Source organism: Mariniflexile sp., assembly GCF_041583155.1.
Classification (GTDB): Bacteria; Bacteroidota; Bacteroidia; order Flavobacteriales; family Flavobacteriaceae; genus Mariniflexile.
This window is the reverse complement of sequence record NZ_JBFHGK010000030.1, coordinates 1-52,113: the sequence shown is the minus strand read 5'-3', so window position 1 is coordinate 52,113 and position 52,113 is coordinate 1. Positions and strand designations below refer to the sequence as shown.

Genomic DNA, 52,113 nt, shown 5'->3' with positions numbered 1-52,113 from the left:
GAACCTGGTAAGAATGCTTCGATACCGAATACATCTACAATCATACCACCTTTAGTTCTACATTTAACAAAACCATTAACGATTTCACCAGTTTCGTTAGCTTTAATAACACGATCCCATGCTTTGATTACACGAGCTTTTCTGTGAGATAATACTAATTGTCCTGTTGCATCTTCACGAACATCAATTAATACTTCTACTTTGTCACCAACTGCTAAGTTTGGATTGTAACGGAATTCGTTTAAAGAAATAACACCTTCAGATTTTGCGTTGATATCAATAATAGCATCTCTATCAGAAATGTGTACTACGGTACCTTCAACAACTTCATCATTTAAAGTGTCTACGAAATTCTCAGCTACTAATTTTTCAAATTCTTGTAATTGCTTTTCATCAACTTCATCAATACCTTCTTGGTAATTGTGCCAGTTAAAGTCTTTTAAGAATTTTTCAGGGTTTGCTTTAGCTTCAGATACTACTGGAGCTTCTACAGCTGGAGCATTAGTTGCTTCAACTTCAGCTTGATTTGCTTTTTCAGCCATTTAAGTGATTATTAAGTAATTATTGCTTTCTTTTAAGCATAATTACATTTTTGTATTCTGTATGTCTCGGAAGATTTAAGCAATTAACACACAGAAGTGTTATTGTTTTTTGTTTCTCGTTCCTTCTATCATTCCGATGATTTGCTAAAAGGAGTGCAAAAATACATATTATTGAGTTAATTACCTAAAAATGAGCAAATAATTAATGGGTTATTATCTAATTTTTTGAAAAAACAACAAAATACACAAAAGTTAACCTTAAATTAATGATTCTTAGATAGATAATTCGTATCTTAAGTGGTAGAATAAACTATTAAAATATTTATAATTATGGCTGTAAAAGCAAAATACCAACAAGTTTTAGATTTAGGTGAAAAATTAAACATTAAAAACGGTGATGTTTCTGAAGAAAACGGCGTTTTAAAGGTTAAAGGAACTGCCAACACACCTTATGAAAAGAACCTGATTTGGGATAAGATAAAGGAAATTGGTGGCGAAAAACCTACTGATATTCAAGCAAACATTAGTGTAGCTGATGATAGTATTTACCATAAACACACTGTAAAAAGTGGTGAAACTTTAGGTAAAATCGCAAAACAGTATTATGATAATGCATCAAAATACAATACTATTTTTCAAGCAAATACCAATATATTGAAGAATCCAGATGTTATTCATCCTGGTCAAGAATTGATTATTCCGAATTTGTAATTTCGTGTTTGTTCAATTGAAAACGAATCTTTAATACATTTAAAGGTTCGTTTTTTTTGTGATTTGACATTACTGAATTAAAAAATAAACCTATTTTGATTTGTAAAATCTACTTTAATAAATGCTAGAATAAGTTAAAAATTACCCTTACTTATTTAAAGTATCATTTACTAATTTTAAAATTTTATCAAATTGTTCTTGTAAACTCATATCCGAATTATCTATTTGAATTGCATCTTTCGCTTTCACTAATGGAGAATCCTCTCTATTTGTGTCTATATGATCGCGTTCCTGCACGTTCTGTAAAACAGCTTCATAAGTAACCTGCTGGCCTCTTTCAATTAATTCGGAAAATCGTCTTTTAGCTCTAGTTTCGGCTGAAGCATTCATAAATAATTTAAGTTCGGCATCAGGAAACACTACAGTTCCTATATCGCGTCCATCCATAACCACACCTCCATCTTTTCCCATCTGCTGCTGTTGTTCAACTAGTTTTTGACGTACTTCCGATATTTCAGCCACTTTACTTACAAAACCTGATACTTCTAGGGTTCGAATTTCGTTTTCAATATTAACGTTGTTTAAATACACTTCTGCAAAGCCTAATGTGGAATTAAACTTAAAACTTATATTGATACTATTTAATTGGGCTATTAAACCTTCAGCATTAAAATGATTTGCATCTATAAAATTATGCTTCATTGCATAATAAGTAACGGCACGATACATTGCTCCAGAATCTACATACACATACCCAAAATGTTTGGCAATTTGTTTGGCTACTGTACTTTTTCCTGTTGAAGAAAATCCGTCTATAGCTATTGTAATGTTTTTCATTTTTGAAATTTTGAAATGTTTAAAGTATTTAAAAAGCCCTAACTGAAAACCAAGAATTTAGTTTAAATTAGAAACCAAAACGTTAATTACTTTTAACTTTAATTTAAATCTATCTGCAACCCAAAAAAGTTTGAATTGGCAGCACTTGTATATTTAGCATGCGTATAACTAAACCGCATTTTATTCATTTTTATTGAAAATCCAGCTGATAATCCTGAAAAATTACGCTCATCTACAATTCGTAATTCTTCACCTCTTCTAAAATTATATCCTAAGCGTATATTGAACCCACCATCAGGAAAAAGTTCAGCTCCGAAAATACTATGACGCATCACCTGACCTAAAAAACCTATTTTTTCATCGGTTTGATTACCATTTAAATCGCTCGTCGTTCGTGCCGGGTTGGGTTGCGCTATTGGCCATTCTTGTAAATTCTCTAAAGTTATATGCCATTTTAGAGGCACGTTTTCTAAACTTTGCGACATACCAAAATCGACTTCAAAAGGCAATTTTTCACGTAAGCCAGCATACGTAGTAATTTGGGTTCCGAAATTCCTAACTACTAAGGCTGCATGAAAATCTAAATCTTCGTCGATATACAATAATCCAACATCCATCGCTGCACCAAGGGAATTGTATTGTTCCAATTTAGAGGTTATAAGTTTTACATTCGCTCCAATATAAAAATCAGAATACCCTATTTGTGAAGAGTATCCAAATGATAAGGCAGATTCATTCCCTGTGAAAGTCCCAGTTGCATTTCCATCTTCATCGTAGCCATCAAAAGAGCCATAATTAATATAAGTAATACCTGCGTGAAAAGTTTGCGTGCGTCTATCAACCGTATAAGCATAGGCCATGGTTCCATAGCTAATACCTCCTAAATAACTAGTATAATTCAGGGCCAATTGCTTATCCATTGCCACATTTATTGTTGCGGGATTAAAAAGTCCTTGTGTTACATCATAATCTACATTTGTTAATACTTTACCTCCTAAAGCAGCTTGACGCGGCGACGATACTAAATTCAAAAATTGATAAGTAGATTCACCTCCAACCTGGGCATAGGTTAAGACACTAAAAAGCAGACAAAATGTAGCAATAATTTTCCTTGACATATTTAGAGCGCAAAATAAACAAATCTATCTTAAAACGGTAGCAAGTATCTTTTATTTTAAATCATAAAAAAACCTCGAAACTATTCGAGGTTTTATACTTTATTCTTTATAATTTCTTAGCATTTTCAACCTTTTGATTTGTGAGTGCCAATTTAATAACCTCACTCATATCAGTTACGTAATGAAAGGTTAAACCTTTAAGATAATCTTGTTTTATTTCTTCAATATCGCGCCTGTTATCTTCACAAAGCAGTATTTCTTTAATTCTAGCTCGTTTCGCTGCAAGAATTTTTTCTTTGATACCTCCTACAGGAAGCACTTTACCTCGAAGCGTAATTTCACCTGTCATAGCCAAACTTTTCTTAACCTTTTTCTGAGTGAATAAAGAAACTAACGAGGTTAACATAGTAACACCTGCACTTGGCCCGTCTTTAGGCGTTGCTCCTTCAGGTACATGAATGTGTACATTGTATTTTTCGAAAACATCTGAATTTATTCCAAATTCATCTGCATTCGATTTAATATATTCCATAGCTATGGTAGCCGACTCCTTCATAACAGTACCTAAGTTACCTGTAATTGTCATATTACCTTTTCCTTTGGAAAGAATAGATTCAATAAACAAAATATCGCCACCAACACTTGTCCATGCCAAACCAGTTACAACACCAGCAACATTATTATTTTCGTATTTATCACGCTCCATTTTTGGACCGCCTAAAACTTCAATAATATCTTCGTTTGTTACCTTAATATTATAGGTTTCTTCCATTGCAATGTTTTTAGCAGCATGCCTCACCATTTTTGCAATTTGCTTTTCCAAACCACGAACGCCAGACTCACGCGTATAACCTTCTACAATTTTTTCTAATTGTGCTTTTGGTATTTTTAAATGCTGGTCGGTTAAACCATGTTCTTTAAGCTGTTTTGGTAATAAATGACGTTTTGCTATTTCAACTTTCTCTTCAATAGTATATCCCGTAACATTAATAATTTCCATTCGATCCCGTAAGGCTGGCTGAATGGTAGATAAACTATTAGACGTTGCAATGAACATCACTTTAGAAAGATCGTAGCCCATTTCTAAAAAATTGTCATAAAACTCCGAGTTTTGTTCCGGATCTAAAACCTCTAACATCGCAGAAGATGGATCACCTTGGTGCGAATTAGATAATTTATCAATTTCATCTAAAACAAATACAGGGTTTGATGTTCCTGCTTTTTTTAGACTTTGAATGATACGACCTGGCATGGCTCCAATGTATGTTTTTCTATGTCCGCGAATTTCAGCTTCATCACGCAAACCTCCCAAAGAAATACGCACATATTCTCTACCTAAGGCTTCCGCTATCGATTTTCCTAACGATGTTTTTCCAACACCTGGAGGCCCATATAAACATAAAATTGGAGATTTCATATCGTTACGAAGCTTTAAAACTGCCAGATATTCAATAATTCGACGCTTAACATCTTCTAAACCAAAATGGTCGCGATCTAAAATTTTCATGGCACGTTTTAAATCGAATTTATCTTTACTAAACTCGTTCCATGGTAAATCTAAGAACAACTCTAGGTAATTTCGCTGAATAGAATACTCCGCCACCTGAGGATTCATTCGTTGCATTTTGGCAAGTTCCTTTTCGAAATGTTTTGCAACTTTTTCATCCCATAACTTTTCTTCAGCACGCAAACGCATCTCTTCCACTTCCTCGTCATGACTTACCCCTCCCAATTCCTCTTGAATGGTTTTGATTTGTTGATGCAGGAAATATTCGCGTTGTTGCTGACTCATATCCATCTGCACTTTCGACTGAATATCGTTTTTAAGTTCCAATTTTTGATACTCCACATTCATAAACTTAAGTGTGGAAAGCGCACGTGCTTTAAGGTCGTCAATTTCTAATAGCGTTTGTTTTTCCTCAACAGACAAATTCATGTTTGATGACACGAAATTGATTAAAAACGAATCGCTTTCTATATTTTTTATAGCAAAAGATGCCTCACTAGGGATGTTCGGACTTTCTTTAATAATACTAAGAGCCAAATCTTTAATAGACTCAATAATAGCCAAAAATTCTTTATTTTTATCGGCAGGTCTAGCTTCGGGAATGTCGCGAATTGTGGCATTCATATAAGGTTCTTCGGTAAGAACTTCAGCAACTTTAAATCGTTTTTTACCCTGAATAATAACCGTTACATTACCATCTGGCATTTTTAAAACACGTAAAATTTTGGCAACTGTACCAATTTCATGAATTTCTTTAGCCGTAGGATTTTCAACAGATTCATCTTTTTGAGCCACAACACCAATAACTTTATTGCCTTTATTGGCATCATTTATTAGGCGAATGGATTTATCGCGACCAGCGGTAATTGGAATAACCACACCTGGGAACAATACTGTATTTCTTAAAGATAAAATAGGTAGCGTTTCGGGCAATTCCTCCTTATTTATTTCTTCTTCATCTTCAGGCGTCATTAAAGGAATTAATTCTGAATTCTCATCAAAATCCTGTAATGACAAACTGTCTAGCGTTATAAAATTAGATTTTTTCATATATGTATTTAAGTCAATTTGTCATTAAAAACAAATCAATTTATTATGTTTAATAATTGGAATTAAAATATAAAACACTAAATATCAATAATTTAGCTTTATAAAGGTTAATTCTTTCAAATTAGTATTTCAATAGCTATGCCAATTTTGAAATTGTAAATTTTAAACCTAGTAAGGTAACAAGTTAGCAGGATTAAATTCTAAAACAATAATTTAAATCTTCCCAGCCTTTTTAAGTATAAACAATAGAACAATAGGAATTAACAACAAACCAATCATTAATAAATTTGTCTGGAATAATGTTGGATATAAAATTAGAGTAGCAACAAAACCGCCAATAGCACCACCAAAATGTGCATCATGACCTATGTTACCCACTTGATTTTTCATTCCATAAATTGAATATAATAAATATCCAATACCAAATAAATAAGCTGGAATGGGAATGGGAACAAAAATGAACATAAGTTTCATACCTGGCTGTAACAATATTGCTGCATATAAAATACCAGTTACAGCACCACTAGCACCAACAGCACTATAATGATACTCGTTTTTATGAAAGTATAACGATAATAAGCTTCCTGCTGCTAAACTTACAAGATAGATTATAATAAACCCTAAAGGTGCTACATAATTAATAACGGTACCAGCAAAAAAATACAGTGTAAGCATGTTAAATATTAAATGCTGGGTGTCTACATGCAAAAAACCACTGCTGAACATGCGTATCTTTTCCCCCCTTTGAATAGCACCAATATTGAACTTATATTTTTCAAAAAAAGCATATTCGCCAAAACCTTTATATGATATTATAACGTTAGCTGCGATTATGATGATGGTTATTAAATCTAAATTGCCCATGAAGTATAAAGGTTTAAGTTCAAAATTAGCATATATTTGCTTCTGCAAATCTAAAATTAATTCATGCAATTTTTAGCATATATTCTTATTTATCCTATTCTTTGGTTAGTATCTATACTTCCTTTTAGATTATTATATATAGTATCTGACGGCGTTTACTTATTATTGTATTATGTAGTTGGTTATCGTAAAAAAGTGGTTTACAATAATTTGAAGCTAGTTTTCCCCGATAAAAGTAGAAAGGAATTAATTAACATTCAAAAAAAATTCTACAAACATTTATGTGATATGTTTTTGGAAATGGCAAAAACAATGACGATTTCTGGTACTGAATTAAAAAAGCGTTTTGTATTGCTTAATCCTGAAGAATTTAAACGATTAGAATCGCTAAACAAAAGTGTTATATTGATGTATGGCCATTATGCAAGTTGGGAATGGTCCGTTGAACTTCAGAACCATATTAGTTTTATGGGCTTAGGTGTTTACAAAAAATTAGCTAACACTTATTTTGATACTTTAGTAAGAAATATTCGCTCTAAATTCAATACACAACTAATTAGTACTAAAGAAACCATTAGCGTTATTAACCATTATGAAGCTGAAGGAAAAAAAAGCATCACAGCATTTTTAAGTGATCAATCTCCTAGACTTACTAAAGAAGTGTATTGGGGTGAATTTATGGGCATAAAAACGCCATGTTTTACAGGCGCTGAACGTTTGGCAAAAAAATTAGATCTTACTATTGCTTATTTAAAAGTTAACAAGGTAAAACGTGGTTTTTATGAAGCTGAAATAATTACCCTTTCTGAACAGCCAAAGAAATATAAAGATTACGAATTAACCGATATGTTTTTACGCGAAGTTGAAAAACAAATTCATGAAGCTCCAGAATATTATTTCTGGACTCATAAGCGCTGGAAACATAAAAAATAAACTACTTATACTTAACTTTTATCTTAAAACTACAAAGAAATCTCTTAAACCACTTAAAATACTTTGTACCGCATAAGAGGCTAAAATAAGTCCCATGATTTTACTAATTACGGTAATTCCATATTCACCTATTCGTTTTTGAACACCATTTGCTACCAATAATAAAAACATAGTTAGTACTACAACAAATAACACTAAAAGTATCGTTACAAATTGCTCCTCAATGGAATACAAATGATTATCGGTCATTAACACTATTGCCATTATCGCACCAGGAGATGCAATAGAAGGTATAGCCACAGGGAAAATCGTAACATGTTTATAATCCTTTATAGAATGTTTTTCATTTTCTGGCTTTCCTTCACCAAAAATCATAGTTAAAGCAAACAAAAACAAAATAACACCACCCGATATTTGAAAAGCATCTAAAGATACTTTCATGCCTTCCAAAATTAACTGACCAACTAAAGCAAAAAACAAAAGTATAGCAAATGCTACAATTGATGCTCTAACGGCTACCTTTCGCTTGTATTTTAAATCAAAATGTTTGGTTGCCTCTAAATAAACGGGAACCGAACCTAAGGGGTCTATAACCGCAATCATGAATAATATTTTTGTAATAATTTCTGTAACCATACTAGTTTATTGTTTTTCCTTGAGTAGTGAATGAAATACCTTGTTGGCCAGATGTGGAAATCATGACACTTTCGAAAAAAGGCTCGTTTGAATTTGATTTAATCGTCCAATCAAACAAAAAATTGGCGCCTGTACCCCCTTCTTTATCCGATTCATCGATAATAATTTCAACGGTTTCCATGGGTGCAATAAAAATAGGCTTACTAAAATAGGTTCTAATAGCCTCACCATGTGTATTGTAATACGTTGCTTTATCAATAAAAACAGTATCGTTAACATTAATATTTCTTAGGCTAACGGTTGCTGTTAAGCTATGAATTCGGTGCTCTGTCTCACTATATATTTGAGAATAGACTGATAGATATGTTTTACCATGCACTAAAGTATCCTCTAAAGGGTGTGAAACAGTTCGCTTATTCCAATTGTTTGGGTGCACGGAACTTATCTCTTTTTCTTTTTCGCATGAACAAACAACAAGTGAAATGGCTATTAATGCTATGAGCTTATATATAATTTTCTTGTTTTTCATGTTTCAATATAGCTATTAGTTTTTAAATTTGCAGGCTCCCTCTAAGAACTTTTCAGAATCCTTTTATTTTCCAAAACAATCTTAATTTCATTTACACAAGGAAATTAAATTGAGACCAAACTTTTCATAAAATTTCTCCTTTAAAATATTCTTGACGATTGCTATCTATTTAACTAACATCAAAATTTTATTGAAGTTAACTTTTTGCTATAGTTCCAATCTCTTCAATAAATTGATCTGCCAAAGCATCAGCTTCATTCTGAGACTTTGCCTCGGTATAAATTCTAATAATTGGCTCCGTATTACTTTTACGTAAATGTACCCAACTTTCAGAAAAATCTATTTTCACGCCATCAATAGTTGTAATTTGCTCATTTTGGTAACGGTTTTCCATGGCTTTTAAAATACCATCAACATCTAAACCAGGTGTTAGTTCAATCTTCTTTTTACTCATAAAGTAACTCGGATAGGTCTTTCTAAGTTCACTCACTTTTATCTTTTTTTCAGCTAATAAACTTAAAAACAAAGCAACACCAACAAGAGCATCCCGACCATAGTGTGCATCTGGGTAAATAATACCGCCATTACCTTCTCCACCAATTACAACTTTATTTTTCTTCATTAATTTAACCACATTCACCTCACCTACAGCACTTGCTTCGTACATACCTCCATGTTTTTCGGTAATATCGCGTAAAGCTCTTGTAGAACTCATATTGCTTACTGTATTTCCTGGTGTTTTGCTAAGAACATAGTCGGCACAGGCTACCAAAGTGTATTCTTCTCCAAACATCTCACCATTTTCATCCATAAACGCTAAGCGATCTACATCAGGATCAACTACAATTCCAAAATCGGCATTATGTTTTTTAACAGCCTCCGATAAATCGGTTAAATGCTCCTTTAAAGGCTCGGGATTGTGTGGAAAATGTCCGTTTGGCTCACAATATAGTTTTACAACTTCAACACCCAAACGTTCTAAAAGTAAGGGAATAGCAATACCCCCGGTTGAGTTTACACCATCAACTACTACTTTAAATCTTGCATCTTCAATGGCTGGAACGGTTACCAAAGGCAAATCGAGTACTTCTATAATATGTAAATCTATGTAAGCTTTGTTCTTAGTAATTTTGCCCAAACTATCAACATCAGAAAATATTAACGAATCACTTTCAGCAATTTCTAAAATTTTAGCACCTTCATCACCATCTAAAAATTCGCCTTTAGAATTCAACAATTTTAAAGCGTTCCATTGTTTTGGGTTATGACTGGCAGTTAAAATTATACCACCATCGGCATGTTCCATTGGTACTGCTACTTCTACTGTTGGCGTTGTTGAAAGCCCAATATCAACCACATTAATACCTAAACCAACCAAAGTGTTCATAACTAGATTTTGAATCATAGCACCTGAAATGCGCGCATCCCTGCCAACTACCACTTTATAGCTTTCCTTTTCGCGTTGTTGTTTTAACCATACGCCATAAGCCGCTGCAAATTTTACTGCATCAATAGGAGTTAAATTGTCACCAACATTTCCTCCAATAGTTCCTCTAATTCCTGAAATGGATTTAATTAATGTCATATTTACTTTTCATTTTATAAAAAACAAATATAGCATTTCATATGTATATATTATTGTTTTAATTAGCCATATGGTATATACATATATTGATTAAATAAGTATCAATTTTACATTTATAGATGTTTGATGTGAATATTCTATGGTTTTCTGAAAGGAATAGGTTACCCTTTATCTTTTTAGTTGTTAATTTAACAAACTTACTATAATTGGGTTTTTAAAATTGGAATTCTTAAAAGGGAATTCGTAAATTTCAGCAATGAATTATTTAGCACACATTTACCTTTCGGGAGGAAACGACTTAATTACCATCGGAAATTTTATGGCTGATGGTATAAAAGGTAAATCTTACAAAAATTACCAAAAAGAGATTCAAATTGGAATTTTACTTCATAGAAATATAGACACCTTTACGGATGCACATCATGTTGTTAGGCAAAGTACACGCCGATTACACCAAAAATACGGTCACTATTCTGGTATTATTGTAGATATTCTGTACGACCATTTCCTTGCTAAAAATTGGAGTAAGTATTGTGAAATTGAACTAAAAGATTATGTTGAAAATTTTTATACCGTTTTAGAAGCTAATTACGATTTACTTCCTTTACGTGTACAAAAAATGATGCCTTATATGATGACGGACAATTGGCTGGTTAGTTACGCTTCTATTGAAGGTATTTCAAAAGTTTTAGATGGCATGAACAGACGAACCAAAAACCGTTCGGCTATGAATGAGGCTGTAGTTGAATTAGAAACTTTTTATTCTGAATTTGAAAGTGAATTTTCTGATTTTTTTGAAGAACTTATAAAATTTTCAAAAATTAAATTAGAAGAACATACACTTAATTTGAAGTAGTAACACATTCTAATTACATATTTAACATATTGTTTATTAGAAACTTAAAACAAAATGAATTTTAATGAAATTAAAAAAAATATTTAAAATATCTGCTGGAGTACTTATATTCATATCACTCCCTAGCTTGTTACTTTTTTGTTTTTTATATTTAAAATATAATGAGCCGTTACCCACAGGCATTCAAGGAAAAGAAGCAGATGCCTTAGCTTATAAAATGCTGGAAGCTTTAGACTACAAGGCTTTTGAAAGTACCAATTATATAGAATGGACCTTTAAAGGCCGACACCATTACAAATGGGAAAAGGATAAAAATATTTGCGAAGTTTTCTGGAAAGACTACAAGGTACGTTTAAACTTAGCAGATGTTTCAAAAAGTCAAGCCTTTATTCATAGTTTTAAAACACCTGATGATAAATTATCAAAGAAGCTTATATCCAAAGCTGTTAAATATTTCAATAACGACTCATTTTGGCTTGTAGCACCTTATAAATTATTTGATAATGGCACCGAACGCCGATTAGTAAATTTAGAAAATAACAAAAAAGCACTTTTAATTACTTACACATCCGGTGGCTCTACACCAGGAGATTCGTATTTGTGGCATTTAGATGACAATGCAAAACCCACAAGTTTTCAAATGTGGGTTGATATTTTACCTATAGATGGATTAGAAGCTACGTGGGAGGCTTGGGTTACTACCGAAAGTGGTGCACAACTTCCAAGTTTTCATAAATTTGGTGTATTTGGTTTAGAAAACACACATATTAAAGGAACACTATAAGTATTTGGTCTATAGTGCTCCTTTTTACATGGTGAGATAATATTTAACTCTTTTGCCCTACAAAACGATGAGTTTCCGATTTAAAAAGAATATTAAAACTTGTTAAACTACCATAAATTCTAGTAATGTATTGTTGCAAATCAATTTTACCTTGCTCATCTAAACCACTGGCATTAATTCGTTGTTCCATTACGCGCAGACGATCTCGCACCATTGTTATTTTATGAAAAAAGGTATCAATTGGTAATTCGTATGCTTTTAAATTAGCATCAGCTGGTTCCAAAATAAGTTTTCCTCCTTTGTACTTATCAGCAATTGGTACAATTTCACTAGCATCACTCCATTTTTTTAAAATATTAACCAAACTACTTTCAACATCAAAGAAACTAACAGTATCTACATCCCCGTCTGCTGCCTCAATAACCTCAAAATCACTATCTAAATCAATAGTTTCTAATCCATTTTCAATGAATGTTACCCAATAATGCTGAGATGTAACGTTTGTAACTACCCCTTTGCCAAATTCGGCATGATTTATTCTAGAGCCTATTCCTAATAATTTCATATATCTTTTTAATTAATTTCTGTTTTACAATTATAATAAAACTTAAGAAATTGATACTATTATTTGTCCGGATTATCACAAATAAATCTTAACAAATTGTTAAATACAGTGTTTTGGAAACTTATTAACATCCCTTGAAAAAAAGGGACATCCTTTATAAATGTTGTAGATTTTTCACCCCCGATACCACAAAAAGACACACCTAAAAACCTAAGGTTTTATTTTTTAAAAACCGACCCCTATAATTTGTAGGGATATTTATTTATTATACGAAATTTCATAAAAGTTAAATATTTCTAAAGCACTTTTAAATAAATTTTCTCCGTATTATTTTCGTTTTCGAACATTAATAATCTTTTAATCTTTTAAAAATTTAAGTTATGAAAAAAATGTATTTCTTATTGTTATTGGCTTCTAGTTTTGCATTTGCAAACAACGGACAACCTTTTGAATTCAATCAAAATGAACCGAAAATTGGAGATGTTTTAGTTATTAATGCCACCTCAAACGTTAAATACAATCACATCAATTTTCCTCAATTAAACATTGTTGCTAAACGTGGCAATCTTGCTAATTATAAAAGTGTCCATGGAAACCGTGTTGTAATTAAAGAAGTTATGAATAACAACAACGGAAACACCACCGTTTTAATTGAAAATGAAGATGAATCAAAATTTTTTGGAATTGTAAAACAAGTCAAAGCTAATTATACAAAATCTATAGCTTCGGGTGAAATGTCTGTTGCAAACCCGTAATTTTCTGTTATGATTATTTGGAAGAGCTACATTGTAATGATGTAGCTTTTTTTTTAGAAAACAAAAATCCAAAAACTTAAACTGCTCGTATAATTAAAAGTACAATTTTTCGTTATTACATGAATTAAACTATAAAAGCAAATGAAGTTAACTACACAAATTACAGGTTTTATTGGTTTGCTTATTATTTTTAGTAGTTTTAAATCTTCTAATATAAGAACAGAAAAAAAACACATTTCAAATGTTGTACAAAAAGATTCTATTTTAAAAGATAGTGTTTCAATCGATTCATCTTCAATTATTTATACGACTTATAAAGATAGTGTTCATGCCTCTTATTATCACGACCGATTTAATGGAAAAAAAACAGCAAGCGGTGAAAAGTTTGATAATGATTTATATACAGCTGCTCATAAAACATTTAAGTTCGGCACAAAACTAAGAATTACAAATACAGTGAACAATGAATCCGTGATTGTTACTGTAAATGATAGAGGCCCCTTTGTAAAAGAGAGAGAAATCGACTTATCAAAAAAAGCATTCATGGAAATTGCAAAATATAAACTTCGGGGCTATTTAATTGTAAATATTGAAGTTTTGGAATAGCGCTTAGTTTTTCTAATTCGTATTAAATCTTCACACGAATTTAACAACTAAAATTGTAACTTTGCGCTTTTGCCTATTTATGAGCCAATTCGACGATTTTATTGAAGTTAAAGGAGCACGAGTTCACAACCTAAAAAATATAGATGTATCCATTCCTAGAGAAAAACTAGTAGTTATTACAGGTTTATCTGGTAGTGGTAAATCGTCATTGGCTTTTGATACCATTTATGCTGAAGGACAACGTAGATACATTGAAACCTTTTCGGCATATGCTCGTCAGTTTTTAGGCGGATTAGAACGTCCGGATGTAGATAAAATTGATGGATTAAGCCCTGTAATTGCCATAGAGCAGAAAACTACCAGTAAATCACCCCGATCTACGGTTGGTACCATTACCGAAATTTACGATTTTCTTCGATTGCTTTTTGCCCGTGCGAGTGATGCTTATAGCTATAATACAGGTGAAAAAATGATAAGCTATAGCGATGAACAAATAAAAGAACTTATTATCAGTGATTTTAAAGGTAAACGTATAAACATATTGGCACCCGTTATCCGTTCACGTAAAGGACATTACCGCGAATTATTTGAACAAATTGCAAAACAAGGTTTCGTAAAAGTGCGTACCGACGGTGAAATTAAAGACCTCACTAAAGGCATGATATTAGATAGGTATAAACCCCACGACATTGAAATAGTTATTGATAGATTGGTTGTTGATGATTCTGTAGAAAACGATAAGCGACTTACAGAAACTATAAATACGGCCATGTATCACGGCGAAGATGTGCTAATGGTTTTGGACCAGGACACAAATGAAACACGGTATTTTAGTAGAAGTTTAATGTGTGCATCATCAGGTATATCATACCCAAATCCTGAGCCCAATAACTTTTCATTTAACTCTCCAAAAGGTGCTTGCGATACTTGTAATGGTATAGGAACGCTTTATAAAGTGAATGAAAGTAAGATTATTCCAGATGATAGTATTTCTATTAAAGCTGGTGCTTTAGCTCCACATGGACCTGAAAAAAACAGTTGGATTTTTAAACAATTAGATACAATTGCCCAGCGTTTCAACTTTAAATTAACAGATGCATTTAAAAACATTCCTGAAGAAGCTAAACAGATGATTTTATATGGTGGCAACGAAAAATTTTCTGTTGAAAGTAAAACTTTAGGGGTTACCCGCGATTATAAAATAGATTTTGAGGGTGTTGCTAATTTTATTGAAAACCAGTATAAAACCGCAGAATCTACATCCTTGAAACGATGGGCAAAAGATTATATGGACAAAGTGAAATGTCCAGACTGTAAAGGCTCTCGTTTAAAAAAGGAATCGCTTTACTTTAAAATAAATAACAAAAATATAGCTGAACTAGCTAACGCTGATATTATTGAGCTATCAACTTGGTTTAATGATTTGCACAACCATTTATCAGATAAACAATTTAAGATTGCCGAAGAAGTTTTAAAAGAAATTAAAGCCCGATTACAATTTTTATTAGATGTAGGCTTAAATTACTTATCGTTAAACAGAAGTTCAAAATCCTTATCAGGTGGTGAAGCTCAACGTATTAGATTGGCAACCCAAATTGGTTCACAATTAGTTGGGGTATTATATATTTTAGATGAACCAAGTATTGGTTTGCACCAACGAGATAATGAAAAATTAATAAATTCTTTAATTTCGCTTCGTGATATTGGAAATTCTGTTATCGTTGTTGAACACGATAAAGACATGATTGAGCGTGCAGATTATGTGATTGATATTGGCCCAAGAGCAGGTAAACATGGTGGTGAAATCATAAGCATCGGTTCCCCTGAAGAACTTCTAACCCACCATACCTTAACTGCCGATTATCTAAGTGGTGCTAAACAAATAGAAATCCCCAAAAAACGACGTGAAGGGAATGGTAAGTTTATAGAGCTTAAAGGCTGTACTGGCAATAACCTTAAAAACGTTTCGGTTAAATTTCCTTTAGGAAAAATGATTGGTGTAACTGGTGTTTCAGGAAGTGGAAAATCTACCCTTATTAATGAAACCCTATACCCTATTTTAAACGCTCATTATTTTAATGGTGTTAAAAAACCAATGCCTTACAAGAGTATTTCGGGCTTAGAACATATTGATAAAGTAATTGATATTAATCAGTCTCCTATTGGTAGAACCCCCAGAAGTAACCCCGTTACTTACACCAAAACTTTTGATGAAATCCGTAGCTTGTTTGCTAAAATTCCAGAAGCCATGATTCGTGGTTACAAGGCTGGTCGTTTTAGTTTTAATGTTACCGGTGGTCGTTGTGAAACTTGTCAAGGTGGTGGTTTAAGGGTTATTGAAATGAATTTCTTACCCGATGTTTATGTGGAATGCGAAACTTGCCAAGGAAAGCGTTTTAACCGCGAGACCCTAGAAATTCGTTACAAAGGAAAAAGCATCAGCGATGTATTAGATATGACAATTGAGGAAGCAGTAGCTTTTTTCGAGCATATTCCAAAAATTCACAACAAGCTTAAAACAATAAAAGATGTTGGTTTAGGTTATATAACATTGGGGCAACAGAGTACTACCCTTTCTGGAGGAGAAGCACAACGAATAAAACTTGCTACCGAATTAAGTAAACGCGATACAGGAAATACTTTTTATATTTTAGACGAACCAACAACCGGTTTACATTTTGAAGATATTAGAGTGTTAATGATTGTATTAAACAAACTTGCTAACAAGGGAAATACCGTTTTAATTATTGAACATAATTTAGATGTTATAAAAACTGTAGACCATATTATTGATGTAGGTTATGAAGGCGGAAAAGGTGGCGGACAAATTATTGTTGAAGGCACCCCCGAGGAAGTTGCGGCTCATAAAAAAAGCTACACCGCCAAATTTTTAAAAAAGGAATTAAATAATAGTTAAATCGTTTATCATGGCGTTGTTAAGTTGCAAACGGCTTAACAACTACCTAATAAACAACTTAGCAACAAACAACGAAACAATATGCGATTAGAAAAACATAGTAAAGCTTGGAATGAGATAAAAACAAACGATTCTTGGGCTATTTTTAAGATTATGGGTGAATTTGTAAGTGGTTATGAAAAACTCAGTAAAATTGGTCCCTGTGTCTCTATTTTTGGTTCCGCAAGGACTAAACCAGATCATCCCTATTACATTCTTGCGGAAAAAATTGCAAAGCGTATAGTAGAGGCTGGTTATGGTGTAATAACTGGTGGCGGACCAGGTATTATGGAAGCTGGTAATAAAGGAGCCCATTTAGGTGGAGGTACTTCTGTTGGTTTAAACATAGAATTACCTTTTGAACAGCATGACAATCCGTATATTGATTCTGATAAGAGTTTAGATTTCGATTACTTTTTTGTTCGTAAAGTCATGTTTGTAAAATATTCACAAGGCTTTATTGTTATGCCAGGAGGTTTTGGAACTTTAGATGAATTATTTGAAGCTATCACTTTGATTCAAACGCATAAAATTGAAAAATTCCCTATTATTCTAGTAGGTTCATCCTTTTGGTCTGGACTTATAGACTGGATTAAGGCTACGCTTTTAGATGGTTTTGGAAATATTAGTGCACAAGACATGGATTTAATCCATTTGGTGGATACCGAAGATGAAGTTGTTGAAATACTTGAAGCGTTTTATAATGGCAGTGACTTGAGTCCTAATTTTTAATTTTCATTAAAAGAAATCAACTTAGCAGTCACAAACCTTTCTTGCAACTATATTTTATTATATTGCGTCTCCTAATGAATTTTAACCTTAATGTTTTAATAGCAATTTGAATTTACGTTTATTTTATTGTGTTTTATTTTTTATATGCTATGCTAGCTTTGGTCAAAATAAGATTGATTTAAAGGCTACATTCGATATTGAAAACAAACTAATTAAAATATCCCAAACTATTCAATACCAAAATACAACGCTAGACGAGCTTAGCACCATATATTTAAGCGATTGGAACAATAGTTATGCAACAAAAAAAACACCATTGGCTATCAGAATTGCCGATGAATATAAGAACGATTTTCATTTAGCAAAAAGTAAAGATCGAGGCTTTTCTGTAATCACTTCCATCACCCAAAATGGTAAGAATTTAAAGTTTCAACAATTAAAAAATCAAATTGATATAATAAAAGTTGAACTAAATGAACCTTTAAAACCTAACGCTTCCTATACCATTCATTTAGAATACACGGTACAACCTCCTAGCGATAAATTTACCAGTTATGGTATTACAAGTACAGGCGATTTAAACTTAAGATATTGGTACATCACTCCCGCTATTTACAATGGCGAATGGCAGTATTATAGCAATAAAGATTTAGACGATTTATTTATTCCTGCAGCCAATGTATCCTTAGAACTAGAATTCCCAAAGGAGTATAAATTAACTTCAGAATTAAATGTAGTTAGCAGCGTTCAACAGGATAAAAAACAAGTGGTAACACTAAAAGGAACTCAGGTAATAAACAATAAACTTTTTTTAAGTAAAACGCCAAATTTTAATACCATTCAATCCGACAAACTATCTTTAGTTTCAAACATAGATGATGGTGGTTTAGACATTTTAGACAAGGTTTTAGCTACCGAAAAAGTTTTAGATTATATTGAAGACAAATTTGGTAGTCATCCGCATGAAAAATTACTTCTTACACAAATAGATTACAATAAAGACCCCGTTTATGGCTTAAATTTTTTACCAAGTTTTATTAAAACATACCCTCCTCATTTCCAATACGAATTAAAATTATTAAAAGTTGCTCTTCGTAATTTTCTGGAAAACACGCTTCTGATGAATCCAAGAAAAGAGCAATGGCTAATTGATGGAATTCAAATATATTTCTTAATGAACTATATAGATGAGCATTATCCCGATATGAAATTTCTAGGCTCTCTTGCAGATTTTTGGGGAATCCGATCGTTTCATGCAGCCGACATGAAGTTTAATGATAAATATGTACTGGCATTTATGATAATGGCTCGAACTAATAGAGACCAGAGCTTAACAACACCTAAAGATTCTTTGTTAAAATTTAATTATAGCATAGCCAATAAGTATAAAGCCGGCGTGGGTTTGCAATATCTGGGTGATTTTATAAACCAAGATATTGTTGAAAATAGTTTATCCTCATTTGTAATTGAAAATAAATTAAAAACAGTAACAACAAAAGATTTTGAATATTTTATAAAATCTAAAACCCATAAAGATATTGATTGGTTTTTTACGGATTATATTGCTACCAGAAAACGGATAGATTTCAAAATTAAAAATGTTGAAAAAACAGAAGATTTAATAAATGTAACCGTAAAAAATAAGCGAGACAATAGTATGCCAGTTTCACTATACGGATTATATAATGACAGTATTGTTTCCAAAACATGGATTGAAGATATTTCAAAATTTAAAACATTAACCATACCTAGAAATGGAGCCAATAAACTAGTTCTAAATTATAATAACGTTATACCTGAAATTAATGAACGTGATAATTGGAAATCCCTGAAAGGTTTCTTTTTTAACAATAAACCATTACAAGTAAGATTGTTTCAAGATATAGAAGACCCGAATTATAATCAGGTGTTTTTCATGCCTATTGCTGAATTTAATAATATTTATGACGGGTTTACTATTGGGATGAAAGCTTACAATAAAACCGTATTAAGAAAGCAGTTAAACTATAAGATAGAACCACAATATGCCTTAAAATCAAAAACGTTTACTGGATCTGCTGCCATTTCTATGACTCATAATTTAGAAAACAGCGATTTATATGGCATTTCCTATGGTATTGGAGGCGGATATGTGTCATATGCTGAAGATGCGTTTGTTAGAAGACTTATCCCCTCTTTAACGTTTATGTTTAGGGAAAATGATGATTTTCGTTCAAATAAACGGGAAGCTTTATCATTTCGATTTGTAGATATTCACAGAGACAAAAACCCAAATGGCCAATTAATAACCGATGAGCCTAACTATAGTATTTTTAATGCGCGTTACATTGATTCAAATGATAATCTAATAAATTTTAGTCGTTGGTCTGCAGATTTCCAAGCGGCTAAAAACTTTAGTAAACTATCTTTCAATTATGAATATCGTCGTTTATTTGAAAGTAATAGGCAATTAAATTTACGTTTTTTCGCAGGAGCATTTTTAAAAAATAACAACCCTATTACTTCCACCTATTTCAGTTTTGCCTTGGATAGACCATCCGATTATTTATTTGATTATCCTTATCTAGGCCGTTCCGAATCTACGGGTCTATTCAGTCAACAATACATTGAAGCTGAAGGTGGATTCAAATCTAAATTAGCAACACCTTTCGCAAACCAATGGATTTCTACTGTTAACGCAAGTACCACTTTATGGAATTATATTTTAGTATACGGCGACTTAGGAATAGTTAAAAACAAATTTGACAATGGGAAGTTTGTTTATGATTCAGGTATCCGCATAAATCTTGTAACCGATTATTTCGAAATTTACTTTCCAATATATTCAAATTTAGGATGGGAAATAGGACAGCCAAATTACGACCAAAAAATCCGATTTAAATTTACTGCCGACCCACAAGCACTTTTAGGTTTGTTTAGAAGACGCTGGTATTAAATAGTAAAATATTATCATATATTTTAAATTTAGAATACACAATTCTTAAATAATGATTTTATTAATACTTAATTTTTAAGAATTTCATAATTACTTGTTTACCTTTTTTAATTGTAAAAACCGTAAACTTTAACTACTTTTGCAAAAGACAAAGTATTCCTTAATATGCACACGGTTTCAGATTTGAAAAATAACATATCATTCGAAGATTTTAAAACAGAGGTTTTAAATGATTATAAAATAGCTGTAAAAAGTCGAGAATGTAGTTTATTAGGTCGCCGTGAAGTTTTAACTGGAAAAGCCAAGTTTGGTATCTTTGGTGATGGTAAAGAAGTTCCTCAACTAGCCATGGCTAAAGCCTTTAAAAAAGGCGATTGGCGTTCTGGTTACTACCGCGACCAAACCTTTATGATGGCTATTGATGAGTTGACTGCTGAACAGTTTTTCGCTGGATTATACGCCAATACAAATTTAGAGTTAGAACCTATGTCTGCTGGTCGACAAATGGGTGGGCATTTTGTAACCCATAGTCTAAACAACGATGGTAGCTGGAAGGATTTAACAAAAAAATATAATTCTAGTGCCGACATCTCTCCTACGGCAGGTCAAATGCCAAGATTATTAGGTTTAGCACAAGCTTCTAAGATTTTTAGAAATGTAGAAGGTATCAACACATCCAACTTTTCAGTGAATGGAAATGAGGTTGCCTGGGGAACCATAGGAAATGCAAGTACAAGTGAAGGTTTGTTTTTCGAAACTATCAATGCCGCAGGTGTTTTACAAGTACCTCTTATAGTAAGTGTTTGGGATGATGAATACGGTATATCTGTTCATGCAAAACACCAAACAACTAAAGAAAACATATCTGAAATCTTAAAAGGATTTCAAAGGAATGAAGACCAAAAAGGTTTTGAAATATTACGAGTACATGGTTGGAACTATCCTAATTTAGTTGAAACCTACCAAGAGGCTGCACATATTGCCAGAACAGAACATGTTCCTGTATTAATTCATGTTACAGAATTAACACAACCTCAAGGACATTCTACTTCAGGCTCTCATGAGCGCTATAAAAGTGCCGAACGTTTAGCATGGGAATCTGCTCTAGATTGCAATGTAAAAATGAGAGAGTGGATTATTGAAAATGGTATTGCAACCAATGAAACTCTTATTGAAATTGAAAGAGCTATTAAACGTGAAGTAAGAGAAGCAAAAAAGAATGCTTGGAACATCTTTTTAAAACCGGTATTAAAAGAACAGAGCGATATGATTTCTGTTTTAAAACAGGTGGCAGCAGCGAGCGTTAATCGTGTTTTTATAGAAAAAATTAAGGATAATTTAGCAGCTATTGAAGAACCTACGCGAAAAGACATCTTATCCCACGGTAGGCGAGCTTTAATACATACTATTAACGAATCTTTCCCTGAAAAAGAACAGCTTATCAATTGGATTAACAATAGAATTGAAGCAATCCAACCAGAATTTAGTTCACATTTATATTCGGAAACCAATCGTTCAAATACACTCATAAAAGAAATTAAACCAACTTATAACGAAGAGTCTCCATTAGTAGATGGGCGTATCATCCTTCGAGATAATTTTGATAATATTTTTAGTAACTATCCAGAAGTACTTATTTTTGGTGAAGATACAGGTAACATTGGTGATGTAAATCAAGGACTTGAAGGTTTACAAGAAAAATATGGTGAATTACGAGTTGCCGATGTTGGTATTCGAGAAGCAACCATAATTGGGCAAGGAATCGGAATGTCTCTAAGAGGTTTACGTCCCATTGCCGAAATTCAATATTTAGATTATATTCTTTACGCTTTACAAATAATTAGCGACGATTTAGCAACCACGCATTACCGTACTAAAGGCAAACAAAAAGCACCTTTAATTATTAGAACCCGTGGCCATAGATTAGAAGGTATTTGGCATTCCGGATCTCAAATGGGAGGTATTCTCCACCTTACTAGAGGTGTGAATGTATTAGTGCCTCGAAACATGACAAAAGCAGCAGGCTTTTACAATACTCTTTTAAAAGGTGATGATCCAGCAATAGTTATTGAATGCCTGAATGGCTACCGATTAAAAGAAAAAATGCCATATAATTTGAATGCTATCCAAACACCTATTGGGGTTGTAGAGACTTTAAAAGAAGGAACTGATATAACATTAGTGTCTTACGGTTCTACACTTCGAATTGTAGAACAGGTAGCTAAAGATTTATTAACGGTTGATATCAATGCCGAAGTAATTGATGTACAATCATTAATGCCTTTCGATTTAAATCATGATATAGCAAAAAGCATAAAAAAAACAAATAGATTATTAATTATTGATGAAGATGTTCCAGGCGGCGCATCGGCTTATATTTTAAATAATATATTGAATGTTCAAAACGCATATCAATATTTGGATAGCCAACCTAAAACACTTACTGCTAAAGATCACAGACCGGCATACGGAAATGATGGTGATTACTTTTCAAAACCTTCTGCCGATGATATATTTGAAGCAGTGTATGGTATAATGCATGAGTCAAACCCAGATGTATTTCCCAAATTAAGATAATATACTTTAAACTTTTATGAACAAATCTATCAATGATGCTGCTTTATTAATTCTAAGAGTTGGTTTTGCAGGTATGATGCTTACCCATGGTGTCCCTAAAATTAATATGTTATTTCAAAGCCCAATTAAGTTCGCTGATCCTATCGGTGTGGGCGTTACAGTGTCTCTTATACTAACCTTAATTGGTGAAGTCATTGCTCCTCTGTTAATATTAATTGGTTTTAAAACCAAACTAGCAACCATCCCTGGGATTATCACCATGTTTGTTGCGGCATTTGTTGTTCATGCAGCAGACCCCATTGGAGTAAAAGAAAAAGCCATATTATATTTAATAGCTTTTACTGTTATAGGATTAATTGGCGCAGGAAAATATTCAGTGGATGGATATAAAAAATAATTAGTCATTTCTATAGTTTTTTGAAATATAATTAACCTTAAATAGGGTTTCTTTTTAGTTGCAATTATTTCTTAGAAATGATAAATAATTAATAATCTATAAAAATTATCATTTGAAAACAGCTTCTATTGTTGACTTAAAAAAGGAATTAATTCACAAATCGCCTGATGAATTGCTCGAGTTATGTTTGCGATTATCAAAATTCAAAAAAGAAAACAAAGAACTTCTAACCTATTTACTGTTTGAATCCCATGATGAAGATGGTTATATTCAATCTGTAAAAAAACATATTGATGAAGAATTTGCCACCATCAATACAGCAAGTTATTTTTACATAAAAAAAAGCGTTCGAAAAATATTAAGAAACATAAAAAAATACTCTCGATATTCTTTGAAAAAAGAAACAGAAGCCGCACTTCTTATTCATTTTTGCCAAACATTAAAAGATTTTAGTCCTTCCATAAAAAATAATATTACGCTTACAAATATTTACAATAGACAAATACTTTCTATTAAAAAATTGGTAGGAACTTTACATGAAGACTTGCAATATGATTTCAATTTAATGTTAGAAGATTTGTAAATAAGATAATTCATTACTTAATTAGTCATTCATCCGAATTTTATAATCATTTAACAGTTAAAAGAGTATAACTAAGTATTTGTCGAGTAAATTAACAGAATGAAAACATTATTCTTAAAATTACACCTAAATTCTATTAATTCATCAAAAACACCGTGTTATGAATACAAATTATGCATTTTTAAACAAGTTTAAGATAACGTTTTTAATTCTTGCATTTGCATTTTCATTTAGCACATACGCTAGCGGTAATAATGACAGAGCTAAAGAAAAGATTAAGGTTAAGATCAAACAGAAGGATAAACGAAATAATTTCATTCGTAATGGCAATCGCGACGATAATCACAAACACACACGTACTTGTGGGCATAATGACGGAGGTACATCAGACTCAATTCCATTAGATGGTGGTTTAAGTATTCTTTTAGTAGGAGCAGCAGCTTTTGGTATTAAAAAATTACGTGATAGTAAAAATGAAAATATTTAATTCTTTTAAAGAAAAGATACCATTACCAATACGGCTTTTTTTAGGAAAAGCCGTATTGTTTTTTATAGTTTGGAAGATTATTTATGGTGTATTCTTCGTAAATACTAACTCATTGGACACCATTTTAACCAGCCATGTTGCTGATGCTTCAGTTTTCGTACTAAATAATTTTACCTCAATGGATAACTTCGAAGCAGTATCGGAAGTTTATGAAGAAACGTTTGGAGGAGAAGTTGTACTTAACAAAGCTTCAACAATATATCATAATAACTATATAGTTTTAAATATAGCCGATGCCTGCAATGGTTTAGAACTTATTGTTTTATACATAGGTTTTATAGTTTGTATGCCTTCAAAATTTTTAAGAAAAGCATTGTATATCGCAATTGGGATAATTCTATTAGACATAGCTAATATTTTAAGATGTGTTGGTCTCATATACTTAAGAGAGTATTATCATGCCTATTTTGAATTTGCGCATCATTACATATTTAAAATAGTTGTGTATTCTGTTACCTTTTTAATTTGGGTAGTCTACACCCGAAAAATACATTTGAAAAATGAAGTTATACCGGTCTGATAAGGTTCGATTTATAGCTGGGTTTATATTTATAATTGGTATTTATTCAGCTTTTTACATCTTTTTTTTAGAAAATAGCAATTTAGTATTACCATCTAAGGTCCGACATTTAATTAAATTTTTGGCCACCATAGCAGTTTACTTTGTAGGAACATATCATCTTGGCAAATTGGCAGATTCTTGGATGTCGGTTATTTGGCATATCATTCATATTTCTGGTCTAGGAATTATTACAGCCATTGGACTTTTTGATTGGTTTATTTATGATGTTACTTTAAACATTAGGTTGTTTGCCAATTCTATCCAAGAGTTATTAATATCGCCATTGCTCTACCTCGCTATGGGACTAATTAATCGCACATTAAAAAGAGAAGTCATTGTATAAACACAAAACCTTATAACAACCAATAAAATTCTCATAAAGGAAACTTATAATTGTAAAGTTTCAAAAAAATATTGACCTTCTATCAACACAATTTACAACGCATTGTTTGAATGCTAAAAGCAATAGTTTATCTTTACGCCCTCAAAATAGTTAATGATTTATGACGATTTCATACAATTGGTTAAAACAGTTTCTTAAAACAGACTGGACTCCAGAACAAACCAGCGAATTACTTACAGATTTAGGATTAGAAGTTGAAGGTATTGAAACCTACCAATCCGTTAAAGGCGGATTAGAAGGTATAGTAATAGGTGAAGTATTAACTTGTATTCAACACCCAAACGCCGATAAATTAAAAATAACTACTGTTAATATTGGTGAGGAAACACCCCTGCAAATTGTATGTGGGGCCCCTAACGTTGCGGTGGGCCAGAAAGTACCCGTTGCCACCATTGGAACTACTTTATATACTGAAACTGGTGAGGCCTGGACCATTAAAAAAGGTAAAATTAGAGGAGAAGAAAGTTTTGGAATGATTTGCGCTGAAGATGAACTTGGATTAGGCAAATCTCATGATGGCATTATGGTTTTAGATGAAAATCTTGCTCCTGGTACCCTTGCAGCCAAAATTTTTGAAGTTGAAAGCGATTTTGTATTTGAAATTGGCTTAACACCAAACCGTGCTGATGCTATGAGTCATTTAGGTACTGCACGCGATTTAAGAGCCGGATTAATTCAAAAGGATATAAATTTAGAGTTAATAACACCATCTGTAAGCTCTTTTCATGTTGATAGCCGTACTTTAAAAATTGATGTTGATGTTTTAAATAAAGACTTAGCGCCACGTTATTGTGGGCTAACAATTTCTGGCATTAAAGTAAAAGAATCTCCTGCCTGGTTACAACACCGTTTAAAAGCTATTGGTTTAAAACCTATTAACAATATTGTGGATGCCACCAACTACGTGCTACACGATTTAGGACAACCACTACACGCTTTTGATGCGGCTAAAATTTCTGAAAATAAAATTGAAGTTAAAACAGTTGCTGCAGGTACTAAATTCACCACTTTAGATGGTATTGAACGCGAACTGCACGAAGATGATTTAATGATCTGCGATGCCGAAAAACCCATGTGTATTGCAGGAGTATTTGGTGGTTTACATTCGGGTGTAACTGAAGGAACCACGAGTATATTCTTAGAAAGTGCTTATTTTAATCCTGTTTCTGTTCGTAAAACAGCTAAGAGACACGGATTAAATACAGATGCTTCGTTTAGATTTGAACGTGGTATCGACCCAAATATTACTGAATACGCTTTAAAACGTGCTGCCATTCTTATCAAGGAAATTGCAGGTGGCGAAATAACTAGTGATATTTCAGATATTTATCCTAAGAAAATTGAAGACTTTCAAGTTCGTTTAAGTTTTGAAAATGCTGAAAAACTTATTGGCGAGGCAATTCCGAAAGAAACTATAAAACGTATTTTAGCTTCATTGGAAATAAAAGTTAATAATGTTACTGAAACCGGTTTAGGCTTAACCGTTCCTGCATACAGAAATGATGTGTTGCGTGAAGCTGATATAATTGAAGAAATTTTACGTGTTTACGGCTACAATAATATCAATACAACTGAAAAACTAAATGCATCTATTTCAAATTCTTCAAGATTTGAAGATCATAAAATTCAAAATATTGTCGGGAATCAATTAGCTGGACAAGGTTTTTTTGAAATACTATCTAACTCACTAACCACACCGAATTATGCCGAATTAAGTGAACAATTAAAAACAGAACATAATATAACCATATTGAACCCATTGAGTGGTGATTTATCGGTTTTAAGACAATCATTATTATTCTCTGGGTTAGAAGCTGTTTCGTTCAACATCAACCGTAAACGTTCTGATTTAAAGTTGTTTGAATTTGGAAAAACCTATCATGGTTATAACGAAAAACGGGAAGAATACAAGCACTTATCTTTATTTGTAACAGGCAACCAAAATCAGGAAAACTGGAATACACCTAACAAAAAAAGTGATTTCTTTGTATTAAAAGGTAGTATTATTAGCCTTTTAGAACGTTTAGGTATTAACAGATTTAATGAATCACCTGTAAATAGTGATTTGTTTAGTGAAGGTTTAAATTTCAGTCTTGGCAACAAAAATTTAGTAGATTTCGGATTGATTAAGAAACCAATTTTGAAATATTTTGATATCTCTCAGGAGGTCTTATATGCTGATTTTAATTGGGATACCATTTTAGATATTGTTAAAGGAAATAAAGTAACTTTTAAACCAATACCAAAGTATCAAGAAGTTCGTCGCGATTTTGCTTTATTAATAAATGATAACGTTACTTTCGAATCGATATACAAAATTGCAAAACAAAGTGAAAAACAATTATTAAAAAGTGTGAATTTATTTGATGTGTATCAAGGTAAAAATTTACCAGAAGGCAAAAAAAGTTATGCTGTTGGTTTTACATTACAAGATGAACACAAAACCCTTACAGATAAGCAAATAGATAAAATAATGAATACCCTACAAAACCAATTTGAAACCCAATTGGGTGCAGAGTTGCGTTAAGTATGACATTTAAAACCATTTGAAAATCCTATTGTATATAATATACAATAGGATTTTTTAATTCAGGAAATTAAAAAATCTCTAAAGATCCTTTACCTTGCCTAATAACCTCAGGTTCATCGCCAGATAAATCGATAACTGTAGACGCTTCATTATCTCCATATCCTCCATCTATAACCAAATCGACTAAATTATCCCATTTTTCTAAAATAAGTTCAGGGTCTGTAGTATATTCTATCACTTCATCTTCATCATGAATGGAGGTTGAAATAATAGGGTTTCCTAGTTTTTTTACAATTTCTAAAGCAATATTATTATTAGGAATACGAATACCGACTGTTTTTTTCTTTTTAAAAGGATTTGGTAACGTTTTTGATCCGGGGAGAATAAAAGTATACGGTCCAGGAAGAGCTCGTTTTAATATTTTAAAGGTAGATGTATCAATTTGTTTAACATAATCACTTAAATGACTTAAATCATGGCAAACAAATGAAAAATTAGACTTTTCAAGCTTAATTCCCTTTATTTGAGCAACACGTTCCAGAGCTTTTAGGTTATTAATATCACAACCCAAACCATAAACGGTATCGGTTGGGTAAATAATAAGACCACCACGCTTTAAAACAGCCACTACCTTTTCAATTTCCTTAGGACTAGGGTTTTCTTCATAAATTCTAACAAATTCAGCCATAAATAAGTATCTTGCTTTTTCCTTTAAATGTAAATATTATTTTTGTTATGAAACAGCTTAATATCATTTTATTGAGTATATTTTTCCTCTTTATAATTGGTAGTTGTTCCAAAGACGACACTTCCAACAATTTAATTTCTTTAGAATATCATGAAGAATTAAATATTCCTTACGGTGTAAACTCGAAACAAAAATTTGATTTATACTTGCCCGCAGATAGAAGCTCGATTACTAAAACACTCATTTTAGTGCATGGCGGCGGATGGTCTGCTGGAGATAAAGCAGATATGAATCCATGGATAGATATTATCAGGCAGGATTTACCAAACCTGGCCATTGTAAATATAAATTATAGATTAGCTGATGCTAATAATAAACCATATCCAATGCAAATAGATGATATTACTTCTGTTATAAATCATCTGAAATTAAACCAAGAAAAATACACCATTTCAGAAGATTTCGGCTTCATTGGAGTAAGTGCAGGAGCTCATCTGGCATTACTTTGGAGTTATGGATTTGATACCACAAAGAACGTTAATATGGTTTGTAGCATAGTGGGTCCAACAAATTTAACCGACCCTGCCTATTTAAATAATACTAACCCGGAACTACAACAAATGTTGGACTACTTTAGTATTGAAACCGATTTAGCTTATCTGGAAGAAGTGAGTCCGTTACACCGGGTAACGGAATCAGCACCTCGTAGTATTTTGTTTTATGGTGGCCAAGATCCTTTAATTCCAACTACACAAGGTACTGAATTGCGTGATAAATTAATAGAACTAAATATAAACCATCAATTTACACTTTACCCAAATGCAGGTCATGGATGGGTTGGTTTGGACCTATTTGATACTTGGCTAAAACTTAAAACATTCATTAATTTAAATTTATAAACTAACGCATCCCTCCGCCTTGTGGTGGACCACCCTCTGGTCTATTTCCTCTTCCTGAAAAATCATCATCATCATTTTGATTCGTTTTTTCTGTTGGATTTTGAGTCTCTTTAAACTCAGCTTGATATTTTAACCACTTTTCATTTTGTTTTTTACTTAACAAACTACCTAAACTCGCATTTAAAGCAGTTTCAGCTTTTGTTATTTTAGTCTTAACAGGTTCTACTTTTGCTTTAGCTAACTCTTTAGCAATACGCATCGGGTCTTTATCATTATCACTCATATCTTTTTGGCTGCTATTACTTGACCCGCGATTGGATTTCAAAGATTTCATAATATTATTCATATACACATTTAATGTGTCAAAATTATCCTTGTTCAACAACGACAATTCATTAACATGCTTATTATATTTTAATATTGCTTCTTTAACATTTGAAATTAATTCATTGTCTTTCTTTAACTTAATATTTTCTACCACATCATTTGCGTCATAATTAAATATACCTGCCGCCTTGTATGCGTTAAATTCTTTTGGTTGCGGTCTTTCACGTTGTTCACCACTTTGGCCACTACTAGATTGCGGACCTCTCATACCACCACCTCCAGGTTGCGCATTTAAAAAACTCAAGTTTAATACGCATGCTAATAAAAATATTTTTTTCATAAAATTTATGTTTGACTGTTTATGTATTATTAGATGCTTATTCCTTAAAAAACCTTCGATAATAAATGAAGATACTTCACTAACAAACGTAAATAACTTATTTCCAACATGATAAAACACAAAAAAAGCACAATAATATATAATCATTGTGCTCTAATTTTATAATTGAATAGGTGTGTTTTTACCCGATTACTTCCAACTTAGCGAATTTCAATAATAGTTTTTTTACACCACCGTGTTGAAATTTAATTTCCGCCTTAACATCTCCACCGGTGCCTTCAATTTTCACGACTTCTCCGGTACCAAAACGCAGGTGTTTTACAATATTTCCTACTGCTAAATCACCATCAAATAAATTAGTGTTTTCACTAGAAGTAGCAGCGGAAACTGGTTTTAAATTTTTTGGTTTTGTTACCTGAAATTTCATTGGTGCTTCTTTTTCTGAACCACCCTTTTTTAAAACCGGTTGTTTTGCAGGTTTAAATCGGATTTTATTTGGTGGTACATCACCAAAAATATCAGAATCTAACATAGGATTAAAGCGACGTTCTTCAATAGGTGTCGTAATATCCAAATACTGTTCATCTATTTCTTCAATAAATCTACTCGGTTCTGAATCTACCAATTTACCCCAACGATAACGCGATAATGCATAAGTTAAATAGGCTTGTTTTTCTGCACGTGTTAAGGCAACATAAAACAAACGTCGTTCTTCCTCCAGCTCACTTCGTGTCCCCATACTCATAGCACTTGGAAACAAATCTTCTTCTAGACCAACAATAAAAACATAAGGAAACTCCAAACCTTTAGCTAAATGTATAGTCATTAAAGCTACATGATTTGCATCGCCTTTGTCGGCATCGGCATCAGTTGACAAGGCAACATCTTCTAAAAATTCGGCTAAACTACCTGTGGTATCTGCGACTTCTTTTTGACCTTCCACAAAGTCTTTCATACCATTAAGAAGCTCTTCTATATTTTCCATTTTTGCTACACCCTCGGGTGTTGCATCTTTTTTATACTCTCTAATTAAACCACTAGTTCTAGTAACATGCTCTGCCAATTCAAATACATCAGCAGTTTGATTAAGCACCTGATAACTTTCAATCATTGTTACAAAATCTAGTAGTTTTGCTTTTGTACCAGAATTAATTTTAACATCCGTTTTATCGATGTTTTTCATCACCTCAAAAATAGAACGCTTATAACCATTAGCTGCAACCACCAGCCTTTCAATAGTTGTGTCTCCAATGCCACGTCCAGGGAAATTTATAACACGTTTAAGAGCTTCTTCGTCCGCAGGATTTATTATCAATCGTAAATAAGATAAAACATCCTTAATTTCTTTTCGTTGATAAAAGGATAATCCACCATAAATTCTATAAGGAATATCCCGTTTTCTTAAAGCATCCTCGATAGCACGGGATTGTGCATTGGTTCGGTACAACACCGCAAAATCCTTATTATCTACATGTTTCTGAATTTTGGTTTCCCAAATGGTGCTAGCAACAAAACGCCCTTCATCTCCATCAGTAAGCGAACGATTTACAACTATTTTTTCACCTTCATCATTGGCTGTCCAAACAACTTTATCTAATTTGGTTTGATTTTTATCGATAATAGAATTGGCTGCATTGACTATATTTTTGGTAGAACGGTAGTTTTGTTCCAACCTAAAAACCTTCACATCTTCATAATCTTTCTGAAAATTTAAAATATTATTGATATTGGCTCCACGAAAGGCATAAATACTTTGTGCATCATCACCCACCACGCATATATTTTGAAATTTATCCGATAAAGCTCTTACAATTAAATACTGGGAGTGGTTTGTATCCTGGTACTCATCAACCAATATATATTTAAAACGGTTTTGGTATTTCATCAACACTTCAGGAAAACGCGTAAGTAGTTCGTTGGTCTTTAATAACAAATCATCAAAATCCATTGCACCCGCCTTAAAACAACGCTCAACATATTCTTTATAAATATCACCTAAGCGTGGTCTGCGTGCCATAGTATCGGCTTCAATAAGCTCTGGGTTTTGAAAATAGGCACGCACCGTTATTAAACTATTCTTATATGATGAAATTCTAGAGCGAACTTGTTTGTATTTATAAATATCCTTATCAAGATTCATTTCTTTAATAATTGAAGAAATTAATCTATCTGAATCTTGAGTATCATAAATTGTAAAGTTTGTAGGATAGCCAATTTTGTCTGCTTCAATACGTAAAATTTTAGCAAAAATGGAGTGAAATGTGCCCATCCAAAGATTTTTTGCTTCACTTGCACCAACAATAGTAGCAATACGTTCCTTCATTTCTCGTGCCGCTTTATTGGTAAAGGTTAACGACAAAATATTAAATGGGTCGATACCCTCACTCATTAAATAAGCTATACGATACGTTAACACTCTGGTTTTACCAGAACCTGCGCCTGCAATTATAATCATAGGGCCATCTTTTTGAATAGTTGGCTCTAATTGTGCGTCGTTCAATTGACTTAAATACTTCTCCAAATCACTTACAGTTTTTAAAGAGGTAAAATTAACCATTGTTTGGCGTTTAAATAAATGGAATTATGAATAATTATAAACAATTGGAATAGCGCCCTGCTTTATTAAAATTTAAATATATTTATCTCTCAAAAAAACAAGTACAAATACATTATGTTAGATTTTTTATCGGATATTTCCTGGTGGGGTTGGATTTTGATAGCCCTTGTTCTCGTAGCCATTAGAGATATTTTTATTCAAAAAGAACATACCATAAGCCACAACTATCCTATTGTAGGTCATTTACGCTATATGTTAGAAAAAATTGGGCCAGAAATGCGACAATATTTCGTTTCTAACAATAGAGAAGAATTACCATTTAACCGTATTGAACGTGGTTGGATTTATGCTTCAGCAAAAAAAGAAAATAATTACGAAGGCTTTGGAACCGATAGAGATATTTATGCTCATCATCATATTTTTATTAATAACGCGATGATGCCTTATAAACTAGCTGAAAATCATCCAAACTCAATAGATAAAACATTTTTGCCTTGTGCTAAAGTTATGGGTGCATTTCATAAACGTAGAAAACCCTACCGCCCTGCTTCTATAATTAATGTATCTGCAATGAGTTATGGGTCGCTTTCAGCGAAAGCTGTAGAGTCATTAAATAAAGGTGTTAAAATTGCAGATGCCTACCATAATACAGGTGAAGGAGGCCTCTCTCCCTACCACAGTTATGGCGGAGATGTTATTTTTCATTTTGGGACTGGTTATTTTGGGGTTCGCGCTGATGATGGCGGATTTTCAATGGAAAAAATGAAAAAATTGGTTGAAAGTAACCCTTTCATTAAAGCCATTGAAATTAAACTGTCGCAGGGTGCAAAACCTGGCAAAGGCGGTGTACTTCCAGGTGCAAAAATAACTAAAGAAATCGCCAAGATTAGGGGTGTTGAAATTGGCAAAGATGTAATGTCTCCTCCAAACCACAAAGCGTTTTCCAATGTTCCAGAAATGGTTGATTTTATAGAAAACATTGCTGAAACTACAGGCTTACCAGTTGGTATTAAGGCTGCTATAGGAAAATTAGACCAATGGGAAGAACTTGCTGATATTATGGCCGAAACAGGCAAAGGTCCCGACTTTATAACAGTTGATGGCGGTGAAGGTGGCACAGGTGCTGCACCTCCAAGTTTTGCAGATCATGTTTCTTTACCATGGGTTTACGGATTTAGCGATTTATATAAATTATTTCAAAGTAAAGGCATATCAGAACGGATCGTATTTATAGGCAGCGCCAAATTAGGATTCCCTGCCAAAGCCGCTATGGCATTTGCTATGGGTGCCGATTGCATAAACGTAGCGCGTGAAGCAATGATGAGTATTGGTTGCATACAAGCTCAAGTATGCCATACAAACCGATGCCCTAGTGGCGTTGCCACCCAAAGTAAATGGCTACAAAATGGTATTGATCCAACCTTAAAATCGGAACGATTGGCGCAATATTTTAAAACATTTAAAAAAGAATTAATAGAAATAACCCATGCTGCAGGTTACGAACATCCATGCCAATTCCAAATGCGTGATGTTGAAATAAATGTGGATGACCACAACCTTTCTAAGGAGTTAAACAAAACATATATGTATGAAAAAACACCTGTACCTTTTTCGAGCATGCAGGATTTAAAAGATTGCTTATATTTGGGCGGTCAATATCATAATAAAGAAACTCAAATCCATTAAACAAATTATGAACCCAGAACGATTTATAGACCTGTTTTTATTTGCCATTCCATCCTTAATTACAGGACTTATTGCCTACTATTTTTTTAAAGAACACACTAAAAACGAAGATGGCAGAAGACGTTTTTTATTAAAAAAAGAATTACAAGTAAATGCCTTACCAACACGCCTTCAAGCTTACGAACGGATGGCCTTATTTTTAGAACGAATTTCTCCTTCTAAATTACTTATTCGTGTAGTGCCAACTACCTCAAATAAAGACCTTTATGAAGCATTACTTATTCAAAGTATTGAACAGGAATACGAGCACAATTTATCTCAACAAATCTATATAAGCGAAAAGTGTTGGAACGTAATAAATACGGCAAAAAATGCCACTATTCAATTAATAAGAAAGGCTAATATGTTAGAAAAAACAGATTCAGCCAATAAGCTAAGAGAAGTGGTTTTAACAGAAATGATGGAACGCAGGTCACCAAGCGATGCGGCCTTATCTTTCTTAAAAGAAGAAATTGCAGAAATATTATAAATTAATCTATTCGAAGTTCATTTGAAATAGATACTTTATCTTTATTTTTTGCATAATCAAAGCCTTGCTGCCACCATTCTACCATTAATTTTTTATTAAAAATCAAGGAATTTTCAGTTAGTTTAGAAGGTGTGTAATAAAGGTTGAGTTTTACATTTCTATTCGTAGCTGCTAATTTTCCTATTAAAATATCGCTTCGTTCTACTTGGTCTAGTAAATGTCCAAATAAGTTAAGCATAAGTGAAAACGGATTTTTACCTAATACTTTCATATATTCCAAATTTTCCGATTCTAGAACCACGGCATCAATTTCGGTTGCCCCGCGTTGTATAGCTTCTCGAATTGGAACAACACATCCAAAAGCACCATCAGCATACTCAAATCCATCTACTTTTGCTAGAGACATAAACGGGATATAATTACAGGAAATCCAAATCCATTCAATAAATTCTTCATATGAAAAATCTTTAATAGATTTATATTCCACTCTATTTTTAGATAAATTTGAAACCGTGACTACTACATCTTCCTTCGTGGTTCTAATAAAATTGTATTCCTCTTCGGTAAAGTGCTTTTTTAAATAGCGCTTTAAAGCCTTACTCTCCCCGAAGGTTCGCTTTTTTTTTATGAATTGCCATAATGAATTTAAAAAATTGATGGAAACATATTCCCTACCATCTTTTCTACGCACCCTAAATGGATTTACACTAAAAATATTACTTTGCTTCACATCGGTAAAAACGGAGTAAATTTTATCAATTTTATTGGCCGCTATATGAGGAACTAACAGACTTCCTGTAGAGGTTCCAACAAATAAATCGTATTTAAATCCCTTTTCTTTTATTAAATATTCTGCAACGCCACCTGCATAAGCACCCTTGCTTCCACCACCTGAAATTACTAATGCCCTCATATTACGATTCTATTTGACTAGTTTGTTGGTTTTTAAATTTAGCAAAATTGTAACCACTGTGCCACCATTGCGTCATTTTTTCCTTGTTAAAAATAAGAGAATTTGTAGTTAACACTGTTGGTGCATAATAAAAATTTATAATTGCATCATTATGAGTTGCTGAATACTTCCCAATACGAATATTTTGAGATTCTATTTTATCCAACATAAACGTGAACATATTGGTTAACAAAGAAAATGGATTTCTTGAAGGCATTCTGTTTAATTGATTGGTTTCTGTCTGTAAAATAATTGCATCTACCTCTTTTGCGCCTCTTTTAATTGCTTCCTCTATGGGTACCATATTGCCCAAGCCACCATCTGCATATTCACATCCATTTTTTTTAACGAGCGTCATAAATGGCGTATAATTACAGGATATCCAAATCCATTCAACAAATTCAGAATAGCTATAATCCATAATACTTTTATATTCTACTTGATTAAGAGTTAAATTAGATACAGTAACCACTACATCTTTTTCTGATGCCCTAAGCGTATTAAACTCTTCTTCGGTAAAAGTAGCTTTAATCAGTTTCTTTAAATTATGACTTTCGCCAAATGTTTTACTTCCTCGGAGAAAATTGAAAATAACACTTAAATGATTAATAGCTATATTTTGGCTACCATGTTTTTGCTTTACAATAAAAGGGCACACATCAAAAATACTATCATTATTAACACTAGTATAAACTGATTTTATTTTGTCAATTTTTTTAAGCGCCAGATGAGATGTTAACAAACTACCCGTGGATGTACCAATATACAGTTGATAATCGTGTTTTAATTCTTCAATAAGATATTGCGCAACACCACCAGCAAAAGCCCCCTTACTGCCACCCCCCGAAATTACTAATGCTTTCATTAATTATGAGTATTTATTTGCTCTAACATAGCTTTTGCAAATTTTGAAAATTGCCAATTATGATGAGTCGTTGCCTGTTTTAAATTTGAAATACAAGTATCGTTGCACGCTTTTATCTCTTGTAAATACGAAAATGCATTCTGCCGAACTTCAAAACCATTAAAAGCATTTGTGTAGTTTGTTAATTCCTCAAAATAAACCTGCTTATTTTCGGCTTCAAAATTTTCCGTTACTAATGCTAAAGTTAACCAAAGAATCCGAATATTGTTATCATTAAACCCTAGTAAATCCTTTGTTTTATTTAAATATTTATTTCGCTCTTGCGGAAAATTTACCCAAAGGTTAAATAAAGCTTTTTCGATAGTTATATATGATTTATCATTTAAAAGCGATTCATAATCTGGTTTTAATTCTGAAGGTATTTCTGTTAAATGCGTTGCAATGGCTTGACGAACTTTTAAACTAGAATTAAACGTTGACTTTTTAATAAGGTTTGGGTATTTGGATATAATTTTAATTTTAGCTTCATCAGAAATATTATCCGTTAAATAATCCATGCATTTTTGATTAGAATCTTCACAATTTATATTTAGGTACGCTTTAATAAATAGTGATTTTTCTAAACTCACCATTACGCCTTCGTAATGAAACTTTTTCTCTTTCAACCAAGAGTTTACAAATGCGTTTAAGTTTTGTTTACTCGATTTTTCAACTTCATTTATAAAATCTTTAGTTTCTACGTTCTTCAATTGATATTTTAATAAGTAGGTTTTAACAGCTGTTTTAAATGCCTTATCTCCAACTTGTTCTCTTAGCAAATGCAAAACCAAAGCTCCCTTTTTATAAAATGTGGTACTGCTCGATTTTGGATCTAAAAGCGAAGTGCTTTCACCTGCATTATCTTGTGCCAACAATTCTTGTGCGTATTCATACAAATGCCAATAGTAATAATCATTGCCAAATATTTGCCTTTCAGCTAACAACGCATAGTAAGTAGCAAAACCTTCTTGTAACCAATGGTGTGTACCAGAAGTTTCGGTTACTAGATTCCCAAACCATTGATGAGCTAATTCGTGGGCATTTACATTAACATAATTCTTATCCACAAAACCTATGGAATCAGTAACAAAAGTGTCAGCAAAAATTGTAGTACTTGTATTTTCCATGCCGGCGTATAGAAAATCCTTAACCGGAATTTGTTTATAATTTTGCCATGGATAGGGAACGCCAATTTCTGCTCCTAAAAAATCGAACAACTTTTTAGTATAGCGATAGGTTGGCTCAACTTTGTTTTCATCTTTCGGGTAATAATACATTTCCAATGGAATACCACTTTTGGATGTTTCCACTTTTTTATGGTATTTTCCAATAGCTAAGGCTAACAAATAACTAGACATTGGCTTTTTCATATCGAAATGCCATATGGAAGTTGAATCATTAGTTTCTTTATTAATCAATTTTCCATTCGCAATTACTTCGTAGTTTTTATCGAATTCAATACTTAAATCAAATTCAATTTTATCATTCATATCGTCAATACTTGGCAACCAATTACTTGTATATTTCCCTTGGCCTTGCGTCCAGACTTGTTTATTACCATCATCATAATCCCAATCAATAAAATACATGGCTTTTTTAGGAACAGCTACATAATTAAATTTCAACTTATAGGTAGAATCATTTTTAAAATCATGTTTAATCCACAATTTCTTGCCATCATTTGAATAAGAAATATTTCTACCATCCAAATAAACTGATTGAAACCTCATATTAATTGCATCAAAACATATGGAGTCGACTGGTTTTAATATTTTAAATTCATAATTAACAAAACCCCCAACAGCTTTTTTTTTAGGAAATATGGAAATTTCAGCTTTTGCCGATTTAAAATCTACACAGTCAACTTGTTGCGCATTTAAATAAAATGCGAAGAAAATAAAACCAAAAAGAAGATAATTATTCATAAGGTTAGCCTAAAATGCTAAAAGCCAAATTACGGAATTTTTCTATTTTATGAATTGCTCAAAATGCCTTAAATTCGTCTTCTATGATTACCAACCTACAAACTCCTATAGATTATTTAAAAGGCGTTGGCCCGAATAGAGCCGATTTACTACGCAAGGAGTTAGGTATTCATACCTACCAAGACTTAATCAACTTATTCCCTAATCGATATATTGACAGAACCCAATATTACAAAATAAACCAACTACAGCCCAACAATGCAGATGTTCAGGTTATTGGTAAAATAATTGCTTTTAAAGAGGTTGAACAAAAAAGAGGGAAACGATTAGTTGCTACCTTTCAGGATGACACTGGAGTTATGGAATTGGTATGGTTTAGAGGACAAAAATGGATAAGAGAAAACCTTAAACTCAATACCAACTATGTAGCATTTGGACGAACAAACTTGTTTGGCGGAAAGTTTAACATGCCTCACCCAGAATTAGAATTACAAGATGAGCATGAAAAAAACTTACGTTCTGCCATGCAACCCGTTTACCCTTCCAGTGAAAAACTTTCCAATAAGGGTATCACAAATAGGTTGATGATCCAAATTATGCAACAATTGTTTATTGAAACAAATGGCAGGTTTTCTGAAACACTTTCTGAACAAATAATTTCAGAATTAAAACTAATTAGAAAAAGTGACGCCCTATTTAATGTGCATTTTCCTAAAAGCCAAGAGCTGTTAGCAAAGGCGCAATTTCGATTGAAATTTGAAGAACTTTTCTATATTCAACTGCAATTAATTATTAAAAATTTAATTCATAAATCAAAAATAAAAGGCTTTCCTTTTGAAAATGTTGGGGCTTATTTTAACGACTTTTTTAACGAACATTTACCCTTCGAATTAACCAACGCCCAAAAACGTGTTTTAAAAGAAATAAGAGCCGATTTAGGAAGCAATGCCCAAATGAATCGTTTGTTGCAAGGCGATGTAGGTTCTGGTAAAACCATTGTGGCATTTATGACGATGTTAATGGCTTTAGACAACGGTTTTCAAGCTTGCTTAATGGCTCCGACTGAAATTTTGTCAGTTCAACATTATAACGGTTTACTTGAGCTATGTAACAGATTGAATATCAGCATAAAAATACTTACAGGCTCAAGTAAAACTTCAGAAAGAAAAAAGATTCATGAAGCCTTAGAAACAGGAGAATTACAGATACTAATCGGCACCCATGCACTGCTTGAAGATAAGGTAAAATTCAAGAATTTAGGACTTGCTATTATTGATGAACAACACCGTTTTGGCGTAGCACAAAGAAGCAAATTATGGCATAAAAATACGTCTCCTCCACACGTTTTGGTCATGACTGCCACTCCTATTCCAAGAACCCTAGCAATGTCTGTTTATGGTGATTTAGACATCTCCATAATTGATGAATTACCTGCTGGAAGAAAACCAATAAAAACGGTTCATAGGTTCGACAAAAACCGACTAAATGTTTTCAAATTTATTCGAGATGAAATAAAAAAAGGCAGACAAGTATACATTGTATATCCGCTTATTCAAGAGAGTGAGGCTTTAGATTATAAAGATTTAATGGACGGGTACGAAAGCATTTCTAGAGATTTCCCAATGCCCGAGTATCAAATTTCCATAGTTCACGGAAAAATGAAACCTGCAGATAAAGATTTTGAAATGCAACGTTTTATTAAAGGAGAAACTCAAATTATGGTTGCTACAACAGTTATTGAAGTGGGCGTTAATGTCCCTAATGCTTCTGTAATGATTATTGAAAGTGCCGAACGTTTTGGATTATCACAACTCCACCAACTACGTGGGAGAGTTGGGCGAGGTGCCGAACAAAGTTATTGTATTTTAATGACTGGACATAAATTGAGTAACGATAGTAAAACCCGTTTGGAAACCATGGTAAGAACCAGTGATGGGTTTGAAATTGCCGAAGTAGATTTAAAACTACGCGGTCCTGGAGATATTATGGGCACCCAACAAAGCGGAGTTTTAAACCTTAAAATTGCCGATATTATTAAAGACAAAGATATTTTACAAAGCGCTCGTTTTTACGCCAAAAAGCTACTTAAAGACGACCCAAAATTATCCGAATCGGACAACAAAGTTATTTTAGATACCTACAGAGCCTTAACCAAGTTTAAAAATATTTGGAATTATATCTCTTAATTTTAGAGCTAAATTTGTAATTTACATATCGTTGCTTTTTTTAAAGACTAATTTATATTTATCACATGCTACATTTAAAACTAGAAACCGATCCTCGCTGGGTTAATATTGTAGAATCTAATATTGAAGAAATTCTAACCGACCATGCATGGTGCGAACAGAAAGCAGCCACTAACGCCATTACCCTTATTACCCTAAATTCTGAACACGTAGATTTAGTAACCGATTTATTAGCACTCGCCAAAGAAGAATTAGAACATTTTCAAATGGTGCATGATATCATTAAAAAACGAGGTTATACCTTGGGCAGGGAACGTAAAGATAGCTACGTTAACGAATTGTATAAATTTATGAATAAAGGCGGAAATCGGGTACAGTGTTTGGTGGACAGACTTTTATTTTCTGCAATGATTGAGGCTAGAAGTTGCGAACGATTTAAACTTTTATCTAAAGAAATAAACGATCCTGAACTTTCAAAATTTTACCATGACTTAATGATAAGTGAAGCTGGCCATTACACTACATTTATTGGCTTTGCCCGAAAATACGGAAAAGGCGTAAACATTGAAAAGCGTTGGCAAGAACTCGTTTCTTTTGAAAGTGAAGTAATTAAAAATTACGGAAAGAGTGAAACCATTCATGGTTGAAATAAAAAACTCAGCTATTACAACTGAGTTTTTTTGATTTTTAAGCTATTCGGTAATTGACTGATATTGCTTGCAATATCGTTACAATTTTGTTTTCTAAGTTTAGCCTAATGTTAAATCTTTTTTAAGCATTATTAAATACATACCTACAGAAGTAACCACGACTTTAATTAAACCTTCATTCAATAAAACATTATGATTAACTTTGCTATTTCAAAGCTAAAAGCATATAAATTTAAGAATGATTCACATTCACGAAAAGACATTACAAGATTTAGAGTTTTCCACAGTATTAAAACAAGTAAGCGAACATTGTATTACGGTTTTAGGTACTGAAAAAGCATTACAAATTGAACCCTATAAAACCAAGGAAAACTTGATGGTTAATTTACAGTTAACCAACGAATTTCTATCTTCTTTTCAAAACGATAACCGCATCCCCAATCATGGGTTCGATGCCATAACAAAAGAAATTAAACTTATTCGTATTGAAAATACCTATTTGGAGGTACATAGTTTAAAGAAAATTGTATCTATGTCGTTAACAACAAACGACATTGTTACATTTTTAAAGAAATTTGAAACTTATTATCCAAACTTAAACGAATTTGCATCTCATATAGAAGTTACCAAAGCTATAATTGAAAAAGTAGATGGTGTAGTTGATCGTTTTGGTGATATTAAAGATAATGCCTCCAACCTACTTTTCGATTTAAGACAATCCATTAATAAAGTAAAAGGACAAATAAATCAAAGTTTTACAACATCTCTAAATATGTATCAAGGGCTAGAATACCTAGATGATATTCGGGAAAGTGTTGTGGAAAACAGGCGGGTTTTGGCAGTAAAAGCCATGTATCGTCGTAAAGTAAAAGGTTCTATAATGGGTAGTAGTAAAACGGGAAGTATCGTGTATATGGAACCAGAAGCTACACAAAAATACTCCCGTGAATTGAATAATTTAGAATTTGAAGAAAATGAAGAAGTCATTCGAATTTTAAAAGAACTTACCAGTTTCATTCGTCCATATTCACAACTTTTAGAAAAATACCAAAATTTTTTAATTGCCATAGATGTTATTTCAGCAAAAGCGAAATATGCACAATCCATGAATGCCATACTTCCAAAAATATCGGAAGACAAATCGATGTTTTTGCGAGATGCCTACCATCCATTGCTGTATTTAAACAACTTAAAAAAGAAAGAGAAAACATTTCCGCAAACTATTGAGCTAAAGCAAGACAGCCGTATTATTGTTATTTCTGGTCCAAACGCCGGTGGAAAAAGTATTACACTAAAAACGGTAGGCTTGTTGCAAGTTATGCTACAATGTGGTATGTTAATTCCTGTACATGAGCGTAGTAGTGTTTGTTTATTTGATAGAATTTTAAGTGATATTGGAGACAATCAATCTATTGAAAATCATTTAAGCACCTATAGTTATCGCTTAAAACAAATGAATTATTTCTTAAAAAAATGTAATAAAGAAACGCTTTTTTTAATTGATGAGTTTGGTACCGGAAGTGATCCTGAACTTGGTGGAGCCTTAGCAGAAACGTTTTTAGAAGAATTTTACCATCGGGAGGCTTTTGGAATTATAACAACACATTATTCCAATTTAAAAATATTGGCTAACGAGCTACCTTTTATGCTAAATGCCAATATGCTTTTTGATGAAAAAACTTTAGAGCCAATGTACAAACTTGTAATTGGGCAAGCTGGAAGTAGTTTTACCTTTGAAGTCGCTCAAAAAAACGGGATTCCTTTTGGGTTAATTAATCGTGCTAAAAAGAAAATTGAGCGGAGTAAAGTACGTTTTGATGCTACTATTGCAAAACTTCAAAAGGAACGATCAAAACTTGAAAAAACCGGTCAGTCTCTAAAAATAAATGAAAAGAAAAAAATTCAAGAGGCTGATAGATTGGAGGAAATCAATGCCAAAATTCAAAAAAAACTAGAAAGTTATCAAGAATTATACGATAGTAACCAACGCCTTATCTATTTGGGCCAAAAAGTAAATGATATTGCTGAAAAATATTTTGACAATAAACAGAAAAAGGAGTTAATGGGTGAACTTTTCAAATTGGTACAGATAGAAAACTCCAAACGAAAAAAGGTTACTGCGAAAGAAAAAAAAGTAATAAAGGAAAAAGAAAAGCAAGTAAAACAAGAAGTCGAAAAAGTAGTAACTGTAATTCGCGAAAAGAAAAAAGAAGCTAAGAAAAAAGCTGTTGAAGCCCCAAAGCCAAAAGTAATATTAAAAGTGGGCGACCGTGTTCGTATGAATGATGGTCGTGCCGTGGGAAGTATCGATAAAATAGAAAAAAACAAAGCTGTTGTTAATTATGGTATCTTTACGACTAATGTTAGTATCAGCGAATTAGAATTGGTTGAGGCTGTTAAAAAATAAGATAATTTAATCGCTTTTATATAATTTAGAACTATCATTTTGCGTTTCTCTGATGTTACAACTAAATATAAATTAAACTGATGAAAAAGATATTTGCTCTATTCATAATACTAGCTACTCTTATAATAACTTATTCTTGTAGTACTTCCAATAACGATGATATCAATGAGGAAATTGAAGAGGTAGATGAAGAAACAAACCAACCTCCTACGGAAACACCTACTGAAATACCAAAAATTGTTTGGAAGAATTGGTATTTATCTGTACCCATTAACAGAGGTGATGGTAGCGCTACGTCTATTTACTATCAAGCAATTGAAAATAACACACTTACAGCAGATCAATCTGAGTATTTTTATAAAAATACCGATGGTAGCTATACCATGTTCACTAAATTTACTGGATTTACAACTTCTGGTTCCTCTGGGTTAAACGCTGGGAAATATTGCCGTACTGAACTTCGAGAGTTTTGGAGGGGTATTCAATCCACCAGCGACAACTGGTCTATGAATACAGGCACTCATATTTTAGAAACCACCTTAAAAGTGGATTATGTTGAGGGTAATGGCAGAACTATTGTAGCACAAATTCATGGTATTGAAACTGCAGGATTGAGTGGTTCCCCAGCCACAGTTAAAATACGCTGGAATAGCGGTATGGTTCAATTAGATTATTACACAAAACCAAACAGTGGTAACGTTTGGACTAGTGATTCTGATGCGAAAAAAGATGTTGGTAGAGTCGATAATGAACTATTTACTTTCAAAATTAAAATTGAAAATGGTAAATTTTATTATGCTTTAATATGCGAAGCTAAAAACATAAATATAGATTATACTTATGTGTATGATTATGTAGCCAACGGTTATGCATACAACAACTATTTTAAAACAGGCAATTATTATGGTTGGAATTCAGACTATACTAAAACTGCACAAGTTGTTTTGTATGAAGTAAAAACTCAACATTTTTAATATCTTAGGAATTGCAATATTACACTAATACCATAATCAATATTTGAAAATCACTATACCTAATAACAAAAAATTAATATTATTTGATGGTGTTTGCAACCTCTGCAATTCCTCTGTTCAATATGTTATAGAAAAAGACAAAAACAATAAATTTTTGTTTGCTGCTCTACAAAGTGAAATTGGTTCAAAAATAATTAAGGCATATAAAATAGACACGTCTAAAACAGACTCCATCCTTTTATACACACCTGATTATGGAATTACATCTAAATCTACTGCAGCATTAAAGATTGCTGCCGATTTAAATTTCCCTATAAAATTACTTAGCCTATTTATTATTTTACCTCCATTTTTTCGAAACTGGGTGTATGATTATATTGCAAAAAACCGCTATAAATGGTTTGGAAAAAAAGAAGCTTGTTGGATACCAACACCTGAATTAAAAGCTAAATTTTTAGATTAAAAAAATAACGTAATTTAACATTTAAAACAGCGCTAATTGAAATACATTTACCGCTTTAAATAAATTAACTAAATGCGTTATAAATATTATCTTGCAGTAATAACAGCCTTTACTATTTGGGGGTTTTTCAGTATTGTTTTAAAGTCTCTGGATAGTTTTCCTGCTTTCGATATTTTAATGTATCGTTCTCTATTTTCTGTTTGTATTATGCTGTTAGTTTCTTTGTTTTTACGACCCAAAGCTTTAAAAAGAAACATAAAACTATTTCAATCTCTACCAGAAAAAAACAAACGTAACATTGTAATCATTAATTTATTAAGCGGATTGTTTCTAGCACTCAATTGGTTCATTTTCATCTATGTAATGAATAATGTAAGTGTAAGTGCTACCTCCCTAGCCTATCTTATTTGCCCTATTTTAACTATGGTAATGGCTTTTCTTATTTTAAAAGAAAAACTTTTCAAGGTACAATGGCTTTCGGTAGGCCTAAGTTTAATAAGTTGCTTGCTTTTATCATTTGGCAATTTTATAGATTTATTTTACAGTATGATTATTGCATTCACCTATGCTATTTATTTGGTACTACAACGTAAAAATCAGGAGATGGATCGTTTTTTAGTTTTAACGTTTCAAATTGGGATTGCAGTTATTTTATTACTTCCTTTTATGCCAGCCAATGTGTCTAATATAGAAAAAACAACATTTTTCTATGCTATAATTGCCCTAATTGCCATAGTGTTCACAATTGTACCAATGTACTTAAATATCTATGCATTAAAGGGCTTAAACTCATCAATTATTGGTGTATTTATTTATCTTAACCCTATAATTAACTTTTTACTCGCTGTGTTTTACTTTAAGGAACACATTAGCTTTCTCCAAGCATTAAGTTTTAGCCTCATTGGCATGTCTGTAATTATTTTCAATATTCCTAATTTCAGAAACCATAGAAAAAAACGAAAAGCAATTCATATTAAAATATAACGCAACCATTTTCATGTTTTTTCATCTAAATAGAAAGTGTTTAAATATGAAAACCAAATTAAGTTACTTAGTATTATTCACCCTATTTATTTGCTGTAAATCTGATGAAGTCATGCCAGATTGTTCTACAGTTTTTTGTGTAGCCCCATATGTTGCGATAAATTTAGTTGATAATACTACTTTAGAAAATTTCGTAATTCAAAATAACATCCCTAAAGAAAGTATTTTGATATATGATAGTTCGCAAAACCAACTTGATTTTTCAATATTTGAAACTACTGGCATTTTGCATATAAACAAAAAGAAATTGCAAGACACGATTGAAATAAAAATTACGTCTGAACTTATTGCAACAATTTCATATAACACATCTAACCCGAGAACTAACGGCTGTTGTGATTTTGGTGAACTACAAGACGTAATAATAGAAAACAAAACATTTAAGATAGATAAAAATGTAATTACAATCTATTTATAATTACAAAGGATTTACTACCAAATAGTGTAAATAGGTTACTCTGAAACCAAGCTGCCCCACTCGGTCCAAGAGCCATCGTAAACCGAAATATTTTTATAACCAGACATCGTAGCTCCTAACGCTAAAACACATGCCGTAATGCCAGAACCACATGAAAAAATGATAGGATCTTCTTTTTTAGCCAAACGTCCAAATTTGCTTTCTAAAACCGCTTTAGGAAGTAACTGATTATTTTCTAGCAAATCTTCAAAAGGTAAATTTAATGAATTCGAAATCGTTCCCATGCGCAATCCTGCCCTTGGTTCTGCTTCTAAACTTTTAAACCTTGCTTCCGATCTGGCATCGATAATGGTGTGGCTTTTAGTGGTAGATGCTTTTTTCATGTCTTCAAAAAACACCATGAGCTCTGGTTTTAATTTTGCTTCAAAATTACCAGTTTCCCCAGTATAACGTTTCATTGGTTCTATTGGAAATCCTGCTTTTTGCCATTCAGGAAGACCACCATCTAAAACTGCTACATTATTAAAACCAAATGCTTTAAATAACCACCAAACCCGTGCACTTGAATAAATTCCTTTATCATCCGAAACAACAATAACATCATCGTTATTAATTCCCAATTCTCGAGCTGATTTTTGAAATTGAGCTTCTGAGGGAAACGTGGAAGGAAAAGGTGCCGCCACATCACTAAACTTATTTTTAATATCGAATAAACGGGTATTAGGTATTTGAACATTACTTTCATCAAACACCTTATTAATTGTACCATCTAATACTACTAAATTTTCAGCTCTCAGATTATCATAAAGCCAAGCCACTGAAACAATAGGTTGAGACAAATTTACTTTAGCCATAATAAATAATTTTAAGAATCTAAATCGAAAGTATCTGTTGGGTTTTTATCGCCTTCATAATTCAACATATTTTCTCCATTGGCTATTATAGAACAAACAGCAGCATCTCCTGTAACATTAACAACCGTCCTAAACATATCTAAAATTCTATCTACAGGAAAAATAATTGCAATCCATACTGGATTTAAACCTACTGAATTTAAAACTACAATTAACATAACTAGTCCCGCACTAGGCACTGCCGCCGACCCAATAGATGCTAAGGTTGTGGTAATTACAACGGTAATTTGTTGACCAATAGTTAAGTCTATCATATGCATTTGCGCTAAAAAGATAACTGCTACGGCCTGGTACAAGCTTGTACCATCCATATTAACTGTTGCACCAATAGGTAACACAAAACTGCTTATCTTTTTGTTAACACCTAAATTATGCTCCACACATTCCATAGTTACAGGCAATGTGGCCGCACTACTTGAAGTTGAAAATGCCAATGTTTGTGCAGGACTCATCGCTTTAAAAAAGCCTGAATACGATATTTTTTTAACAAACAATTTTAAAATCGTTGGGTACGCCACAAAGATCATTGTTAGCAAGCCAATTAAAACGGTTAACGAATACCAACTTAATCCTTTAAAAATTTCGATGACTTTTCCAATATCATCTCCAGCCATTTTACTTACTACTCCTGCCAATAATGCAAACACAAAAAATGGTGCCGCTTGCATTACCAAATCTACCATTTTTAAAAACACTTCATTAACGCCATCTACTAAAAGCAAAACAGGTTGTGATTTTTCATCAGGAATGAATAGTAAACACACACCAAAAAATAAGGCAAAAAAGATAATTTGTAACATCAATCCATTATTAGAAAGTGATGCGAAAAAATTCTCGGGTACAATATCCACTAACGGTTGTAATGGCGATATGGCTTCTTGCTTGTTGGCTTTTTCCATTTTGTCGGTTACCGAAGCTTCAACTAACTCTGCTTTTGTTAATTGGGATAACTCCTGAGCTCGCTCAATAAAAGAAGGATTTTTTAAATAATTAATTCCATCTTTAATTTCATGACCTTCAGAGGATGCCCATATTTCATAACTAATACGGTTATCAATTCTACTTTGTTCATCTATTAGCTTACCTGGCTTTATAACATTCACCAATAATAACCCAAGCGAAATTGCAACTATAGTAGTTATTAAATAAATAAATAAAGTTTTGCCTCCCATTCTACCTAAGCTTTTGGGATCACCAATATTAGCAACACCACCAATGATGGAAAACAATACTAAAGGCACTGCAATTAGTTTTAACAAATTGATGAAAATAGTACCAAACGGATCAATCCAATTAATAGTAAATGCACTCCAACCTAACGTACTTGAAAGTAATGCCCAAATAATACCGAGCGTCATACCTATTAATATTTTCCAATGTAGCGCGAGTTTTTTCATACGTTTGTTTGCTATTAATTTGGACTAATATAAGTATTTTAATTTGGCTACTGAATGCAATTTTAAAAATTAATAAGACTTGAAAATTCTGCAATCATAATTAACTAATATGCATTATAAAGGATTGTTTTTACAAATTATATAAACTTCCATTACATTGAAGTGGCATCTGATAAAAACGCAATTGCTTATCGGTTATCTTTTTTTAACTTCCGGATATATTGTGAAGACCGAAGCTACGAAATTAATGATAATTTACTTAGGCTTTTAAAAGCTTAAGCTAATAGGCATTATACCCAATCCAATCGCATACCTAACGATTGCAACAAGGCGCCCTTTTATTATTTTGGTGATTAGATTTAATTTACCGTCTTAGTTGTATAACGAAACTTTATAGTAACAAAGAATGATTGACAAGCTTCTTTATCGTTAATTTTAACTTTTTAAAGATTAAACTTACGCAAAATAGTGATTTTAACTATTTTAAATTTAAATTTTACAGATGCTAAAAAAATCTATACTTATAGAAAATAAATCTAAGGTTACTGCTAAAAACTTACAATTACAAATTGCAACCAACGAACGAGAAGCCAGCATACCCATTGAAGACATTGGATTTGTAATTATAGACAACCCAGAAGTTTATATTAGCATAACAGCCTTTAACCTATTAGTTGAAAATAATGCAGCCTTAATTATATGTAACAACTCACATTTACCAAATGGTATGTTTTTAAATCTAAATAGTCACCATATACAGCAAGAACTATTTAAATATCAATTGGATGCAAGCGCACCATTAAAAAAACAATTATGGCAACAAACGGTAACAGAAAAAATTAAAAATCAAGGGATATTATTAGAAAAGATAACAAAAAATAAAAATCAATTCGAATTTTTGGCAAGTAAGGTTCTAAGCGGCGACACCAGTAATATGGAAGGCGTTGCAGCCAATTTTTATTGGAAATCGTTTTTTGAATTCGACTTTAAACGAGAACGCTTTGGCAATTACCCTAACAACTTTTTAAATTATGGCTATGCTATTTTAAGAGCCGCCACAGCCCGAGCCTTATCAGGGAGTGGCTTATTAAATACCTTGGGAATACACCACAAAAACAAATACAATGCCTTTGCTCTGGCAGATGACATTATGGAACCCTTTAGACCCATAGTAGACGAAGCCGTTTTAGAAATCATACAGCACTACGACGAACAAGACTTAAACACCGAAATAAAGTCTATTTTATTAGAAATATTAACCAGAACCGTATATTTTAAGAACGAAAAGAGCCCTTTAATGGTGGCCCTTCAAAAAACGGCAAGTTCGTTGCAACAATGCTATTGTGGTACACGTAAGAAAATAAAATATCCAAAACTATGGAACTAAATGGCTATAGAATTATGTGGTTATTTGTATTTTTTGATTTACCAACCGAAACGGCAAAAGACCGAAAAAACGCTGCTGGTTTTAGAAAAAACATTATGAAAGATGGGTTTACAATGATGCAATACTCTGTTTATATGCGGCATTGCGCCAGTAGCGAAAGCGCCGATGTGCACGAAAAACGCATAAAAAAACTTTTGCCACCGCTAGGAAAAGTAAGTGTTTTAAGAATTACCGATAAACAATTTGGCAACATTATGAATTTTTGGGGACGTGCCGAAGTGCCCAAAGAACCACAGCCCACACAGTTAGAATTATTTTAGTTACCCATTTTTGTCATTCCGACGATAGGAGAATTTTTAAATCAGCGAAGCTAAATCGCACTAAAATGAGATATTTCGGCGCTCATACTTCGCTCTGTCGATTTGACAAAAAAGAGATTAAGAGTGATTTACCTCAAGTTAAAACTTGCAAACCACAACTAAAAAAATGCTTCAATCTTGCCTTATCACTGCAAAAAAGAAGCATTTTTTTAAACGATATTCAACTTTAATCATTTGAATACTAGAAGATAACAAGCCAACTAATATCGTGTTTTCTAATCTTTAATCAAACCACAACTTAAGTTTTCTGCTAGGTTTTTAAAATCCAATATCGTGTTTTCTAATCTTTAATCAAACCACAACAACCATTGCAGCTGCAAAAGATAAGTTCGAAATATCGTGTTTTCTAATCTTTAATCAAACCACAACATTCTTCGTAATTACCAATATTGATTTTCGAATATCGTGTTTTCTAATCTTTAATCAAACCACAACGGGATAGTACGTGTGATAAAATTATAAATTAATATCGTGTTTTCTAATCTTTAATCAAACCACAACTTTTTCTTAATAACATTTGGGCGTATTAAAATATCGTGTTTTCTAATCTTTAATCAAACCACAACGTCGTATGGTGTCATGCGTTCTGCGTAAAAATATCGTGTTTTCTAATCTTTAATCAAACCACAACCCTTTTGAAATTAAAATGATATTCTTTGCGAATATCGTGTTTTCTAATCTTTAATCAAACCACAACTAATTCCTAAACCTACTTTAATATCAGCAGAATATCGTGTTTTCTAATCTTTAATCAAACCACAACTTATCCTAAATATTTAAGTCAATTATCAGAAATATCGTGTTTTCTAATCTTTAATCAAACCACAACTACAAAGTATAAATTCTACAAAGTTGTAGAATATCGTGTTTTCTAATCTTTAATCAAACCACAACCTTGTGAGCCCTATGCAAATCCAAATAAAGAATATCGTGTTTTCTAATCTTTAATCAAACCACAACAGGATCAATCCCTAAAATGAGCAAGG

At 32.5% G+C, this 52,113-nt stretch carries 45 protein-coding genes and 1 CRISPR repeat array; of the genes, 28 read left to right on the top strand and 17 right to left on the bottom strand.

Going from position 1 to position 52,113, the window contains the following annotated elements; translation table 11 throughout:
- On the bottom strand, positions 1-542 hold a 542-nt coding region (locus ABYI63_RS11735), incomplete at its 3' end, for a S1 RNA-binding domain-containing protein (RefSeq protein WP_372756541.1).
- Between the two features lie 330 nt (positions 543-872).
- On the opposite strand from ABYI63_RS11735, the gene ABYI63_RS11730 reads away from it, so the two are divergent.
- The gene (locus tag ABYI63_RS11730; RefSeq protein ID WP_372756540.1) at positions 873-1,253 is read left to right on the top strand and encodes a LysM peptidoglycan-binding domain-containing protein; all 381 of its coding nucleotides are present in this window, start codon (positions 873-875) and stop codon (positions 1,251-1,253) included.
- 147 nt (positions 1,254-1,400) lie between these two features.
- Here ABYI63_RS11730 and cmk read toward each other — a convergent pair whose 3' ends face one another.
- The 4 genes from cmk to ABYI63_RS11710 form a co-directional block, all read right to left on the bottom strand.
- Entirely contained in the window at positions 1,401-2,090 is a 690-nt protein-coding gene (gene cmk, locus ABYI63_RS11725) for a (d)CMP kinase (RefSeq protein ID WP_372756539.1), read from the bottom strand.
- A gap of 98 nt (positions 2,091-2,188) precedes the next feature.
- Positions 2,189-3,208 (bottom strand): type IX secretion system protein PorQ, encoded by a 1,020-nt coding sequence (porQ, locus tag ABYI63_RS11720; RefSeq protein ID WP_372756538.1) that lies wholly within the window; start codon positions 3,206-3,208, stop codon positions 2,189-2,191.
- 106 nt (positions 3,209-3,314) lie between these two features.
- A complete protein-coding gene (lon, locus tag ABYI63_RS11715; protein WP_372756537.1) occupies positions 3,315-5,765 on the bottom strand; it encodes an endopeptidase La in 2,451 nt (816 codons plus the stop codon).
- Between the two features lie 213 nt (positions 5,766-5,978).
- On the bottom strand, positions 5,979-6,629 hold the full coding sequence (locus tag ABYI63_RS11710; protein ID WP_372756536.1) for a rhomboid family intramembrane serine protease: 651 nt from the start codon (positions 6,627-6,629) through the stop codon (positions 5,979-5,981).
- A 63-nt stretch (positions 6,630-6,692) separates the two neighbouring features.
- On the opposite strand from ABYI63_RS11710, the gene ABYI63_RS11705 reads away from it, so the two are divergent.
- Positions 6,693-7,562 carry a lysophospholipid acyltransferase family protein gene (locus ABYI63_RS11705; protein ID WP_372756535.1) on the top strand — a complete coding sequence of 290 codons (870 nt, stop codon included), beginning with the start codon at positions 6,693-6,695 and terminating at the stop codon, positions 7,560-7,562.
- An 18-nt stretch (positions 7,563-7,580) separates the two neighbouring features.
- Here ABYI63_RS11705 and ABYI63_RS11700 read toward each other — a convergent pair whose 3' ends face one another.
- The 3 genes from ABYI63_RS11700 to glmM all read right to left on the bottom strand — a co-directional run bounded on the left by ABYI63_RS11700 (position 7,581) and on the right by glmM (position 10,312).
- Positions 7,581-8,198, bottom strand: a complete 618-nt coding sequence (locus ABYI63_RS11700) for a MarC family protein (RefSeq protein ID WP_372756534.1) — start codon at positions 8,196-8,198, stop codon at positions 7,581-7,583.
- Between the two features lies 1 nt (position 8,199).
- Positions 8,200-8,727, bottom strand: coding sequence for a DUF3124 domain-containing protein (locus ABYI63_RS11695; RefSeq protein ID WP_372756533.1), 528 nt, complete (start codon positions 8,725-8,727; stop codon positions 8,200-8,202).
- A gap of 196 nt (positions 8,728-8,923) precedes the next feature.
- A complete protein-coding gene (glmM, locus tag ABYI63_RS11690; RefSeq protein WP_372756532.1) occupies positions 8,924-10,312 on the bottom strand; it encodes a phosphoglucosamine mutase in 1,389 nt (462 codons plus the stop codon).
- 256 nt (positions 10,313-10,568) lie between these two features.
- Here glmM and ABYI63_RS11685 point away from each other — a divergent pair, with 256 nt between their 5' ends.
- The gene (locus ABYI63_RS11685) at positions 10,569-11,168 is read left to right on the top strand and encodes an ACP phosphodiesterase (RefSeq protein ID WP_372756531.1); all 600 of its coding nucleotides are present in this window, start codon (positions 10,569-10,571) and stop codon (positions 11,166-11,168) included.
- A gap of 64 nt (positions 11,169-11,232) precedes the next feature.
- Complete coding sequence (locus tag ABYI63_RS11680) at positions 11,233-11,952, top strand: hypothetical protein (protein WP_372756530.1); 720 nt, start codon at positions 11,233-11,235, stop codon at positions 11,950-11,952.
- Between the two features lie 43 nt (positions 11,953-11,995).
- On the opposite strand, the gene ABYI63_RS11675 is transcribed toward ABYI63_RS11680, so the two are convergent.
- The gene (locus ABYI63_RS11675) at positions 11,996-12,517 is read right to left on the bottom strand and encodes a hypothetical protein (RefSeq protein ID WP_372756529.1); all 522 of its coding nucleotides are present in this window, start codon (positions 12,515-12,517) and stop codon (positions 11,996-11,998) included.
- Positions 12,518-12,897: 380 nt separating this feature from the next.
- On the opposite strand from ABYI63_RS11675, the gene ABYI63_RS11670 reads away from it, so the two are divergent.
- The 12 genes from ABYI63_RS11670 (at position 12,898) to pheT (ending at position 28,097) form a co-directional block, all read left to right on the top strand.
- Positions 12,898-13,272 (top strand): hypothetical protein, encoded by a 375-nt coding sequence (locus ABYI63_RS11670; RefSeq protein ID WP_372756528.1) that lies wholly within the window; start codon positions 12,898-12,900, stop codon positions 13,270-13,272.
- Positions 13,273-13,413: 141 nt separating this feature from the next.
- Entirely contained in the window at positions 13,414-13,878 is a 465-nt protein-coding gene (locus tag ABYI63_RS11665) for a septal ring lytic transglycosylase RlpA family protein (RefSeq protein WP_372756527.1), read from the top strand.
- 79 nt (positions 13,879-13,957) lie between these two features.
- Complete coding sequence (gene uvrA, locus ABYI63_RS11660) at positions 13,958-16,795, top strand: excinuclease ABC subunit UvrA (RefSeq protein ID WP_372756526.1); 2,838 nt, start codon at positions 13,958-13,960, stop codon at positions 16,793-16,795.
- Between the two features lie 81 nt (positions 16,796-16,876).
- The gene (locus ABYI63_RS11655; RefSeq protein WP_372756525.1) at positions 16,877-17,566 is read left to right on the top strand and encodes a TIGR00730 family Rossman fold protein; all 690 of its coding nucleotides are present in this window, start codon (positions 16,877-16,879) and stop codon (positions 17,564-17,566) included.
- Between the two features lie 106 nt (positions 17,567-17,672).
- Positions 17,673-20,501 carry a metalloprotease gene (locus ABYI63_RS11650; protein WP_372756524.1) on the top strand — a complete coding sequence of 943 codons (2,829 nt, stop codon included), beginning with the start codon at positions 17,673-17,675 and terminating at the stop codon, positions 20,499-20,501.
- Between the two features lie 165 nt (positions 20,502-20,666).
- Positions 20,667-23,078 (top strand): thiamine pyrophosphate-dependent enzyme, encoded by a 2,412-nt coding sequence (locus ABYI63_RS11645; RefSeq protein WP_372756523.1) that lies wholly within the window; start codon positions 20,667-20,669, stop codon positions 23,076-23,078.
- Between the two features lie 16 nt (positions 23,079-23,094).
- A complete protein-coding gene (locus ABYI63_RS11640; protein ID WP_372756522.1) occupies positions 23,095-23,475 on the top strand; it encodes a DoxX family protein in 381 nt (126 codons plus the stop codon).
- A gap of 112 nt (positions 23,476-23,587) precedes the next feature.
- Positions 23,588-24,058: a hypothetical protein gene (locus tag ABYI63_RS11635; RefSeq protein ID WP_372756521.1), complete on the top strand. Its 471-nt coding sequence runs from the start codon at positions 23,588-23,590 to the stop codon at positions 24,056-24,058.
- A gap of 160 nt (positions 24,059-24,218) precedes the next feature.
- Positions 24,219-24,545: a PID-CTERM protein-sorting domain-containing protein gene (locus tag ABYI63_RS11630; RefSeq protein WP_372756520.1), complete on the top strand. Its 327-nt coding sequence runs from the start codon at positions 24,219-24,221 to the stop codon at positions 24,543-24,545.
- A complete protein-coding gene (locus tag ABYI63_RS11625) occupies positions 24,532-25,125 on the top strand; it encodes an archaeosortase/exosortase family protein (RefSeq protein WP_372756519.1) in 594 nt (197 codons plus the stop codon). The genes ABYI63_RS11630 and ABYI63_RS11625 overlap by 14 nt, the downstream gene beginning before the upstream one ends.
- On the top strand, positions 25,106-25,510 hold the full coding sequence (locus ABYI63_RS11620) for a hypothetical protein (RefSeq protein WP_372756518.1): 405 nt from the start codon (positions 25,106-25,108) through the stop codon (positions 25,508-25,510). The genes ABYI63_RS11625 and ABYI63_RS11620 overlap by 20 nt, the downstream gene beginning before the upstream one ends.
- Positions 25,511-25,670: 160 nt before the next feature.
- A complete protein-coding gene (gene pheT / locus ABYI63_RS11615) occupies positions 25,671-28,097 on the top strand; it encodes a phenylalanine--tRNA ligase subunit beta (protein ID WP_372756517.1) in 2,427 nt (808 codons plus the stop codon).
- Positions 28,098-28,167: 70 nt separating this feature from the next.
- On the opposite strand, the gene ABYI63_RS11610 is transcribed toward pheT, so the two are convergent.
- A complete protein-coding gene (locus ABYI63_RS11610; RefSeq protein WP_372756516.1) occupies positions 28,168-28,788 on the bottom strand; it encodes an L-threonylcarbamoyladenylate synthase in 621 nt (206 codons plus the stop codon).
- Between the two features lie 47 nt (positions 28,789-28,835).
- On the opposite strand from ABYI63_RS11610, the gene ABYI63_RS11605 reads away from it, so the two are divergent.
- Positions 28,836-29,687 carry an alpha/beta hydrolase fold domain-containing protein gene (locus ABYI63_RS11605; RefSeq protein WP_372756515.1) on the top strand — a complete coding sequence of 284 codons (852 nt, stop codon included), beginning with the start codon at positions 28,836-28,838 and terminating at the stop codon, positions 29,685-29,687.
- Position 29,688: 1 nt separating this feature from the next.
- Here ABYI63_RS11605 and ABYI63_RS11600 read toward each other — a convergent pair whose 3' ends face one another.
- Positions 29,689-30,354 (bottom strand): hypothetical protein, encoded by a 666-nt coding sequence (locus ABYI63_RS11600; RefSeq protein ID WP_372756514.1) that lies wholly within the window; start codon positions 30,352-30,354, stop codon positions 29,689-29,691.
- A 181-nt stretch (positions 30,355-30,535) separates the two neighbouring features.
- Positions 30,536-32,875: an ATP-dependent helicase gene (locus ABYI63_RS11595; protein ID WP_372756542.1), complete on the bottom strand. Its 2,340-nt coding sequence runs from the start codon at positions 32,873-32,875 to the stop codon at positions 30,536-30,538.
- A gap of 150 nt (positions 32,876-33,025) precedes the next feature.
- On the opposite strand from ABYI63_RS11595, the gene ABYI63_RS11590 reads away from it, so the two are divergent.
- Both ABYI63_RS11590 and ABYI63_RS11585 read left to right on the top strand, forming a co-directional pair.
- On the top strand, positions 33,026-34,597 hold the full coding sequence (locus ABYI63_RS11590) for an FMN-binding glutamate synthase family protein (RefSeq protein ID WP_372756513.1): 1,572 nt from the start codon (positions 33,026-33,028) through the stop codon (positions 34,595-34,597).
- Positions 34,598-34,604: 7 nt separating this feature from the next.
- Positions 34,605-35,126: a hypothetical protein gene (locus ABYI63_RS11585; protein WP_372756512.1), complete on the top strand. Its 522-nt coding sequence runs from the start codon at positions 34,605-34,607 to the stop codon at positions 35,124-35,126.
- 1 nt (position 35,127) lies between these two features.
- Here the strand turns inward: ABYI63_RS11585 and ABYI63_RS11580 are convergent, their stop codons facing one another.
- The 3 genes from ABYI63_RS11580 to ABYI63_RS11570 are packed head-to-tail and all read right to left on the bottom strand — an operon-like array spanning position 35,128 to position 38,907.
- A complete protein-coding gene (locus tag ABYI63_RS11580; RefSeq protein ID WP_372756511.1) occupies positions 35,128-36,039 on the bottom strand; it encodes a patatin family protein in 912 nt (303 codons plus the stop codon).
- 1 nt (position 36,040) lies between these two features.
- On the bottom strand, positions 36,041-36,943 hold the full coding sequence (locus tag ABYI63_RS11575) for a patatin family protein (RefSeq protein ID WP_372756510.1): 903 nt from the start codon (positions 36,941-36,943) through the stop codon (positions 36,041-36,043).
- Entirely contained in the window at positions 36,943-38,907 is a 1,965-nt protein-coding gene (locus ABYI63_RS11570; protein WP_372756509.1) for a M1 family metallopeptidase, read from the bottom strand. Before ABYI63_RS11570 ends, ABYI63_RS11575 begins: the two co-directional genes overlap by 1 nt.
- Before the next feature lie 83 nt (positions 38,908-38,990).
- Here ABYI63_RS11570 and recG point away from each other — a divergent pair, with 83 nt between their 5' ends.
- The 7 genes from recG to ABYI63_RS11535 all read left to right on the top strand — a co-directional run bounded on the left by recG (position 38,991) and on the right by ABYI63_RS11535 (position 47,049).
- Complete coding sequence (recG, locus tag ABYI63_RS11565; protein ID WP_372756508.1) at positions 38,991-41,093, top strand: ATP-dependent DNA helicase RecG; 2,103 nt, start codon at positions 38,991-38,993, stop codon at positions 41,091-41,093.
- 65 nt (positions 41,094-41,158) lie between these two features.
- Positions 41,159-41,740, top strand: a complete 582-nt coding sequence (locus ABYI63_RS11560) for a tRNA-(ms[2]io[6]A)-hydroxylase (protein ID WP_372756507.1) — start codon at positions 41,159-41,161, stop codon at positions 41,738-41,740.
- 241 nt (positions 41,741-41,981) lie between these two features.
- Positions 41,982-44,150: a DNA mismatch repair protein MutS gene (locus ABYI63_RS11555; RefSeq protein WP_372756506.1), complete on the top strand. Its 2,169-nt coding sequence runs from the start codon at positions 41,982-41,984 to the stop codon at positions 44,148-44,150.
- Positions 44,151-44,230: 80 nt separating this feature from the next.
- Entirely contained in the window at positions 44,231-45,124 is an 894-nt protein-coding gene (locus ABYI63_RS11550) for a polysaccharide lyase family 7 protein (protein ID WP_372756505.1), read from the top strand.
- Between the two features lie 43 nt (positions 45,125-45,167).
- On the top strand, positions 45,168-45,587 hold the full coding sequence (locus ABYI63_RS11545; protein WP_372756504.1) for a thiol-disulfide oxidoreductase DCC family protein: 420 nt from the start codon (positions 45,168-45,170) through the stop codon (positions 45,585-45,587).
- A gap of 72 nt (positions 45,588-45,659) precedes the next feature.
- Positions 45,660-46,571: an EamA family transporter gene (locus ABYI63_RS11540; RefSeq protein WP_372756503.1), complete on the top strand. Its 912-nt coding sequence runs from the start codon at positions 45,660-45,662 to the stop codon at positions 46,569-46,571.
- 46 nt (positions 46,572-46,617) lie between these two features.
- Positions 46,618-47,049, top strand: a complete 432-nt coding sequence (locus ABYI63_RS11535) for a hypothetical protein (RefSeq protein ID WP_372756502.1) — start codon at positions 46,618-46,620, stop codon at positions 47,047-47,049.
- Positions 47,050-47,084: 35 nt separating this feature from the next.
- On the opposite strand, the gene ABYI63_RS11530 is transcribed toward ABYI63_RS11535, so the two are convergent.
- Positions 47,085-47,903, bottom strand: coding sequence for a sulfurtransferase (locus ABYI63_RS11530; RefSeq protein WP_372756501.1), 819 nt, complete (start codon positions 47,901-47,903; stop codon positions 47,085-47,087).
- Between the two features lie 11 nt (positions 47,904-47,914).
- Positions 47,915-49,360, bottom strand: a complete 1,446-nt coding sequence (locus tag ABYI63_RS11525; RefSeq protein ID WP_372756500.1) for a dicarboxylate/amino acid:cation symporter — start codon at positions 49,358-49,360, stop codon at positions 47,915-47,917.
- 502 nt (positions 49,361-49,862) lie between these two features.
- On the opposite strand from ABYI63_RS11525, the gene cas1 reads away from it, so the two are divergent.
- On the top strand, positions 49,863-50,747 hold the full coding sequence (gene cas1, locus ABYI63_RS11520; RefSeq protein WP_372756499.1) for a type II CRISPR-associated endonuclease Cas1: 885 nt from the start codon (positions 49,863-49,865) through the stop codon (positions 50,745-50,747).
- Positions 50,738-51,067, top strand: coding sequence for a CRISPR-associated endonuclease Cas2 (cas2, locus tag ABYI63_RS11515; RefSeq protein WP_372756498.1), 330 nt, complete (start codon positions 50,738-50,740; stop codon positions 51,065-51,067). Before cas1 ends, cas2 begins: the two co-directional genes overlap by 10 nt.
- 262 nt (positions 51,068-51,329) lie before the next feature.
- Positions 51,330-52,087: a CRISPR direct-repeat array (repeat unit 36 nt; unit sequence AATATCGTGTTTTCTAATCTTTAATCAAACCACAAC).
- Between the last annotated feature and the right edge of the window lie 26 nt (positions 52,088-52,113).

Excerpts from the sequence above, each read along its gene's own strand:
- ABYI63_RS11730 (WP_372756540.1), top strand. The coding sequence starts at position 873 with ATGGCTGTAAAAGCAAAATACCAACAAGTTTTAGATTTAGGTGAAAAA.
- cmk (WP_372756539.1), bottom strand. The coding sequence starts at position 2,090 with ATGAAAAACATTACAATAGCTATAGACGGATTTTCTTCAACAGGAAAA.
- porQ (WP_372756538.1), bottom strand. The coding sequence starts at position 3,208 with ATGTCAAGGAAAATTATTGCTACATTTTGTCTGCTTTTTAGTGTCTTA.
- lon (WP_372756537.1), bottom strand. The coding sequence starts at position 5,765 with ATGAAAAAATCTAATTTTATAACGCTAGACAGTTTGTCATTACAGGAT.
- ABYI63_RS11710 (WP_372756536.1), bottom strand. The coding sequence starts at position 6,629 with ATGGGCAATTTAGATTTAATAACCATCATCATAATCGCAGCTAACGTT.
- ABYI63_RS11705 (WP_372756535.1), top strand. The coding sequence starts at position 6,693 with ATGCAATTTTTAGCATATATTCTTATTTATCCTATTCTTTGGTTAGTA.
- ABYI63_RS11700 (WP_372756534.1), bottom strand. The coding sequence starts at position 8,198 with ATGGTTACAGAAATTATTACAAAAATATTATTCATGATTGCGGTTATA.
- ABYI63_RS11695 (WP_372756533.1), bottom strand. The coding sequence starts at position 8,727 with ATGAAAAACAAGAAAATTATATATAAGCTCATAGCATTAATAGCCATT.
- glmM (WP_372756532.1), bottom strand. The coding sequence starts at position 10,312 with ATGACATTAATTAAATCCATTTCAGGAATTAGAGGAACTATTGGAGGA.
- ABYI63_RS11685 (WP_372756531.1), top strand. The coding sequence starts at position 10,569 with ATGAATTATTTAGCACACATTTACCTTTCGGGAGGAAACGACTTAATT.
- ABYI63_RS11680 (WP_372756530.1), top strand. The coding sequence starts at position 11,233 with ATGAAATTAAAAAAAATATTTAAAATATCTGCTGGAGTACTTATATTC.
- ABYI63_RS11675 (WP_372756529.1), bottom strand. The coding sequence starts at position 12,517 with ATGAAATTATTAGGAATAGGCTCTAGAATAAATCATGCCGAATTTGGC.
- ABYI63_RS11670 (WP_372756528.1), top strand. The coding sequence starts at position 12,898 with ATGAAAAAAATGTATTTCTTATTGTTATTGGCTTCTAGTTTTGCATTT.
- ABYI63_RS11665 (WP_372756527.1), top strand. The coding sequence starts at position 13,414 with ATGAAGTTAACTACACAAATTACAGGTTTTATTGGTTTGCTTATTATT.
- uvrA (WP_372756526.1), top strand. The coding sequence starts at position 13,958 with ATGAGCCAATTCGACGATTTTATTGAAGTTAAAGGAGCACGAGTTCAC.
- ABYI63_RS11655 (WP_372756525.1), top strand. The coding sequence starts at position 16,877 with ATGCGATTAGAAAAACATAGTAAAGCTTGGAATGAGATAAAAACAAAC.
- ABYI63_RS11645 (WP_372756523.1), top strand. The coding sequence starts at position 20,667 with ATGCACACGGTTTCAGATTTGAAAAATAACATATCATTCGAAGATTTT.
- ABYI63_RS11640 (WP_372756522.1), top strand. The coding sequence starts at position 23,095 with ATGAACAAATCTATCAATGATGCTGCTTTATTAATTCTAAGAGTTGGT.
- ABYI63_RS11630 (WP_372756520.1), top strand. The coding sequence starts at position 24,219 with ATGAATACAAATTATGCATTTTTAAACAAGTTTAAGATAACGTTTTTA.
- ABYI63_RS11625 (WP_372756519.1), top strand. The coding sequence starts at position 24,532 with ATGAAAATATTTAATTCTTTTAAAGAAAAGATACCATTACCAATACGG.
- ABYI63_RS11620 (WP_372756518.1), top strand. The coding sequence starts at position 25,106 with ATGAAGTTATACCGGTCTGATAAGGTTCGATTTATAGCTGGGTTTATA.
- pheT (WP_372756517.1), top strand. The coding sequence starts at position 25,671 with ATGACGATTTCATACAATTGGTTAAAACAGTTTCTTAAAACAGACTGG.
- ABYI63_RS11610 (WP_372756516.1), bottom strand. The coding sequence starts at position 28,788 with ATGGCTGAATTTGTTAGAATTTATGAAGAAAACCCTAGTCCTAAGGAA.
- ABYI63_RS11605 (WP_372756515.1), top strand. The coding sequence starts at position 28,836 with ATGAAACAGCTTAATATCATTTTATTGAGTATATTTTTCCTCTTTATA.
- ABYI63_RS11600 (WP_372756514.1), bottom strand. The coding sequence starts at position 30,354 with ATGAAAAAAATATTTTTATTAGCATGCGTATTAAACTTGAGTTTTTTA.
- ABYI63_RS11590 (WP_372756513.1), top strand. The coding sequence starts at position 33,026 with ATGTTAGATTTTTTATCGGATATTTCCTGGTGGGGTTGGATTTTGATA.
- ABYI63_RS11585 (WP_372756512.1), top strand. The coding sequence starts at position 34,605 with ATGAACCCAGAACGATTTATAGACCTGTTTTTATTTGCCATTCCATCC.
- ABYI63_RS11580 (WP_372756511.1), bottom strand. The coding sequence starts at position 36,039 with ATGAGGGCATTAGTAATTTCAGGTGGTGGAAGCAAGGGTGCTTATGCA.
- ABYI63_RS11575 (WP_372756510.1), bottom strand. The coding sequence starts at position 36,943 with ATGAAAGCATTAGTAATTTCGGGGGGTGGCAGTAAGGGGGCTTTTGCT.
- ABYI63_RS11570 (WP_372756509.1), bottom strand. The coding sequence starts at position 38,907 with ATGAATAATTATCTTCTTTTTGGTTTTATTTTCTTCGCATTTTATTTA.
- recG (WP_372756508.1), top strand. The coding sequence starts at position 38,991 with ATGATTACCAACCTACAAACTCCTATAGATTATTTAAAAGGCGTTGGC.
- ABYI63_RS11560 (WP_372756507.1), top strand. The coding sequence starts at position 41,159 with ATGCTACATTTAAAACTAGAAACCGATCCTCGCTGGGTTAATATTGTA.
- ABYI63_RS11555 (WP_372756506.1), top strand. The coding sequence starts at position 41,982 with ATGATTCACATTCACGAAAAGACATTACAAGATTTAGAGTTTTCCACA.
- ABYI63_RS11550 (WP_372756505.1), top strand. The coding sequence starts at position 44,231 with ATGAAAAAGATATTTGCTCTATTCATAATACTAGCTACTCTTATAATA.
- ABYI63_RS11540 (WP_372756503.1), top strand. The coding sequence starts at position 45,660 with ATGCGTTATAAATATTATCTTGCAGTAATAACAGCCTTTACTATTTGG.
- ABYI63_RS11535 (WP_372756502.1), top strand. The coding sequence starts at position 46,618 with ATGAAAACCAAATTAAGTTACTTAGTATTATTCACCCTATTTATTTGC.
- ABYI63_RS11530 (WP_372756501.1), bottom strand. The coding sequence starts at position 47,903 with ATGGCTAAAGTAAATTTGTCTCAACCTATTGTTTCAGTGGCTTGGCTT.
- ABYI63_RS11525 (WP_372756500.1), bottom strand. The coding sequence starts at position 49,360 with ATGAAAAAACTCGCGCTACATTGGAAAATATTAATAGGTATGACGCTC.
- cas1 (WP_372756499.1), top strand. The coding sequence starts at position 49,863 with ATGCTAAAAAAATCTATACTTATAGAAAATAAATCTAAGGTTACTGCT.
- cas2 (WP_372756498.1), top strand. The coding sequence starts at position 50,738 with ATGGAACTAAATGGCTATAGAATTATGTGGTTATTTGTATTTTTTGAT.